Origin of the sequence: Sphingobium sp. YR768 (assembly GCF_900111125.1) — a bacterium.
In the GTDB taxonomy this organism is placed as follows: Bacteria; Pseudomonadota; Alphaproteobacteria; order Sphingomonadales; family Sphingomonadaceae; genus Sphingobium.
This window is the reverse complement of sequence record NZ_FOGE01000018.1, coordinates 1-56973: the sequence shown is the minus strand read 5'-3', so window position 1 is coordinate 56973 and position 56973 is coordinate 1. Positions and strand designations below refer to the sequence as shown.

The 56973-nt window shown below is 63.6% G+C and carries 56 protein-coding genes and 1 tRNA gene (1 of these 57 only partly in view); 39 read left to right on the top strand and 18 right to left on the bottom strand.

Features of this window, described 5'->3' with window-relative positions; genetic code table 11:
- From BMX92_RS18430 to BMX92_RS18420, 3 genes are all read right to left on the bottom strand, one after another.
- On the bottom strand, positions 1–394 hold the start of the coding sequence (locus BMX92_RS18430) for a DUF885 domain-containing protein (RefSeq protein ID WP_093019194.1). The gene continues 1415 nt to the left of window position 1, outside the view; 394 of the gene's 1809 nt are visible here — the first part of the coding sequence; its start codon is at positions 392–394; its stop codon lies beyond the left edge, outside the window.
- 109 nt (positions 395–503) lie between these two features.
- Positions 504–2195, bottom strand: coding sequence for a cation acetate symporter (locus BMX92_RS18425; protein WP_093019192.1), 1692 nt, complete (start codon positions 2193–2195; stop codon positions 504–506).
- Complete coding sequence (locus BMX92_RS18420) at positions 2192–2512, bottom strand: DUF485 domain-containing protein (RefSeq protein ID WP_093019190.1); 321 nt, start codon at positions 2510–2512, stop codon at positions 2192–2194. Before BMX92_RS18420 ends, BMX92_RS18425 begins: the two co-directional genes overlap by 4 nt.
- A gap of 183 nt (positions 2513–2695) precedes the next feature.
- Here BMX92_RS18420 and BMX92_RS18415 point away from each other — a divergent pair, with 183 nt between their 5' ends.
- The 3 genes from BMX92_RS18415 (at position 2696) to BMX92_RS27435 (ending at position 4925) form a co-directional block, all read left to right on the top strand.
- Positions 2696–3907: a toxic anion resistance protein gene (locus tag BMX92_RS18415; RefSeq protein WP_093019188.1), complete on the top strand. Its 1212-nt coding sequence runs from the start codon at positions 2696–2698 to the stop codon at positions 3905–3907.
- Positions 3908–4037: 130 nt separating this feature from the next.
- On the top strand, positions 4038–4754 hold the full coding sequence (locus BMX92_RS18410) for a hypothetical protein (RefSeq protein ID WP_093019186.1): 717 nt from the start codon (positions 4038–4040) through the stop codon (positions 4752–4754).
- Between the two features lie 18 nt (positions 4755–4772).
- Positions 4773–4925 carry a hypothetical protein gene (locus BMX92_RS27435; RefSeq protein ID WP_177185130.1) on the top strand — a complete coding sequence of 51 codons (153 nt, stop codon included), beginning with the start codon at positions 4773–4775 and terminating at the stop codon, positions 4923–4925.
- 22 nt (positions 4926–4947) lie between these two features.
- Here the strand turns inward: BMX92_RS27435 and BMX92_RS18405 are convergent, their stop codons facing one another.
- The 3 genes from BMX92_RS18405 to BMX92_RS18395 all read right to left on the bottom strand — a co-directional run bounded on the left by BMX92_RS18405 (position 4948) and on the right by BMX92_RS18395 (position 7581).
- Complete coding sequence (locus tag BMX92_RS18405; protein ID WP_218145803.1) at positions 4948–5223, bottom strand: hypothetical protein; 276 nt, start codon at positions 5221–5223, stop codon at positions 4948–4950.
- A gap of 355 nt (positions 5224–5578) precedes the next feature.
- Positions 5579–6436, bottom strand: coding sequence for an SMP-30/gluconolactonase/LRE family protein (locus BMX92_RS18400; protein ID WP_093019182.1), 858 nt, complete (start codon positions 6434–6436; stop codon positions 5579–5581).
- Entirely contained in the window at positions 6436–7581 is a 1146-nt protein-coding gene (locus BMX92_RS18395) for an aldose epimerase family protein (protein ID WP_093019180.1), read from the bottom strand. The genes BMX92_RS18400 and BMX92_RS18395 overlap by 1 nt, the downstream gene beginning before the upstream one ends.
- Before the next feature lie 125 nt (positions 7582–7706).
- Here BMX92_RS18395 and BMX92_RS18390 point away from each other — a divergent pair, with 125 nt between their 5' ends.
- The 3 genes from BMX92_RS18390 (at position 7707) to BMX92_RS27000 (ending at position 10229) form a co-directional block, all read left to right on the top strand.
- A complete protein-coding gene (locus BMX92_RS18390) occupies positions 7707–9014 on the top strand; it encodes a sugar MFS transporter (RefSeq protein ID WP_093019178.1) in 1308 nt (435 codons plus the stop codon).
- A gap of 128 nt (positions 9015–9142) precedes the next feature.
- The gene (locus tag BMX92_RS18385; RefSeq protein WP_093019176.1) at positions 9143–9496 is read left to right on the top strand and encodes a gamma-glutamylcyclotransferase family protein; all 354 of its coding nucleotides are present in this window, start codon (positions 9143–9145) and stop codon (positions 9494–9496) included.
- A gap of 298 nt (positions 9497–9794) precedes the next feature.
- Positions 9795–10229, top strand: coding sequence for a DUF6678 family protein (locus BMX92_RS27000; RefSeq protein ID WP_143066823.1), 435 nt, complete (start codon positions 9795–9797; stop codon positions 10227–10229).
- Positions 10230–10451: 222 nt separating this feature from the next.
- Here BMX92_RS27000 and BMX92_RS18380 read toward each other — a convergent pair whose 3' ends face one another.
- Entirely contained in the window at positions 10452–11216 is a 765-nt protein-coding gene (locus BMX92_RS18380) for a FadR/GntR family transcriptional regulator (RefSeq protein ID WP_177185136.1), read from the bottom strand.
- A 205-nt stretch (positions 11217–11421) separates the two neighbouring features.
- Here BMX92_RS18380 and araD1 point away from each other — a divergent pair, with 205 nt between their 5' ends.
- The 14 genes from araD1 (at position 11422) to BMX92_RS26995 (ending at position 28400) form a co-directional block, all read left to right on the top strand.
- Positions 11422–12414, top strand: a complete 993-nt coding sequence (gene araD1 / locus BMX92_RS18375) for an AraD1 family protein (RefSeq protein ID WP_093019174.1) — start codon at positions 11422–11424, stop codon at positions 12412–12414.
- Positions 12415–12419: 5 nt separating this feature from the next.
- Entirely contained in the window at positions 12420–13346 is a 927-nt protein-coding gene (locus tag BMX92_RS18370; protein ID WP_093019172.1) for a Gfo/Idh/MocA family protein, read from the top strand.
- A 47-nt stretch (positions 13347–13393) separates the two neighbouring features.
- Positions 13394–14962 (top strand): alpha-N-arabinofuranosidase, encoded by a 1569-nt coding sequence (locus BMX92_RS18365; protein WP_093019170.1) that lies wholly within the window; start codon positions 13394–13396, stop codon positions 14960–14962.
- Between the two features lie 147 nt (positions 14963–15109).
- Positions 15110–16141: an arabinan endo-1,5-alpha-L-arabinosidase gene (locus BMX92_RS18360; protein ID WP_093019168.1), complete on the top strand. Its 1032-nt coding sequence runs from the start codon at positions 15110–15112 to the stop codon at positions 16139–16141.
- Positions 16142–16188: 47 nt separating this feature from the next.
- On the top strand, positions 16189–17616 hold the full coding sequence (locus BMX92_RS18355; RefSeq protein ID WP_093019282.1) for a glycoside hydrolase family 43 protein: 1428 nt from the start codon (positions 16189–16191) through the stop codon (positions 17614–17616).
- Positions 17617–17866: 250 nt separating this feature from the next.
- Complete coding sequence (locus tag BMX92_RS18350) at positions 17867–20698, top strand: TonB-dependent receptor (RefSeq protein ID WP_093019166.1); 2832 nt, start codon at positions 17867–17869, stop codon at positions 20696–20698.
- Between the two features lie 115 nt (positions 20699–20813).
- Positions 20814–22853, top strand: a complete 2040-nt coding sequence (locus tag BMX92_RS18345) for an MGH1-like glycoside hydrolase domain-containing protein (RefSeq protein ID WP_093019164.1) — start codon at positions 20814–20816, stop codon at positions 22851–22853.
- Positions 22854–22942: 89 nt separating this feature from the next.
- Positions 22943–23614, top strand: coding sequence for a TetR/AcrR family transcriptional regulator (locus BMX92_RS18340; protein ID WP_093019162.1), 672 nt, complete (start codon positions 22943–22945; stop codon positions 23612–23614).
- A 319-nt stretch (positions 23615–23933) separates the two neighbouring features.
- Positions 23934–25109 carry an amine dehydrogenase large subunit gene (locus tag BMX92_RS18335; protein ID WP_093019160.1) on the top strand — a complete coding sequence of 392 codons (1176 nt, stop codon included), beginning with the start codon at positions 23934–23936 and terminating at the stop codon, positions 25107–25109.
- Positions 25110–25111: 2 nt separating this feature from the next.
- A complete protein-coding gene (locus tag BMX92_RS18330) occupies positions 25112–25666 on the top strand; it encodes a MauE/DoxX family redox-associated membrane protein (RefSeq protein WP_093019158.1) in 555 nt (184 codons plus the stop codon).
- Between the two features lies 1 nt (position 25667).
- A complete protein-coding gene (locus BMX92_RS18325; RefSeq protein WP_093019156.1) occupies positions 25668–26270 on the top strand; it encodes a methylamine utilization protein MauD in 603 nt (200 codons plus the stop codon).
- Positions 26271–26293: 23 nt separating this feature from the next.
- Positions 26294–26839, top strand: a complete 546-nt coding sequence (locus BMX92_RS18320) for a methylamine dehydrogenase light chain (RefSeq protein ID WP_093019154.1) — start codon at positions 26294–26296, stop codon at positions 26837–26839.
- 201 nt (positions 26840–27040) lie between these two features.
- Complete coding sequence (locus BMX92_RS18315) at positions 27041–27574, top strand: cytochrome C (protein ID WP_177185129.1); 534 nt, start codon at positions 27041–27043, stop codon at positions 27572–27574.
- Positions 27575–27734: 160 nt separating this feature from the next.
- Positions 27735–28400, top strand: coding sequence for a hypothetical protein (locus BMX92_RS26995; RefSeq protein WP_143066822.1), 666 nt, complete (start codon positions 27735–27737; stop codon positions 28398–28400).
- Positions 28401–28799: 399 nt separating this feature from the next.
- On the opposite strand, the gene BMX92_RS18310 is transcribed toward BMX92_RS26995, so the two are convergent.
- Entirely contained in the window at positions 28800–31460 is a 2661-nt protein-coding gene (locus tag BMX92_RS18310) for a TonB-dependent receptor (RefSeq protein ID WP_256213496.1), read from the bottom strand.
- Between the two features lie 365 nt (positions 31461–31825).
- Here BMX92_RS18310 and BMX92_RS18305 point away from each other — a divergent pair, with 365 nt between their 5' ends.
- From BMX92_RS18305 to BMX92_RS18265, 9 genes are all read left to right on the top strand, one after another.
- On the top strand, positions 31826–33850 hold the full coding sequence (locus tag BMX92_RS18305; protein WP_093019278.1) for a tetratricopeptide repeat-containing sulfotransferase family protein: 2025 nt from the start codon (positions 31826–31828) through the stop codon (positions 33848–33850).
- A gap of 190 nt (positions 33851–34040) precedes the next feature.
- On the top strand, positions 34041–34514 hold the full coding sequence (locus BMX92_RS18300) for an Lrp/AsnC family transcriptional regulator (protein WP_093019150.1): 474 nt from the start codon (positions 34041–34043) through the stop codon (positions 34512–34514).
- 148 nt (positions 34515–34662) lie between these two features.
- Positions 34663–35448, top strand: a complete 786-nt coding sequence (gene lptB, locus BMX92_RS18295) for an LPS export ABC transporter ATP-binding protein (protein WP_093019148.1) — start codon at positions 34663–34665, stop codon at positions 35446–35448.
- A gap of 228 nt (positions 35449–35676) precedes the next feature.
- A complete protein-coding gene (gene rpoN / locus BMX92_RS18290; protein WP_093019146.1) occupies positions 35677–37194 on the top strand; it encodes an RNA polymerase factor sigma-54 in 1518 nt (505 codons plus the stop codon).
- A 71-nt stretch (positions 37195–37265) separates the two neighbouring features.
- On the top strand, positions 37266–37619 hold the full coding sequence (locus BMX92_RS18285; RefSeq protein WP_093019144.1) for a type II toxin-antitoxin system RelE/ParE family toxin: 354 nt from the start codon (positions 37266–37268) through the stop codon (positions 37617–37619).
- A 28-nt stretch (positions 37620–37647) separates the two neighbouring features.
- The gene (locus BMX92_RS18280) at positions 37648–37956 is read left to right on the top strand and encodes an XRE family transcriptional regulator (protein ID WP_371262391.1); all 309 of its coding nucleotides are present in this window, start codon (positions 37648–37650) and stop codon (positions 37954–37956) included.
- A 269-nt stretch (positions 37957–38225) separates the two neighbouring features.
- Positions 38226–39077 carry a D-amino-acid transaminase gene (locus tag BMX92_RS18275; RefSeq protein ID WP_093019140.1) on the top strand — a complete coding sequence of 284 codons (852 nt, stop codon included), beginning with the start codon at positions 38226–38228 and terminating at the stop codon, positions 39075–39077.
- A 233-nt stretch (positions 39078–39310) separates the two neighbouring features.
- Positions 39311–40327 (top strand): MarR family transcriptional regulator, encoded by a 1017-nt coding sequence (locus tag BMX92_RS18270; protein WP_093019138.1) that lies wholly within the window; start codon positions 39311–39313, stop codon positions 40325–40327.
- Between the two features lie 55 nt (positions 40328–40382).
- Positions 40383–40458, top strand: a tRNA-Val gene (locus BMX92_RS18265).
- Between the two features lie 215 nt (positions 40459–40673).
- Here BMX92_RS18265 and BMX92_RS18260 read toward each other — a convergent pair.
- Both BMX92_RS18260 and BMX92_RS18255 read right to left on the bottom strand, forming a co-directional pair.
- Positions 40674–40961 carry a hypothetical protein gene (locus tag BMX92_RS18260; RefSeq protein WP_256213495.1) on the bottom strand — a complete coding sequence of 96 codons (288 nt, stop codon included), beginning with the start codon at positions 40959–40961 and terminating at the stop codon, positions 40674–40676.
- The gene (locus BMX92_RS18255) at positions 40958–41524 is read right to left on the bottom strand and encodes an HNH endonuclease (RefSeq protein ID WP_093019136.1); all 567 of its coding nucleotides are present in this window, start codon (positions 41522–41524) and stop codon (positions 40958–40960) included. Before BMX92_RS18255 ends, BMX92_RS18260 begins: the two co-directional genes overlap by 4 nt.
- A gap of 95 nt (positions 41525–41619) precedes the next feature.
- On the opposite strand from BMX92_RS18255, the gene gluQRS reads away from it, so the two are divergent.
- The 7 genes from gluQRS to BMX92_RS26990 all read left to right on the top strand — a co-directional run bounded on the left by gluQRS (position 41620) and on the right by BMX92_RS26990 (position 47529).
- Entirely contained in the window at positions 41620–42606 is a 987-nt protein-coding gene (gene gluQRS / locus BMX92_RS18250) for a tRNA glutamyl-Q(34) synthetase GluQRS (protein WP_093019134.1), read from the top strand.
- Positions 42607–42616: 10 nt separating this feature from the next.
- Positions 42617–42853, top strand: a complete 237-nt coding sequence (locus BMX92_RS18245) for a twin transmembrane helix small protein (RefSeq protein ID WP_093019132.1) — start codon at positions 42617–42619, stop codon at positions 42851–42853.
- 194 nt (positions 42854–43047) lie between these two features.
- Positions 43048–43617 carry a cob(I)yrinic acid a,c-diamide adenosyltransferase gene (locus BMX92_RS18240; protein WP_093019130.1) on the top strand — a complete coding sequence of 190 codons (570 nt, stop codon included), beginning with the start codon at positions 43048–43050 and terminating at the stop codon, positions 43615–43617.
- 145 nt (positions 43618–43762) lie between these two features.
- Positions 43763–44617 (top strand): GGDEF domain-containing protein, encoded by an 855-nt coding sequence (locus tag BMX92_RS18235; protein WP_093019128.1) that lies wholly within the window; start codon positions 43763–43765, stop codon positions 44615–44617.
- Positions 44618–44701: 84 nt separating this feature from the next.
- Positions 44702–45970: an ergothioneine biosynthesis protein EgtB gene (gene egtB, locus BMX92_RS18230; RefSeq protein WP_093019126.1), complete on the top strand. Its 1269-nt coding sequence runs from the start codon at positions 44702–44704 to the stop codon at positions 45968–45970.
- 5 nt (positions 45971–45975) lie between these two features.
- Positions 45976–46935, top strand: coding sequence for an L-histidine N(alpha)-methyltransferase (gene egtD, locus BMX92_RS18225; protein ID WP_093019124.1), 960 nt, complete (start codon positions 45976–45978; stop codon positions 46933–46935).
- Positions 46936–47043: 108 nt separating this feature from the next.
- The gene (locus BMX92_RS26990; RefSeq protein WP_143066821.1) at positions 47044–47529 is read left to right on the top strand and encodes a hypothetical protein; all 486 of its coding nucleotides are present in this window, start codon (positions 47044–47046) and stop codon (positions 47527–47529) included.
- A gap of 69 nt (positions 47530–47598) precedes the next feature.
- Here BMX92_RS26990 and BMX92_RS18215 read toward each other — a convergent pair whose 3' ends face one another.
- The 3 genes from BMX92_RS18215 to BMX92_RS18205 form a co-directional block, all read right to left on the bottom strand.
- Positions 47599–48306: an HAD family hydrolase gene (locus BMX92_RS18215; protein ID WP_093019120.1), complete on the bottom strand. Its 708-nt coding sequence runs from the start codon at positions 48304–48306 to the stop codon at positions 47599–47601.
- Positions 48307–48668: 362 nt separating this feature from the next.
- A complete protein-coding gene (locus tag BMX92_RS18210) occupies positions 48669–49724 on the bottom strand; it encodes a DUF1176 domain-containing protein (RefSeq protein ID WP_093019118.1) in 1056 nt (351 codons plus the stop codon).
- A gap of 72 nt (positions 49725–49796) precedes the next feature.
- Complete coding sequence (locus BMX92_RS18205) at positions 49797–51110, bottom strand: NupC/NupG family nucleoside CNT transporter (RefSeq protein WP_093019116.1); 1314 nt, start codon at positions 51108–51110, stop codon at positions 49797–49799.
- Between the two features lie 181 nt (positions 51111–51291).
- Between BMX92_RS18205 and BMX92_RS18200 the strand changes: the two genes are divergently transcribed.
- Genes BMX92_RS18200 through BMX92_RS18190 form a run of 3 tightly spaced genes read left to right on the top strand, consistent with a single transcriptional unit; the run spans position 51292 to position 54295 of the window.
- Entirely contained in the window at positions 51292–52194 is a 903-nt protein-coding gene (locus tag BMX92_RS18200; protein WP_093019114.1) for an intradiol ring-cleavage dioxygenase, read from the top strand.
- 14 nt (positions 52195–52208) lie between these two features.
- Positions 52209–52976 (top strand): response regulator, encoded by a 768-nt coding sequence (locus tag BMX92_RS18195; protein ID WP_256213494.1) that lies wholly within the window; start codon positions 52209–52211, stop codon positions 52974–52976.
- Complete coding sequence (locus BMX92_RS18190) at positions 52973–54295, top strand: sensor histidine kinase (RefSeq protein ID WP_256213493.1); 1323 nt, start codon at positions 52973–52975, stop codon at positions 54293–54295. Before BMX92_RS18195 ends, BMX92_RS18190 begins: the two co-directional genes overlap by 4 nt.
- A 4-nt stretch (positions 54296–54299) precedes the next feature.
- On the opposite strand, the gene BMX92_RS18185 is transcribed toward BMX92_RS18190, so the two are convergent.
- The 5 genes from BMX92_RS18185 to BMX92_RS18165 all read right to left on the bottom strand — a co-directional run bounded on the left by BMX92_RS18185 (position 54300) and on the right by BMX92_RS18165 (position 56832).
- Positions 54300–54773 carry a MarR family transcriptional regulator gene (locus BMX92_RS18185; protein WP_093019112.1) on the bottom strand — a complete coding sequence of 158 codons (474 nt, stop codon included), beginning with the start codon at positions 54771–54773 and terminating at the stop codon, positions 54300–54302.
- On the bottom strand, positions 54751–55170 hold the full coding sequence (locus BMX92_RS18180; protein WP_093019110.1) for a hypothetical protein: 420 nt from the start codon (positions 55168–55170) through the stop codon (positions 54751–54753). The genes BMX92_RS18185 and BMX92_RS18180 overlap by 23 nt, the downstream gene beginning before the upstream one ends.
- A 64-nt stretch (positions 55171–55234) precedes the next feature.
- Positions 55235–55582 carry a hypothetical protein gene (locus BMX92_RS18175; RefSeq protein WP_093019108.1) on the bottom strand — a complete coding sequence of 116 codons (348 nt, stop codon included), beginning with the start codon at positions 55580–55582 and terminating at the stop codon, positions 55235–55237.
- A 67-nt stretch (positions 55583–55649) separates the two neighbouring features.
- Complete coding sequence (locus tag BMX92_RS18170) at positions 55650–56138, bottom strand: helix-turn-helix domain-containing protein (protein WP_256213492.1); 489 nt, start codon at positions 56136–56138, stop codon at positions 55650–55652.
- Positions 56139–56424: 286 nt separating this feature from the next.
- Positions 56425–56832, bottom strand: a complete 408-nt coding sequence (locus tag BMX92_RS18165; protein WP_177185128.1) for a DUF805 domain-containing protein — start codon at positions 56830–56832, stop codon at positions 56425–56427.
- Positions 56833–56973: the final 141 nt, after the last annotated feature.

Below are 56973 nucleotides of genomic sequence, written 5' to 3'. Positions count from 1 at the left end.
AACGGCCCGCCGTTTCGCCATAGCCGAACCGCTCTCCGCCCACGGCGCGGTCCATCTGATAGGCGACGACGTCATAGTCGAGCTGGCTGGCAGGGCTGAGTTTGGCGCGGTCGACGCCGGCCAGTTGCTTCACCTGCACCTTGGTCCGGGCCAGATCCTTGGCCGCACCAGCGGCGCTGGTGTCGGCAAGCTGGCCGCGCAGGGCAGCACGCTTGCCGGTGTCGAGGCCAAGCCGGGTTGCCTGTTCAGGCGATTCATCCAGCCGCTCGTAGAAGAAACCATCCAGCATGGCCCGCAGGCGCGCGTCCTGCGATCCCGGCTGCGCGAAGGCGCGCGGGGCGGATGCGGCCAGCGCCGTCGCGCCGCTGGTGGTGAGAAATTGGCGTCGGTTCACGAAATGCTCCCTATTCTGGCCCCACGCGGACGGCGTGCCGCCCGCGTGGGGGCGGCCTTAGTGCCGCGCATGCAGGGGCTTGGCTAGAGGCGAGCGCGCGGAAGGGACATCAATGATCGCTGGCCGCAAAAGCCCCGATGCCGGTTTCCGCCCGCACGCGCTGCGCCGGATAGCCCGCTCTGTCCACCGCCGCGCGGGGGGAACGATCCAGCCGCGAGATCAGCCAGATAGCGATGAAACCGGCGGGGACCGAGAAGATCGCCGCCGAACTATAGGGGAAAGGCGCGGTCCCAAGCCCGAAAGTGGTGGTCCACACCGCTGGCGACAGCAAAGTCAGGACGAAGGCCGTCAGCAGGCCGATCGTCCCGCCCCAGGCCGCGCCGCGCGTGGTGCAGCCGCTCCACAGCAGCGACAGGATCAGCACCGGGAAATTGCCCGACGCCGCCAGCGCGAAGGCCAGGCTGACCATGAAGGCGACATTCTGCTTTTCGAACACCAGCCCCAGCAGCACCGCCAGCGCGCCCAGCGCCAGTGTCGTCAGCCGCGACACGCGCAGTTCGTCCACCGAACTGGCCTGCCCCTGCTTGAACACCGTGGCATAAAGATCATGGCTGACCGCAGACGCGGCCGACAGCGTCAGCCCCGCCACGACCGCCAGGATCGTCGCGAAGGCCACGGCCGAAATGAACCCCAGAAAGGCATTGCCGCCAATCGCATGGGCGAGGTGAATCGCCGCCATATTGCCGCCGCCGCGCAAGGCGCCCTGCCCGTCCAGATAGCCGGCATCCGTCCCCACCAATATGATCGCGCCAAAGCCGATGATGAAGGTCAGGATATAGAAGTATCCGATCCAGCCGGTCGCCCAGAGGACGGACTTGCGCGCCTCCTTCGCGTCCGGGACGGTGAAGAAGCGCATCAATATATGCGGCAGGCCCGCCGTGCCGAGCATCAGCGCAAGGCCGAAGGAAATGGCCGACACCGGGTCTTTTATGAAGTTGCCCGGCGCCATGATGGAGCGGCCGCGTTCGGCCGCCTCGATCGCGCCCGCGCCATCGGCCAGCGCCGCCTGCGTCTTCACCTCCACCGCGCGGGCGAATAATGTCTCCAGCGAGAAGCCGAACTGCGCCAGCACCATCAGCGCCATGAAACTGGCCCCGCCCAGCAGCAGCACCGCCTTGATAATCTGCACCCAGGTCGTCGCGCGCATGCCGCCGAACAGGACGTAAAGCATCATCAGCCCGCCGACGATCACCACCGCAAAGGCATAGGGCAGGCCGAACAATAATTTGATGAGCTGCCCCGCTCCGACCATCTGCGCGATCAGGTAGAAGCTGACGACCAGCAGCGTGGACACCGCCGCAAAGCTGCGCACCGGCGGCTGGGCAAAGCGATAGGAGGCGACATCGGCAAAAGTGTAGCGGCCAAGGTTACGCAGCCGCTCCGCCATCAGGAACAGCAGGATCGGCCAACCCACCAGAAAGCCGGTGGAGTAGATCAGGCCATCATAGCCATCGTTAAAAATCTGCGCCGATATGCCGAGGAAGGAGGCGGCGGACATATAGTCACCTGCCATGGCGAGGCCGTTCTGGAACCCGCTGATGCCGCCGCCCGCGGTGTAGAAATCCGACGCGGTGCGGGTGCGCGCAGCCGCCGCCTTGGTGATCCACAGCGTCAGGCCCACGAACGCCACGAACATCGCGATCGCCACCCAGTTGATCGGCTGGCGCTGCGCCTCTCCCTCCAGCGCGGCGGCGAAGGCAGGCGCGGGCAACAAGGCGATCAGCCCGACCAGCGCCCTCATGCCGCATGATCCTTCAGAATCTGCGCCATCTGCGCGTCATGATGGCGATTGGCATGGACGACATAGAGGCCGGTCAGCGCAATCGCGAGCAGGATGAGGCCCAGGCCGATCGGAATGCCGATCGACGTCACTCCATCCCCAATCGGCGCGCCCAGCAACGCCTTGTCGAAGGCGATCAGCAGCAGATAGGCGACGAAGGCGAAGAAGATGATGGCGGACAGCCACCAGCCGAGCCGCGCCCGCCGCGCCACCAGCGCCTGATAGCGCGGATCGGCCGCCACCGCCGCGACATACTGATCTTCCGCGCTTCCGGCCATGCATCTCTCCTGTTGTCGCCCCATGCTAGCGCCGGACGGCAACAAGACAAGCGCACCCTTCCCGTTGCCTGAACAATTGCAATGCCATGGCGTCGCCCCTTATAACGGCAAGACAGACTTGCAGCCCGACTGTTCTATACGCATATGACAGTGGAGGGCCGACACTGGCTTCTGGGAGATGACATGGCTTCGACCGCGCCGACCGCTACCGCTGACACGCTGAACCTTACGCCGCCCGATCCGGTGCCCGTGGTCGCACCCGAAAAGGCGTCCGGCCTCGTGCCGATCGACACGGAAAAGCGCTCCAAGCTGGATGAGAAGGTCGACGCCTTCGTCGCCGATCTGGTCGCGCAGGACGCCAATTCGCCCGAATTCGGCGCGCGGGTCGACCAGTTGACCAATATGGGGCGCAAGGAAATCTCGGAGGCCGCCGGCCATTCCAACCGCTTCCTCGATCGCCCCGTCCGCGCGATGGACAGCGATACCAAGGTCGGCGCGGACCTCGCCGAACTGCGCCGCACGGTCGAAGACCTCGATCCGGGCAAGCGCGGCAATCTGCTGGCGCCCAAGAAGCTGTTCGGCATCATCCCCTTCGGCAACAAGATGCGCGACTATTTCGACGGCTATAAAAGCGCGCAGGGCCATATCAACTCGATCCTGGGGTCGCTGGCCAGCGGCAAGGACGTGCTGATCAAGGATAATGCCGCGATCGACGTGGAACGCCAGAATATGTGGCAAACCATGGGTCGTCTGGAACAGATGATCCATATCAGCAAGACGATGGACGCCCGGCTGGAGGACAAGGCGCTGGAACTGGATTCGTCCGATCCGGCCAAGGCGAAGGCGATCCGTGAAAGCGCGCTCTTCTACATCCGCCAGCGCACGCAGGATTTGCTGACGCAGATGGCGGTGACGGTGCAGGGCTATCTGGCGCTGGATCTGGTCAAGAAAAACAATGTCGAACTGGTCAAGGGCGTGGACCGCGCCAGCACGACGACCGTCGCCGCGCTGCGGACGGCGGTAACCGTGGCGCAGGCGCTGGCCGGACAAAGGCTGGTGCTGGAACAGATCAGCGCGCTCAACACCACGACGGCGAACATGATCGACCGCACCGGCGAATTGCTGAAAAGCCAGACCGCGCAGATTCACGAACAGGCCGCGTCCAGCACCATCCCGGTCGAAACGCTCCAGCGCGCCTTCCAGAATATCTATGATACGATGGACAGCATCGACACGTTCAAGCTGAAGGCGCTGGAGAATATGAAGACGACGGTGAACACGCTGTCGAACGAGGTGGAGAAGTCCAAGGGCTATATCGCCCGCGCCGAAGGACAGGCCCAGGCCGCCAAGGAAGTGCGCGCGGACAATCCCCTGCTGAGTGCGATCGAGGGGTGATCAGAATGTCACCATCCGTTCGCCCTGAGCGAAGTCGAAGGGTGTCGCCGAGCGTAGCGAGGTGCCTTCGTCTCCGCTCAGGCAGAGGCTTCGACTTCGCTCAGCCCGAACGGATTTGGGGATTGGAATCATGACCAGCGATGTTGATCGCTACATTCGCGACCGGATAGAGCCCACCCTCCGCCGCCACAGCGATCGCGGGCGCAGCCTGTCGACGCGCGCCCGGCAGCGCCGCAATGCGGGCCTCATCCGGAAGGTCAAATATGCCTTTTGGGCGGTGCTGGCGATCCTGCTGGGCAGCGCGGTGGCGGGCTTCATCCTGCCGCTGGGCACGACCGGCGTCATGATAGCGCTGGGCGTGATGATCGCCGCCCTGCTGCTGATCGCGCTGATCCCTACCGAAAGCGGGGTGAAGACCGAGGCGCTGGCCCAGACCGATATCGCCGCCCTGCCGCTGAAGACGGAAATCTGGCTGGAGAATCAACGCAAGGCGCTGCCCGCCCCCGCCATCACCCTGATCGACAGCATCGGCGTGCGGCTGGAAACGCTGGCCCCGCAACTGGAGCGGCTCACCGAACAGGAACCGGCCGCGCAGGAAATCCGCAAGCTGCTGTCGGATCATCTGCCCGAACTCGTCACCGGCTATCAGTCGATCCCCGAACCGCTCCGGCGCGAGGAGCGCAATGGCCGCGTGCCGGAAAAGCAACTGGTCGAAGGGCTGAACGTCATCGACGCCGAAATCGCCCGGATGACCGAGACTCTGGCCAGCGGCGACCTCGACAAGCTGGCGACGCAGAACCGTTTTCTGGAACTGAAATATCAGGAAGCCAAGGAACTGGGGCAGTAGCTCCGTCTTGTTCCTGCTATGATCCACCTCACCCTCATCATCGTCGATTTTCTGACGGGTCTGCTGGCGGCCGGCGCCTGGGCGCTGGCGTCGGCCGGGGGCGCCATCGCGGCGGTCGTGGGGGGCGGATTTCTGGGCTTTTCGCTGGTTCGGCGCTGGCGCCGAAAATAGGCGCCGGAAATAGCCCGGCCTTTTATCGCGCGGCCTTGCCACCCAGACGGCGACGATTGCTGCGCACCACCTTGCGATAATGGGCCACGGATGCGCCCAAAACGGTCGGCGCCGTGGTCCCCAGCGTGCCGGTCATCAGCTTCCATTGCAGGCTGGCCGCTGCCTCCACCTTTTCGCTGACCATGCGCTGCGCCTCCAGCATGGCGGCGGGATCGCCAGTCATCAATCGGGGCAAACGCATGCCGATCACGGAACAGGATTCGATGCCGAGGCTCCAGCAATCGAGGGCGAGGCTCATGGGATCGGTCTTGCGCATGTGCGGGCAAGTCTGACGCATCCCGGCCGTTCCCGCAACCATCTTGTGGGTCAGGCAGCGATGCCGATCATCGACAGGCGCGACAGAGCGTCGGCGAAGCCTATCGCGGTATTTTTCGGAGGGGTGCGGGAAAAAATGTCCCGGACGACCATGACGCGTGCAGTTCGCCAGTGGGCCGTCCGGGATCGCAACGTCGTCTTACTTGGAGAGGCATGACAACGTTGTCCCGGCGATCTAGAAGATTCGCGCGTCCAGTGCAACAGCATTTATGCGCCGGACAAAAGAAAGGGCGCGGTCACCCTGCGGAACCGCGCCCTTCGCATGATTCAGCGGCGAATCAGCCCGCGTAAAGATGCGTCGGCAGGCCGCGCACGCCGCTTTCCACCTCGAAAAAGCCGCCATCATAAGGCGTCGGATCGTCCAGCCCGATCGTCGCGCTGCTCACGAACATGCGGTCCAGATTTGGACCCGCAAAGCTGATGTTCGTCACCTGCCGCGCGGGCAGGGCAATGGCACGGTCCAGTCTGCCTTCGGGCGTGAAGCGGCTGATGCGGCTGCCCCCCCAATGGGCGACCCAGATATGGCCTTCCGCATCCACGGTCATGCCGTCGGGATAGCCATCCTCCTCGCCAAACTGGATGAACGGCTCGCGCTCGGTCGCGCCCGTTTCGGTACGGCGGAAGCGGTACATCTGCTTCTTGGCGGTATCGCTATGATAGAGCCACTGGCCGTCCGGCGAGAAACAGGGACCATTGGGCACGCGATAGTCGCTGTCCACCACGGTCCAGCTCCGATCCGGCGCGAGGCGATAGAGCGCACCGCGATCATGCTCTTCGCTCATGTCCATCGTGCCGCACCAGATATGGCCCTGCGCATCCGCCTTGCCGTCATTCATCCGGTTGCCGGGAAAATGCGGTTCCGGATTGCCGAACGGGGTGATGGTCAGTGGATCGAGGCTGATGTCGGCAAAGCCGCTCTGGAAGCCGCCGATGAAACCGCCGGCCGTGCGTTCCGCCACCCAACCGAGCGGCTCCGGCATGGCGAAACGCTCGATCGCGCCGCTTTCCAGAGACAGCCGGTTGAGCGCCGGGGCCAGGATATCGACCCAATAGACGGCGTTGCCGCGCGCCGACCAGAGCGTCCCCTCCCCCAGCGTGTCCGCGACATCGCGCTCGATCAGCCGCCACTCAGGCATCAGCGGGCCACCGACAGGCGATAGATCATCTCATGATGATATGCTTTGCCGGGATCGACGCGGGCCGACAGGAAGCTCGGCTGATTGGGCGAATCCGGGAATTTCTGCGGCTCCAGCGCGATGCCGTCGCCCATGCGGTACACATGGCTCTGCTTGCCGATAAAGGTGCCGTCCAGGAAATTGCCGGTATAGAATTGCACGCCCGGTTCGGTCGTCAGCACTTCCAGCACGCGGCCCGACACCGGATCTTCCAGCCGGGCGGCCAGTTCCGGCGTCTTGGTCTGCCCCTTGTCGAGCGCGAAATTATGGTCATAGCCGCGCCCGGCGATGATCTGCGGATCGCGCCCATCGCGCAGCCCGTCGGCGACACGGCGCGCGCTACGGAAATCGAACACGCCGCCCTCGACCGGCTTGAGTTCGCCGGTAGGGATCAGATTGGCGTCGACCGGCGTATAGGCCTTGGCCGGGATCGTCAGCAGATGGCCCATCGCGCCATCGGGCGATCCTTCACCGCCCAGATCGAAGATCGCATGGTTGGTCATGTTGACGATGGTCGGCTTGTCGGTCTTCGCGTCGAAGGCGATGCCCAGGTTACCGCTTTCATCCAGCGTATAGGTGACGGTGACGTCCAGCTTGCCCGGATAGCCCGACTCGCCGTCCGGGCTGGTCAGGCCCAGCACGACGCTGGCCTTGGGGCCGCTCTTCAGGGACACGACCTTCCACACCTGCTTGTCGAAGCCCTTGCCGCCGCCATGCAGCGAATTGACCTTGTCGTTCAGGGGAAGCTGGTAGCTCTTCCCGTCGAGGCTGAACTTGCCGCCCGCGATGCGGTTAGCATAGCGGCCCACGGTCACGCCAAAGAAATTGGGATGCTCGACATAGTCCTTGAGGTCGTCATAGCCCAGCAGCACGTCGGCGCTCTTGCCGTCCTTGCCGGGGCCGACCAGCGACTGGAGCGTCGCGCCATAGGTCAGAATCTTGGCCGACACGCCTGCGCCGTTGCTGAGCGTGATGGTTTCGATCGCCGCGCCATTGGCGGTGCCGGCGGGCGCACGGCTGGCGTCGGCCGCCAAGGCGGCGCCGCTTGCCATGGACAGGAGCATGGCGCATGACAGCGCTGTTTTAAAATCGACGACCTTTCGCATGGACTTCCTCCCGTAAAACGCGCGCCCATTGACGGGCGGTTACGGGGGATATACTCCGACAAATTCTGCGGGCGCAACCCTTGTTCGGGACGTCCGCCGCTGGAACTGCACTTGGAGAAGGATGAATGGCAGGACCGATCTCGTCTGGCGCTGCGCCTGTCGCACCGCATAACCCCGGCACACGCTACGGCCCTGCCCTCGCGCTACTTGCCAGCCTCTTCTTCATGTGGGGCTTCATCACCGTCATCAACAATACGCTGCTGCCCCACCTGCGCAGCGTGTTCGAGTTGAGCTATACCCAGACGACCCTGATCGAATCGGTCTGGTTCATCGCCTATTTCTTCGCATCGATACCGTCGGCCAAGCTGATCGAACGAGTCGGTTATCAGAAGTCGATGGTGATCGGCCTGCTGATCATGGCCGCCGGCGCGCTGGGCATGACGGTCGCGGCATCGATTCCCTCCTATGGCGTGACCCTTGTCATGCTGTTCGTGATCGCCAGCGGCATCACCCTGCTCCAGGTTGCGGCAAACCCCTATGTCGCGATCGTCGGCAAGCCCGAAACCGCGTCTTCGCGCCTTAATCTCGTTCAGGCGATGAACTCGGCCGGCACCATGCTGGCGCCGCTGTTCGGTGCCTATCTGATTCTGGGCCGGTCGAAGGGCGGCACTGCACAGGGCGAAGTCGTCCTGACGCAGGCCGAACGTCTGGCGGATGCCCAGTCGGTGGTGCTGCCCTATGTGATCGTCGCCGTCATTCTGGCGGTGCTGGCAATCATCATTGCCCGCTTCCCTCTACCTGCCATGGGCAACGCGACCCAGCGCCACAACAAGGAAGAGCGCAAGAAATATTCGCTCTGGAATCACCGCAATCTGGTGTTCGGCATCCCGGCGATCTTCATCTATCTGATCGCGGAAATCGGCGTCGCCAACCTGTTCGTCAACTTCACCAGCCAGCCCGACATTGCCAACCTGACGCATGAGCAGGCCGGCAACTATCTCTCGCTGCTGTGGGGCGGCATGATGGTCGGTCGCTTTGCCGGTTCAGCGATCATGCAGAAGTTCGATGCGGGCCATGTCCTCGCCGCCTTCTCGATCGGCGCCTTCATCGTGATGATGGTCACCGTCTTCACCACCGGCCCGGTCGCCATGTGGTCGCTGATCCTGGTCGGCCTGTTCCACTCGATCATGTTCCCGACCATCTTCACCCTCGGCATCAAGGGCCTCGGCCCGCTGACCGAGGAAGGTTCGGGCCTGCTGATCATGGCGATCGCCGGTGGCGCGCTGGTGGTGGTGCAGGGCTATCTGGCGGACCATTATGGTCTTCAGACCAGCTTCCTGCTGACCGCCGCCTGCGAACTTTACGTCCTCTTCTATGCCCTATGGGGATCGAAGACCACCCACGCCCTGCCGGATCAGAAGATCGCGGCATAAGGGGCGGGCGAAAGCCCCTCACAACAAAAAAGGGCCGGAGCGGACATGCCGCTCCGGCCCTTTTTGCTTTGCGGCCCCCCCGGCATCGGCCTATCGCGCCGACACCCCACGCGCATAAGGACGCCGCCATGGCCGACATCCTGCTCTTTTCCTATGGCACGCTGCGCCAGCGCGAAGTGCAGATCGCCCTGTTCGGCCGCCCGGTGGAGGGCATAGCGGATGCGATCCCCGGCTTTCGCCAGCGCATGATCGAAATCACCGATCCCGATGTCATCGCCAGGAGCGGCACGCGCTGGCACCCGATGGTGGAGCCGAGCGACGATCCCGCCGACGCGGTCGAAGGCTTGCTCTTCCGCCTGACGCCACAGGATATCGCCAGCGCGGATGCCTATGAGGTCGACTATGTCCGGCGCGAAGTGACGTTGCGCTCCGGCCTGACCGCCTTTGTCTACGGCGACAGGGATGCGCCATCGCCCGCATAGAGCCCCGATGGCGGATATGGGTGGAAAGAGAATGCGCACGCCCCCCCTTTCCAAACCGTCATCCCCGCGCAGGCGGGGATCCATCTCTCGGCTTTTCCCTTGGTTGACAGCTTAGGAGATGGGGTTCCCGCGTTGGCCTGCGGCCGCCCTTCGGGTCGCGGGAATGACGGACAAGGGTGGATTTCAGTCGGTCAGGTTTTGGAGAGGTGATCGGCGATAGCTGACGTTGCGTAATCAAACATCATTCGGCAACGATCGACCGGTTGCGAACGTTCGCAGGTTAGCGCAAGACCAATATATGAGCATTCACACCCGTCAGGATTTAGACCGGCTAAGCCGGTTTACTCGCGAGCGGTTCAGCCATGCGCTTATGTCGGATACAAAATGGCGCAAGCTATTCGCAGCGGTTAACGATTCAGGCTGGCAAGCGAGTTTGGTAGAGGTCAAGTTCGTCGACTCTGATGACGCGGAAATAAGATACATGAGATGGCCCGGATTAAATGATTTCTGGGGTCCGCCAGAGTGGGTCGACACGGCAGCGTTTGGACCAATCGAACTTCGATCTATTGAGTGGTTGGTGATACCTACAGCTGTAGTGACGCATGGCCAAGACGGACTTGCACAGCCGGGAACTTTGCAAAATTTCACAGCAATCGAGGCAGCGTTGAACCGAGTGGGAGAGTTTCCGCTAGAGCAGACGCAGAACGGTTTGAAAATCACTGGCTATTGCTGAAGGTCGACTGCCCCCCCTACGGGGCATTCGACCTGCGACTTGCCATCCGAATGAGCGGCCGGTTCAGAGATGCACATCATCGCGACCGAATGACCAAAAATGGTCGTTTAGCGCCGGAGGCACATAACATATTCACGCGGAGACGCGGAGCAGATGCGCGCGACCCTCCGCGCCTCCGCGTGAACAAAATGCGCTACGCCAGCCAGGAACCGTTTCGCCCCGTCAGTTCCCCATCGCGCTGGCCGTATCCTCCAGCGCCAGATCGACCAGCACGCCCATCGCTTCGGCCGCCGCGACCGGATCGCCCGCCGCGATCGCGTCATAGACGCGGACATGGTCGGGGATCGGATTGCGCGGCAGGGCACGGGCGCGCTGCTTATATTGCGTCGTCCAGTTGACCGCCGCGCCGATGCTGGCGGTCAGCACCAGCAGCGCGTCGTTGCGGGTCGCGTTCAGGATCGCATTGTGGAAATCGCGGTCCGCCGCCCGCCCCGCCTCGGTCGCCAGCGTATGGCGGCGCATCGCGGCCAGCGCGTCCTTCATGATCTTGAGGTCGTCCTTGTCGCGCCGCTGCGCCGCCAGCCGCGCGGCCGCCGGCTCCACGATGGCGCGCAACTCGAACAGGTCGCGCACGAACTGCACGTCCGGCTCCCCGGCAAAGGCCCAGGCCAGCACTTCGGGGTCGAGCAGATTCCAGCGATTGCGCGGCAACACGCGCGTCCCCGCCTTGGGCCGGCTTTCCACCAGCCCCTTGGCCGTCAACACCTGGATCGCCTCGCGATAGGCGCTGCGGGAGACTTCCAGCTCCTCGGCAAAGGCCACCTCGCCCGACAGCGTGTCGCCCGGCTGATATTGCCCCGACAAGATCGCCATGCCCAGCTTGTGCGCGATCGCGCCGTGCAGCCGCCGGCCCGGACCCCGAACTGCCTTGGCGCTGCCCTCCTTGTCCGTCTCACCATCCTGCAAAGACGGATTTTCCTTTCCCATCATCGCTCCTCTCGCCTCACCCCAATAAGGCATATGTGTCGCTACAATAGAAGCATTGCCATTACCACCATCCTGTAATATGTCGGAGTAATTAGAAGATTCACCGTCGCCGCGCCGCTCCATCCGGAACGGCTCTCTAGGCGCGCGGGGAAGCGGCTTTTGATGTGTACGACGCCCGGCCGGGCGTGCGGGAGGAGAGATTTTCATGACATTGCGCCTGTTGCAGCATCGTTCGGACTCTGGCGAACGGGCCGTCATCGCCGCGCAGGGCGATGCCGCCCATTTCGTGCCGGGCTTCACCACCATCCGCGCTCTGGCGCTGCACGCGATCGCGCAGAAGATCAGCCTGTCCGCGGCCGTAGACGCCGCCGGCAAGGGCGATGCCGTCGATATCGCCGCCGAATTCGAGGCGAACCGCCTGCTCGCGCCGATCGATCATGAAGATGGCGCCCATGTCCAGCTCACCGGCACCGGCCTGACGCATCTCGGCTCGGCCGAAGGTCGCGACAAGATGCACCGCGAAGCCGCCGCCGCTGAAAAGCTGACGGATTCGATGCGCATGTTCCTGGAAGGTCTGGAAGGCGGCAAGCCTGCCGCTGGCGAAACCGGCCAGCAGCCCGAATGGTTCTACAAGGGCGACGGCTCGCAGCTGGTCGGCCCGACCGATCCGCTCGTCATGCCCGCCTTCGCCAAGGATGGCGGCGAGGAGCCGGAGCTGGCCGGCATCTATCTGATCGGCGAAGACGGCACCCCCTATCGCCTCGGCCTCGCGCTCGCCAACGAGTTCAGCGACCATGTGACCGAGCGCCACAATTATCTGTGGCTCGCCCACAGCAAGCTGCGTCAGGCCGCGCTCGGCCCGGAACTGCTGGTCGGCACCCCGCCCGAGCATATCGAAGGCGCCAGCCGTATCCTGCGCGACGGCGAAGTGATCTGGGAAAAGCCCTTCCTGTCGGGCGAAGGCAATATGTCGCACAGCTTCGCCAATCTGGAACATCATCATTTCAAATATGATCTGTTCCGCCGCGCGGGCGACGTGCATGTCCACTTCTTCGGCACCGCCACCCTGTCGTTCAGCGACGGCATCGCCTGCCAGGAAGGCGATGTGTTCGAAATCATCGCCGCGCCCTTCACCCTGCCGGTCCGCAATGCATTGAAGCGCGCCGCTCCCGTTCAGGTCACCGTTCAGGCGCTCTGATTTCCATGGACCCGATCCGTATCGCGATCGTCGGCATAGGCAAGATCGCGCGCGATCAGCATGTGCCGGCGATCCGGGGCAACAGCGCCTTCAGCCTGGCGGCGACCGTCAGCCCGCATGATGCGGGTCTGGACGGCGTGCCGCACCATGCCAGTCTGGACGCGCTGCTCGCCGAAGGGCCGGCGGTGGATGCGATCGCGCTCTGCACCCCGCCGCAGGTCCGCTATGATCTGGCGGCGCAGGCGTTGAAGAAGGGCGTTCACCTCTTCCTCGAAAAGCCGCCCGGCGCGACTTTGGCGGAGGTGGAAGCGCTCAAGGCGCAGGCCGATAAGGTCGGCGTCAGCCTGTTCGCCGCCTGGCACAGCCGCTTCGCCGCCGGGGTCGCCCCGGCACGCGCCTGGCTGGCCGAGCGGCGGATCGACAAAGTGTCGATCATCTGGCGGGAAGACGTGCGCGTCTGGCATCCGGGTCAGGCATGGATCTGGCAGCCGGGCGGCCTTGGCGTGTTCGATCCGGGCATCAACGCCCTGTCGATCGTCACCCATATATTGCCGCGTCCCTTCTTCCTGAAGGACGCGACTTTGGTGCTGCCGGAAAACCGCGCCGCGCCGATCGCCGCCGACATCGCCTTTCGCGATACGGCGGGCGCACCGATCCACATGGACCTCGACTGGCGCCAGACCGGCCCGCAAAGCTGGGACATCGTCGTCGAAACCGACGCGGGGACGCTCAAACTCAGCCATGGCGGCGCGGTGCTGACCCTGCCCAGCGGCACGGAACATGGCGAGGATGTCGAATATGCCGGCCTTTATGCCCGTTTCGCCACGCTGATCCGGGGCGGCCGATCGGATGTCGACACCAGCCCGCTGCGGCTGGTCGCCGACGCCTTCCTGCGCGGCACGCGAGAGACGACGGACGCCTTTCACGACTGACTTATCCAATATTCATTCACAATTTTATCCACAGGGAGAGGACGGACATGACAAAAACCTTGCGCCGCACCGCCACTGCGTTGCTGCTCTGCGCCAGCGCTCTGGCCTGGCAGCCGGCTCAGGCCGACACCGCCGGCAAGCCGACCAGCGCCACCATCCACGCCGACAAGCCCGGCGCGGTCTATGACAAGCGCGTCTTCACCCAATTTGCCGAGCATCTGGGCAATGGCATTTATGGCGGCCTCTATGTCGGCAACGACAAGTCGATCCCCAACACCAACGGCTTCCGCAACGATGTGATCGCGGCGCTGAAGAATCTGTCCGTGCCGGTCATCCGCTGGCCCGGCGGCTGCTTCGCGGACGAATATCATTGGCGCGAAGGCATCGGCCCGCAAAAGAACCGCCCGGTCAAGATCAACACCCATTGGGGCGGCGTGACCGAACCCAACAGCGTTGGCACCCACGAATTTTTCGAACTGCTGCGGCAGGTCGGAGCGGAAGCCTACATCGCCGGCAATGTCGGCAACGGCACGCCGCAGGAAATGGCGGAATGGGTCGAATATATGACCTCGCCCGCCGGCACGCTGGCGGACTTGCGCGCCAAGAACGGCCATAAGGAACCCTGGGCCGTCCCCTATTTCGGCGTCGGCAACGAGCTGTGGGGCTGCGGCGGCAATATGCGCCCCGAATTCGCGGCGGACGAAACCCGTCGCTACGCCACCTTCGTCAAAGCGCCGCGCGGCACCAAGATCATGAAGATCGCGGCCGGCGCGAATGTCGACGATTATAACTGGACCGAAACCATGATGCGGGTCGCGGGTCCGCAACTCGACGGCGTTTCGCTCCATTATTATACGCTGCTCAACAGCCAGTTCCCGCCGATCGGCGATCCGTCCAATTTCGACGAGTCCGGCTGGGCCAACATCCTGTCCGGCGCTGTCCATATGGACGAACTGATCACCAAGCATAGCGCGATCATGGACAAATATGATCCGGCCAAGCGGGTGTTCCTGGCGGTCGACGAATGGGGCACCTGGTATGCGCAGGATCCGGGCACGCATCCGGGCTTCCTTCGCCAGCAGAACACGTTGCGCGACGCGCTGGTCGCCTCCATCCATCTCGACATCTTCGCCAAACATGCCGACCGCGTCCGCATGACCGCGATCGCGCAGATGGTGAACGTGCTTCAGGCGATGATCCTGACCGACGGCAAGAAGATGGTGCTGACGCCCACCTATCATGTCTTCGAAATGTACAAGCCCTGGCAGGATGCGACGGTGCTGCCGATCGACATCCAGTCGCCCTGGTATGCCAAGGATCAGTTCACCATGCCGGCCGTCAGCGGATCGGCGGTGAAGGGCAAGGATGGCAAGGTCCATGTCGGCCTGTCCAACCTGGACCCGAACCAGTCCAACACCGTCACGGTAAAGCTGGACGGCCTGAACGCCGCGACCGTCACCGGCCGCATCCTGACTGCACCGGCGATCAATTCCCTCAACAGCTTCGACGCGCCCGAAACCGTCAAGCCTGTCGCCTTCACCGGCGCGCAGGTCAGCGGCGGCACGCTGACCGTCACGCTGCCGGCCAAGTCGGTGGTCGTACTCGAACTGCAATAACCTGTTTGGAGCGGGCGGTGGGTGGAATTACCGCCCGCTCCATCCCTCGTCAGCAAGTGCTCCTGCGAAAGCAGGAACCCAGTTGAGACGTCGATACTGGGCTCCTGCTTTCGCAGGAGCACGGCATTTATATATGGAGAGGTCACAATGGCCCGACAGATCATCTCTGCGTTGACCGGCATTGCCCTGTTCACAGCCGCCCTTCCCGCCATCGCGCAGCCATCGTCTGCCCCGGCCACGCTCAACAGCCAGTTGACCGGCGATCTCGTCCCGACCCATGATCCGGTCATCGCCCGCGAAGGCGATATCTATCACGTCTTCAGCACCGGCCATGGCAAGCGGCTGATCGAAACGCGCAGTTCGCCCGACCTCATTCGCTGGACGGCGGGCGATCCGATCTTCACCGCGCTGCCCGACTGGGCGAAGCAGGCGATCCCCGGCAGCGACGGCATGTGGGCGCCCGACATCAGCTATGTGAACGGCCGCTATCGGCTTTACTATTCCGTCTCGACCTTCGGCTCCAACCGCTCCGCCATCGGCCTCGCCACCAGCCCGACGCTGGACCCCAAGGCGAAAAATTATGGCTGGCGCGACGAAGGCCTCGTCGTCCTGTCCACGAAGGACGACGACTATAACGCCATCGACCCCAATTTCATCATCGACCGGGATGGCCGCCACTGGCTGACGCTGGGCAGTTTCTGGACCGGCATCAAGCTGTTCGAACTGGACCCGAAGACCGGCAAGCCCAAGGACCCGCAGGCCAAGCCCTTCTCTATCGCCCGCCGCCCGGCCCCGGCTGGCGGCCCGGCCCCGGTCGAGGCGCCGTTCATCGTCGACCATGGCGGCTATTACTGGCTGATGGTCAGCTATGATTATTGCTGTAAGGGCGTGAACAGTAGCTATTACACCGTCATGGGCCGGTCGAAGGCGATCACCGGCCCCTATCTGGGCAAGGATGGCAGCCCGCTGATGGAAGGCGGCGGCACCATCTTCCTGCGCGCCGACCTTCAGGAACAGCAGCGCTTCCGTGGCCCCGGCCATGCCGGCTGGCTCCACGATAAGGACGGCAAAGACTATGTCGTCTACCACGCCTATGACAAACAGGCGAACGGCGCCCCCACCCTGCGCATCGCGCCGGTACGCTGGGGGGCTGACGGCTGGCCTCAAGCCGATTATTGACTCAATTGTCTGATTATATTCCCATGCCGCATTTCGGAGAGACTCTGATGCCCTTCACCCTGTCCCGCCGTGGCTTCATCGGCAGCGCCGCCGCGCTTTCGGCCGCGCCGGCGATCGCCCGCACCGCTTCGGCCGAGGCGGCCGCGCCGGCGCCCGTCAACCCGCTGGTCAAGCAGCGCGCCGATGCCCAGGTCTTCCGTCATGATGACGGCTATTATTATATGACCGGCTCCGTCCCCGAATATGATCGCCTCGTCCTGCGCCGGTCGAAGACGATCGCGGGCCTCGCCACCGCCAAGGAAGCCGTGCTGTGGCGCCATGAGGAAAGCGGCCCGCGCTCCGGCTTCATCTGGGCGCCCGAACTCCACCAGATCGACGGCAAATGGTATATGTATTTCGCCGCCGGTCCCAGCGGCGGCGGGGACGATGTGTTCCGCATCCGCACCTATGCCGTGGTCTGCGACGGCGCCGATCCGATGACCGGAAAATGGAGCGTGCTGGGCGAATTTCAGGCGCCCTGGGACAGTTTCAACCTCGATTCGACCAGCTTCGTGCACAAGGGCGTCCGCTATTTCGCCTGGGCCCAGAAGGAGCCGGGCATCGACACCAACAGCAACCTCTATATCGCTAAGCTGGAATCGCCGCTGAAGCTGGCGAGCGAGGCGACCCGCCTGACCATCCCCACGCTCGACTGGGAAGTGCGCGGCTACAAGGTGGCCGAAGCCCCCGCCGTCCTGCACCGCAACGGCCGCCTGTTCATGACCTATTCGGCCAGCGCCACCGATGCGCGCTATTGCCTGGGCCTGCTGACGGCGGACGAGAATGCCGATCTGCTGGACGCCAAGAGCTGGACCAAGTCGCCCCAGCCGGTCTTCGTCACCAACACCGCCACCAGCGTTTATGGCCCCGGCCACAACAGCTTCACCGTGGACGAACAGGGCCGCGACATCCTCGTCTATCATGGCCGCGACTATGAGGCGATCCAGGGCGACCCGCTGTTCAACCCGGACCGTCACACCCGCGTCCAGCGCCTCTATTACACGGCCGACGGCACCCCCGATTTCGGCGTGCCGGTCGGCAATGGCCCGCTGCCGGAACGCTTCATTTCGTCCACCAACCCGGCGCAGTTGATGGCCCATGACGGCACCAGCCTGATGCTGGGCAATCCGTCGCTGGCACAGACACAGTTCCGCCAGACGCCCGGCCGCGCCGGTGCGCGCAGCGTGATGCTCTCCCCCATCCTGATGCCCGATCATTATCTGGTCGCCGGCAAGGACGGATCGCTGAGTCTGCAACCCGACAGCAAGAGCGCGGATTTCGCCCTCCGCAGCCAGTTCGTGCGCTTCGACGAAAAGACGCTGCACGCCGCGCGCTTCGTGTCGATCGCCGTGCCGGGCAAGGCGATCGGCAATGCCGCAGGCCAGCTGACGCTGGTGGCGAGCCGTGACCCCAGCGCATGGTGGCATCTCGACTGACGACATAAGTCTGACTATTCAACGTCAAACGAGCGCCCCGCCACCAGCGAGGCGCTCGTTTTTCTTTGGCATTGTAGCGGAGACAGGCCGCAAAATGCCGCATTTTCCGGCTGCGGCATTAATATCACATTTCAACATATTTCATATGCCCCGCGCACAAATTCCCTCTTGCGCTTCATTTGTCGGAGCAATAATTAGTCCGAGTAATTCATGCATGGCGTATGGCGCCAGCCCAGGGGAGGATAGTATAATGGCCATCAAGCCAATCGCGCTCGGTTCCGCTTCCATTTTCGCATTGATGCTCGCAGGCGCCGCCCACGCGCAGGAAACGCCTGCCGTCGCCGCGCCGCAGGCCGTCGCCGATGACGAAGCCGCAGACATCGTTGTCACGGGCGTCCGCGCCTCCATCGTCGGCGCGCTCAACGTCCGCAAGCAGTCAACCCAGATCGTCGATTCGATCGTGTCGGAAGATGTCGGCAAGCTGCCCGACAATAATGTCGTCGAAGCGCTCCAGCGCGTGACCGGCATTCAGGTCACGGACCGCGCCGGTGGCGAAGCCGCCACCATCTCGATCCGCGGCCTGACCGACCCGCTGACCACGCTCAACGGCCGCAATATCTTCACGGCCGCCGGCACATCCTTCGCGTTGCAGGACATCTCCGCGAATCTCGTCAAGCAGATCGACGTGTACAAGACCCGCTCGGCCGACCAGCTGGAAAACGGGCTCGCCGGCCAGATCGACGTGCAAACCCGCCGTCCGCTCGATTTCGACGGTTTCACCATCTCCGGTCTGGCGCGCGGCGTCTATTCGGAACTGGCCGACAAGTTCAATCCGAACGTCGCCCTGCTCGTCAGCGACCGTTGGGAAACCGGCATCGGCGACATCGGCTTCCTGATCAACGGCAGCTACACCAAGGCCCAGTTTCGCAACCAGAATCTTCAGGCCGGCGCGATGATCCCGTTCGCCACCGAAAATCCGCCGGAAGGATCGGGCCTGACCCCGTTGCAGCGCATTTTCCCCGGCGCCATCAACGAAAACTGGACGCCGGGCCTAGACGCCGGTCTGCCGACCGCGCCGGGCTCCACGCTGAACATCAATGGCGTGGAAACCCCCTATTATCTGTCCCGCGACGCCGTCATCGCCTCCGACCTCTATGGCAAGCGCGAACGCCCCTCGATCAACGCCGCGCTCCAGTGGGCGCCCAATGACAGCTCGGTCTACACCGCCGAAGTCTTCTACACCGGCTTCCGGGGCGAAACCTTCAACAGCCTGCACTTCAGCTTCGCCGACTGGTGGGGCGATCTGCCTGCCGACGTGGCCAACAGCTTCGAACTGTATGATGGCACGAACATCATCAAGTCGCGCCGGATGGGGTCGGTTGCCGGCTTCAACAGCGGCGACATGGCGACCAACAAGACCGACAGCTATGTCTATGCGTTGAACGCCAAGTGGGATGTGGGCGAGCGCGGCAAGATCACGGCCGACGTTGCTTATCAGGACAGCAAGAACGAAACCTCCTTCTTCGCCATCCGTACGGATCGCGGTCCGCTCGACCTCGACATCGATTTCAATGCCGGCGGCGGCCTGCCCTCCTACAGCTTCGGCAATCAGGAAGTCCTGACCGACGCCAGCAAGTGGACCGTGGGCAATCTTTTCGACAGCGGCACGAAGAATACCGGCAACGCGCTGACCCTGATGCTGGACGGCGAATATAAGTGGGACGAAGGCTTCCTGCGCCGCATCAAGGCGGGGTTCCGCTATGACAACCGCAATGCCGACAGCTATATCCGCGATCAGGGCGCTGGCGGTCTGGGCATTACGCTCGACGCACTGGGCGAAGGCACGCCCTTCACCAACAGCGGCTTCTTCGACGGTCGCGCCGATATTCCGACCAGCTGGGTGCTGGCCGATCCGCGCAGCATGAACAAGGATGCCATCCGCCAGCTCTACCGTGCCGTTGCGCCCGGCTTGCTGTTGTCGGACGAAATGACCTTCGGCCATGTCTTCGGCATCAACGAAACCAATCTGGCCGCCTATATCGTCGCCGATGGGGAAGCCGAAATCTTCGGCCGTCCGCTCCAGGTGCAAGGTGGCGTTCGCTTCGTCGCGATCGACACCCTTTATGACTATTTCGATCGCGGCAATGATTTCGCCCGGACCACCGTCTCCACCGGGTCGCAGAAATTCCTGCCATCCTTCACGGCGCGCTACAATATCACCGACAATCTGCGCATCCGCTTCAACTATGGCGAAACGCTGCGCCGTCCGGCCTTTGGCGATCTCAACCCCAATCTGGCGCTGGGCGGTGACCTGTCGCGCGTCGGCTTTGGCACCGGTTCGTCGGGCAACCCCAATTTGCGGGCGACCCACTCGAAGAATATCGACCTTGCGCTCGAATGGTATTTCGAACGCAACAGCGCCATCTATGCGACGCTCTTCCAGCGCAAGATCGACGGTCTGGTCGTCCCGCTGACCGTGCGCGAATTCATCCCGGACAATTATCTGCCGCGCAACGAAACCTATACCGAATATTTCAACATCACCCGGCCGGAAAACGCCTCCAACGGCACGCTGAAGGGTGTGGAACTGGGCCTTACCTACTTCCCGTCTTATCTGCCCACCTTCCTGGACGGCCTGGGCTTCACCGGCAGTGCGACGATCCTCGACTCCGAACAGACGATCCCGGTCGTCAACAACGCTGGCGAAATCACCGGCACGGCCAAGTCCGCCTTCTTCGGCGTGTCGAAGCTGTCCTACAACGCCACGCTGGCCTATGATAAGGGTCCGGTCGGCGCGCGCCTGTCCTATATCTGGCGCAAGGGCTTCCTGAACAACAATGAAGCCCGCGCCTTCGCCAACCCGATCGGCATGTGGCGCGCCCCGGAAAAGAGCCTGGACTTCCAGCTGACCCTGAATGTGAACGAAGATATCGGCATCACCTTCGACGCGGTGAACATCACCAAGGCGAAGCAGCAAAATTATTACAAGTTCGGCGATGTCGGCAATCCGACCGAGTTCAACTCCAGCACGCTGCTGATCGACCGGACCTTTGCTGTCGGCGTCCGCTTCAAGTTTGACTGAGTGCCCATGGGGCGCGGCGTCTCCTCGCCGTGCCCCATAACATGGCGGCCGTATCGGGATGCTCTCCAGTCCCGTTACGGCCGCCATTTTGTTTCTGCCAAAGGAGGGATGACGGATGCGCGCGATGAAGATGGTCCTGCTGGCGGGAGCCGCCCTGATGGGGATCGGCGCAACCGCCCCGGCCCCCTCGATGGACACCGCCGCCATCGCCGCCCAGCGCTTCGACAATGACGCGCCCTGGTATCGCGACCGCATCCCCTTCTTCGAATCCGCTGATCCGGCCATCGATGCCGTCTATTATTATCGCTGGCAGGTCTATCGCGGGCATCAGCGCGATCTGGGCGCGGAAGGCTATATCACCACCGAATTTTTCGACGATGTCGACTGGCAACGCCATCCCTATGCCAGCCTGAACGACGCCAGCGGCTTCCATATCGGCGAAGGACGCTGGCTCAATGATCGCCGCTTCGCCGACGACTACATCAACTTCATGTATGGCAGCGGCGGCAATGACCGCCACTTCACCGATCATATGGCCGACAGCGTATGGGGCCGCTATCTGGTCGATGGCGATCGCGCCGACGCGGTGAAGCATCTGCCGGTGATGAACCATATCTATCGCCTGTGGGACGATAAATATGACTTCGACAAAGGCCTCTATTTCGTGGAGCCTCTGCTCGACGCGACCGAATATACCGTCTCCTCGATCGACGCCTCAGGCGGCAAGGACGGGTTCCGGGGCGGCGACGCCTTCCGCCCCTCGGTCAACAGCTATATGTTCGCCAATGCCCGCGCCCTTTCCAAAATGGCCGAGATGGCCGGCAACAAGGCCATGGCCGCCAATTATGCCGCCCGCGCCGAGGCCCTGCAAAAGCGCGTCCTGACCGATCTGTGGAGCGACAGGCTCAGCCATTTCATCGACCGCCACCAGTCGAAGACCGACTTCGTCAACTATTGGGACCCGATCCGCAATCGCGAACTGGTCGGCTATCTGCCGTGGATGTTCGATCTCGTCCCCGACGACGCGAAATATGCCGCCGCCTGGGCGCATCTGCTCGATCCCGCCTCGCTTGGCGGCAAGGCGGGCATGCGCACGGTCGAGGCGAATTACGAATATTATATGCGGCAATATCGCTATCTGGGTGATGCGCCCGAATGCCAGTGGAACGGCCCGGTCTGGCCCTATCAGACGACGCAGGTGCTGCACGCCATGGCCAATCTGCTCGATCATTACCGCGCGGACGGCCCCGTCACCCGCAGCGCCTATATGCGCCTGCTGCGCCAATATGCCACGCTCCATTATCAGGGCAGCGGCAAGGACCGGCGGCTGGATATCGAGGAGGATTATCACCCCGAAACCGGCAAGCCGATCGTCGGCCTCGATCGCAGCCATCATTATTTCCATTCCGGCTTCAACGATCTGGTCCTGACCGGTCTGGTCGGCATCCGCCCCCGCGCCGACGATGTGCTGGAGGTCAATCCCCTCCTGCCCGACGCTCGCGATTCCCAGGCCCTCGCCTGGTTCCGGGTGCAGGACGTCCCCTATCATGGCCACAAGGTCGCCGTGACATGGGATGCAGACGGCAGCCATTATAAACGCGGCAAGGGCCTGGCGATCGAGGTGGACGGCCGCGAAGTCGCCCGCCGCGACACGCTGGGCCGGGTCGAGGTGCCGGTCGCGCGGGTCGCCACGCCGCCGATCGCCCGCCCGATCAACCGCGCCGTCCAGCTGGTGCGCGGCCAGTTCCCGATGGGCTCCGCGTCCAGCAACACGGACGCCGAAAATGTCCATGACGCGATCGACGGGCGCGTCTGGTTCTTCTCCGAACTGCCCAATGGCTGGTCGTCCGCCCCTACCCCGGCCGCATCGCAACAATATTATGCGATCGATCTTGGCAAGCCGGTCGATCTTGGCCGCGCCGAACTCGCCTTCTTCGCCGATGGCAAGGGGTTCGCCGTGCCGCAGGACTATCGCCTGCAAGCCTGGGTCGATAGCGACTGGCGCGATATCGCCACGCCCAAGGGCAGCCCGGTCGCCAATGGCGTGACCGACATCCACTGGACGAAACGCCCGGTCAGCAAGCTCCGCCTGCTCTTCACCCAACCTGCCGGCAAGGCCATACGCCTGACCGAATTCAAATTATTTGAAGGGTAGACAACGAAGGACCGGAAAGAAGCCTCCATCCCCGGTCCATCTTTGCTGGCCAGCACGGGCAAGCAATGTTACACCGCCTCCCAAGGCAAATGACGCAGCACCTCGCCCCTTCCCGCCCCGGCATCTATGCCCGCGGCACCGAAACGGTCGACGCCATATTGAAGGCGGCACTGGACGTGCTGATTGACGAGGGGGCTGCCGCCTTCACGATCCGCCGCATCGCCGCCCGCTGCGACATGAAGGTGGGCAATGTCAGCTATCATTTCCCGCGCAAGGAAATGCTGATCCAGGTGCTGCTGGACGAACTGGTCGACAGCTATGGCAAGATGCTGGACGATCTGGTGCGCAAGCCGGGCCTGACCGCCGAAGAACGGCTGAAGCTGGTCATCATCCTGTGCCTCGACGATATCAGTTCGAAGCGCACCACCCATCTCTTCACCGAGTTGTGGGCGCTGGCCAACCATGATGAATTCGTCGCCGACCGGGTGCAGGCCTTTTACGAGCGCGTGCATGGCGTAATCGGCGAATATGTCGCCGCCATCAATCCCGATTTATCCGACGATGATGTCCGCACCGTCGCCCTGTTCATCAGCGCGACCATGGAGGGCGCCACGCCATTCCTGGGCCATGGCAAGCCCTGGGCCGACCGGATGCCAGCCTTCACTGCCCTCGCTGTGCAGTCTCTCATCCTGCTGGCCCGCACCGCGACCTCCAGCGAAATCGCCGCCCTCGCCCCCGTACGAGAACTCGAACCGGCTTAGCCGGCGCGGCGCCGTCAAACGGCAGATTGGGGTGGATTGGGGAAAGTCCGCTCTGGCTCAATGGTGTTCCTGCGAAAGCAGGAACCTAGGGCAATGAAGCGTCAGGTCGCCCCCAGGCTCCTGCTTTCGCAGGAGCACATCATCGCCTCGCATTTCCGCTTCTACCTGCTTTCCCTCGTCCCAAACTTGCCCACCCCGCCTAACCATCTATCGCGCCGCGACATTTATTTGTTGCCGGACCGTTTCACCCCCTTGACCGAATCTGGACAAGTGTCAAACTTGACGTCGACGCAGCAGGCATCAAGGGGGATCAGCCAGCATGTCGACCACCAGTCGCAGGATTTTCGCCACCGCCCTTTCTGCCCTCCTGCTGGGCAGCGCCGCCATCGCGCATGCCGACCTTGCCGATACCAAGGCGTCGGTGGAGCCGGAAGAATCCGATGTCATGACCATCGACCCGCCCAGGCCGAGATGGTTCTATGTCGATGGCGGGTGGGATATGCCGGGCACCAGCATTTTCGACGGCGAAAGCGGCAAGATGAAGGGCATGGTCGAAACCCGCCGCCTCGCCGACATGGCGATCGATCCGGCCGGCCAATATTATTATGTCGCCGAAACCATCTGGTCGAAGGGGGATCGCGGCACCCGGCAGGATATGGTGACCGTCTATGACAGCAAGACGCTAAACCTCGTCACCGAAATCGCCCTGCCCGGCCGTATCCTGATCGGATCACGCAAGAATAATTTCATCGTTAGCGACGATGGCAAGACCGCCTATGTCTATGATTTCAGCCCGACATCGGGCGTGAACATCGTCGACCTCGCCAAGAAGAAATTCACCGCCGCGATCGAACTGCCCGGCTGCGCCAGCCTGATGCCCAATCCCGGCGTCGGCTTCTCCGCCCTCTGTTCGGACGGATCGCTCGCCACCGTCGCGATCAAGGGGACGAAGGGGGACATCACCCATACCGCCCCCTTCTTCGACGCGACCAACGACCCGATCTTCGACAATTTTGCCTATGATCGCAAGAAGAAGACCAGCACTTTCCTGACCTATACCGGCCAGATCTACACCGCCCGGATCAGCGCCACGCCCACCGTGTCCGCGCCCTTCTCGATCCAGACGGCCGCCGGTGTCCGCGTCGGCGATTCCAAGCCGCTGGACGTCAACTGGTATCCCGGCGGGCGGCAGCCCATGGCGCTGCACCGCGCCACCGGCACGCTGTTCGTGCTGATGCACAAGGGCGAATATTGGTCGCACAAGGAATCCGGAACCGAAGTGTGGCAGGTCGATGTCGCCGCGCAGAAGGTCGTGAAGCGCTTCACGCTGAAAGACCCGATGAACAATATCGAAGTGTCGCAGACCGAAAAGCCGCTGCTTTACATGAACGGCGAAAAGGGCGAGGCGCTGGTACTGGACGTCGCCACCGGCGAGGAGAAGCACAAGATCGAGAAGGCCGGCGGCAGCACCATCACCGTGCCGGAGGTCTATTGAGCATGGCCATTTCGGGGGCCGCTTCGGGGCTGACGCAGATGCTGGCCCTGTTCGGTCTGACCGGCTGCATGGCCGTGGGCCTGTTGTTCCTGACGGCCGGCATCGCCCAGTGGCGGCACCGTGCCCTGCTGCCCGGCGTGATCGCCAATTATCGCCTGCTGCCCGCATCGCTGGTCGGCCCGGCCGCCATGGCGCTGCCGCTGGTGGAGGTCGCGACCGGCGCCGCTCTGCTGATCGGGCTGCACCCGCTGGCGGTCGTCATCGCCATGGCGCTGCTGTTGCTCTTTGCCGGGGCGATGGCGGTCAATATCCGGCGCGGACGCGGACATATCGATTGCGGTTGCGGCCATGGCGCGCTGCGCCACCCGATCGGCTGGTCGCTGGTCGCCCGCAATGCCGCGCTCGCCGCTTTGCTCGGCCTGCGCCTCGCCTTCACGCCATCCTTCACCGCGATGGATATGGCTACAGCGCTGGCCGGCGGCATCGCCATCGCGCTGCTCTGCCTGCTGTTCCAGTCGCTGTCCGCACTGACCGCTTCTCCCCTCCATCGGAGATAATATGCTGACCTCGCTCATCCTTTCGCAGATCGTCTCCTGGATCGTCATCATCGGCCTGATCGTCGCGCTGCTGGCGCTGGCCCGGCAGGTCGGCGTGCTGCACATCCGCGTCGCTCCGGCCGGCGCGCTCGCCACCGCCGGCGGCCCGACCGTGGGCAGCGCCACCGGCCCGATCGCCACGCTGGACCTCAACGGCAAGCCCGTGACCATCGGCGGCCATGCCCATGGCGCGAAGCTGCGCCTGCTGCTGTTCGTCTCCGCCCAATGCCCGCTGTGCAAGGCGGTGATCCCGATGGCGACCAGCTTCGCCCATGCCGAGCGCGTCGCCCTGACCTTCGTGGGCGATGATGATGTCGCCGCCCAGCGCGCGATGATCGCGCAGCACGGGCTGGACGGCTATGCCTTCGTCAATGGCCCCGAAGTCGGCCAGGCCTATGGCGTCGCCAAGCTGCCCTTCGCGGTGCTGCTGGACGGTGAAGGCGCGATCCTGTCCAAGGGGCTGGTCAACAGCCGCGAGCATCTGGAAAGCCTGATCATCGCGCATGAAATGGGCATCAACACGGTGCAGGATTATATCGGCAGCCTGAAGGCGCAGGCGGCGTAAAATAGCAAGTGGGGGCAAGACCGATGAAAAAGTTCAATGCCGATGCGCTGGGGGAAAAGCTGCTGCGCAAATTCGCCGGCGGTTCCTCGCGCCGATCGATGCTGACGCGGCTGGGGGCCGCACTGGTGGCCGCCCCCGCCTTCCCGTTGCTGCCGGTCAGCCGGGCCGAGGCGGCCAAGCCCGACCGATCGCCCGAGGCGAAGACCAATTTCGCCCGCACCGCCCAGACCAAGGACGAAACCAAGTGCGACTATTGGCGCTATTGCGCGATCGACGGGGCGCTGTGCACCTGCTGCGGCGGCGGCATCCATAGCTGCCCGCCGGGCGCGGAGCCGTCCCCGGTCAGCTGGGTCGGCACCTGCATCAACCCGGACGATGGCAAGGCCTATCTGATCGCCTATCGCGACTGCTGCGGCAAACCCGCTTGCGGCCAGTGCGGCTGCGACAATACCGACCGCGAAACCCAACTCTACATGCCCCAGCTCAACAATGACGTGATCTGGTGCTTCGGCACGACCAGCATGGAATATCATTGCTCGACCGCCGTGCTGGTGGGCGCCGCAAGCTGAGGCCGTCATCATGTCTTCGTTCGCTTCGAGCGAAGTCGAGGAAGTCGGAGCATTGTGCTTTGAATAACACCCGTTCGGCCCTTCGACTTCGCTCAGGAGAGCCTGTCGAAGCCCTGTCCTGTTCTAAAAAGAAGTACAGCCCCCTGCGGCGTCGCTCAGGACAGGCTCAGGGCGAACGGATGGTGTGAGTAGATAAGAAGAATGTCGGCCCCGGTTTCCCGCCTGTTCCGCCCACTCGTCGGCGCCGCCCTGCTCCTGCTCGGCGCGACCGTGGGCCTGCGCGCCGCGCTGCCGCCGATGGGCCTGCTGCCCTCCGCGATCACCGACCCAGACATGGCCCGCGCCGACTATGTCGAACAATGCGCTGGCTGCCATGGCGTGAACGGCAGCACCGCGCCCGCGCAACTCCCCGAATTGCGCGGCCGGGTCGGCTGGTTCCTCTGCACGCCACAGGCCCGCGCCTATCTCATCCGCCTGCCCAATGTCGCCAACAGCCGGATCAAGGATAATCAGCAACTGGCCGACATGATGAACTATGTCGTCTTCGGCCTGGGCGGCGCCAGCGCGCCGCAGGGCGCCGCCCCCTTCACCGCCGACGAAGTCGCGCGCGAACGGCAGCATGCCCTCTCCACCACCACGCTGAGCGCCGAACGCGCCAGCCAGGTCGAATCCGCCATCCGCACCTGCAAAGCCCCCGCTTCCCTCCGCCTGCTCTATCCGGGACAGAAGGGATAAGGCGGTCAGGGACGGCAAAGCTGAATTGGGGAGGGAAGGCGACGGGCCGCTTTCGGCGCAGAAAATGCGATAGCTACCGTTGCCAACCTGATATTGTCGGCAGCCGACCCCATTGCGGTCACCCCCCTGTTGGTTCAAACATTGTGAGCGGGGAGGCTGCATGAAACATCTACGTGCATGGACGATGGCAGTAGGAATAGCGGCTTTCACTCAGCTTGCATCTCCGGTGCTAGCCACAGAAGATGATGAGATGATCGCCGAGCGCATCCATTCCACCTTGCCGCTTTACACCTTCGATTGGGAGCAGACTTGGCCACGAAGTTTCTCATCGGGTGATGACTTTGGATGCACATCCCGTGTCGCATTTGGTGATTGGCACTTCACTCCGAACCCAGATAGCGATTCTGCGGAGGAACGCTGGGAAAGCTTTGCCAACTATGGCGTTTTCCACTGTGCCGCAATTATGCGAACTTCCAGTGAGCAGGCTGATTTAGATGAAGCCAAATGGGAATATGGCTTCTTTGTCCGGCTAGGAACAACCCGAAAAGGCTCAACTAAATGGGAGCTATGGGCTCTCCAAAAGGGAACTGTCCCCGGAAGTGAATACACACTGCTAGCACGCCAGCCAGAGGAGGCCATGATTGAGCGGTTCACTGTGCTACAGCAGCGTTGTCCTACCGGAACGCAACTTCAGGCCAAGGGTCTCGATATCTGGTTAACTCGTTATTGTGCGATCAACTCACGCGGCGAATTGCTTTCGTTGGCTCGCAAAATGTTGTCACTGCCACCGCTGGGCGTGATTGAGAGGGTGGTTAAGGCTGATTGATGCAGATGTGTGGGGTAATCGCTGACCATCAGAGTCGTCAAACTGAGCTAAACACATGACCGCATTCAAACACCTTGACTTGGCCGTCCAACGTCAGAAGAGCTGTCGCTCTGCGCCAAATGAATAGAAAACGCAGAGCGAGAATGGCATCCCTCTCTGCGCCTCTGCGCGAATTTTCCTTCCTTTCGATTCACGCGGAGGCGCGAAGACGCGGAGGGTTTGCGCAACCCCTCCGCGTCTTCGCGCCTCCGCGTGAACAATATGCACTCCCTACAGCGCCACTCCAGCGATCAGCCGCTTCCGCTTAAACCGATCACTCCCATGCCCCATTGCCCCAAATGCAAACCGCCGCCGGACCTCCCGGTCCAGCGGCGGCACGCATACCCCATCCCGGCAAGCTCAGAATTTCTGGCCGAAACGCAGGCCGAAAAATTGCGGCTTGATCGTGAAGGTACGTGAGGAATTGGCGCAGAAGTCGATCGAGCAGAAGGTATTCTTGGTCAACTGCCCGCGCTTGTCGAAGGCGTTTTGCAGGAAGAAGCTGAGCGTCCAGTTGTCCTTCTTGATCCCGCCGGAGAAATCGAAGCTGATGAAGCCCTTCGTGCTGCCCAGCAATTCGTTGGCGTTGACGTTCAGATCCTGCGTCGCCCCGGTCTGGTAGAGCGCCGCCCCCTGAAGGAAGCCGCTATAGTCGCCCAGCATCGTATCGTAGCGGATCGATGTCGTGCCCTTGAACCGGGGCTGTCGTGGCAAGCGCGTGCCATCATCCGCCGCAACCGTCGGAATCGGCGGATTGCCTTCAGTGAAGGTGCCCTGCGAACAGGTCGACAACTGCGAAATGGACTCTGTTTCGGCATTGACCGCGAAATTGCAGAAATCGCCCTTCAGCTTTGCGTCATTAAAGGCGCCCGACGAACTGATGGTGATCTTGCCCAGCTTCAGGCTGGCATCATATTCGATGCCCCTCACTTCCGCCTTGCCCGCATTGCCGGTCATGCCCGCGCCCTGCGCACCGGCAACGACCACGCCATACTGGATATTGTTCCACTTTTCGAAGTAGATGGCGGCGTTCAGGCGGAAGATATTGTTCCAGGTCGTTTTCACGCCCAGCTCATAATTGGTCAGCGTTTCCGATTCGAACGAGGGAACTTCAGCCAGGAAGGATGGCTTCGTCGCCGTGGCGCGAATACGCAGCGGCCGGTTGAAACCACCAGGGCGGAAGCCGGTCGAATAATTGGCATAGATCATCTTGTCGGGCGTGATTTGCCAGTCGACCGCGACCTTGTGGGTTTCGCCATTTTCCTTGTAGCGACCCGTCCGGTCATCCGCGAGCGGATTGGTGTTGAGGCAGGTCAAGCGCTGATCGGCCGGCAAGGGGGTTTCGCATCCTACACCTGCTGCCGACGCCGCCACACCGGCAAAGCCGACGACCGAATAATCCGTCCAGAAATAGCGGACGCCGCCCGTCACCTTCACGGTCGGCGTGATGTTGTAATGGCCTTCGGCGAAGATCGCCTTGTCATGATAAAGCTGGTTCTGTTCGACGATATAATAGCCATCGCCCTTCGCCGCCGGGTTGCCGACGACCATCGTGCCGCCAGCGGACTCCGGAATGCCAAAGCCGTCCAACGTGGTTTCATTGCCGTCGCAGACATCCTCGACCACCGAATAGGCGCAGGCCGCGGTATAGCCCACGACATTTTCCAGCCCGCGGATCGCATAATAGGTGTTCAGCTTGTTCGACTGCCGCTGATAGAAACCGCCGATCGTCACGTCGAACGGCCAGCTCTTCGGCGTGGAAATGCGCAATTCCTGCGTGAATTTGTTCCGTTTGGTATTGGCATGATAATATTGCGTCGGATCGAGCAGGGTGGTGCATTTCAGGCTGTCGCCCGACCCGGTACAACCGGCCGCATCGAAAAATTGCAGATAGCTTTCATAGCCGCCGCCAAAGCCGTCATAGGTGACGGTGTAATAGGTATAGTCGTTCAGCGTGCGGGTGCGCCGCTTGAAGTAACCGGTGGCCGAAACCACCTCGAAATCGCCGATATGGCCGTGGATCGACAGCGCCGCCTGATACCAGCGGTCGTCATTCTTCGTCTGGTCATAGTCATGGACTTCCAGATCGCCGACGCGCGGATCATAGCCGAAATAGCCGTTCGCGACCTGCTTCTGCGCGGTGATGGACGGGTTGAACGACCATCCGTCGACCGGCTCCCACAGCAATTGCAGGCGCCCGCCAAATTCCTTGATCGTGTTATAGTCGTCCTTGGCGATGTCGCTATTGTCGAGATTATAGAAGGTCAGCGGGTTGGTATCGCCCAGATTATAGACGGCCGGATCGCCATTGTTCAGCGTGCCGTTGTTAGGCTTATTGTCGATATAGCCGCCATCGCGCCGGTAATAGCCCATGGCGCGGATCGCCAGCGTATCGCTGACCGGCACGTTGACATAGGATTCGATCTGCCCGCCGAAATCGCCCTTGCCATATTTATTGGCTTCGACGTCATAACCGAATTCGAACTTGTCCAGATTGGGCTTGTTGGTGATCAGGCGGATCGTGCCCGACAATGACCCGGCACCATAGAGCGTGCCCTGCGGCCCGGACAGCGCCTCCACGCGCTCCATGTCATAGGCATGGATATCGGGCACTTGCGTCCCGGTGATGGGGATATCGTGCAGATAATAGCCGACCGAGGCATAGGCGCCGCCCGCCGGCACGATGCCGCGGAAGAAGGCGGTGTTGCGGCCCGGCCCGATGCCCTCGAACGACACGGACGGCAGCAGCGCGGCAAAATCGCTCAGTCCCTTGACCTGCCGCTGCGACAGCACTTCGGCGCCCAGCGCCTGCATGGAAATCGGGACTTTCTGGATGCTCTGCGCGCTGCGCGTCGCCGTCACCACGATTTCGCCCAGGCCCTGCTCTTCGGCGGCCTGCGGCGCGGTCGTTCCGGCGGGTTCCTGCGCTGATGCCATACCGGGGGAACCAAGCCCCGCCAGGATGGTGGTCACGCCCAGTATCTTCATCAAATGCGACCGGCGATGAGACTGGCTTCTCATATTATCTGGACTCCCCCTGTAGAAACGAAGCCTCCCTTGTCGCTCTCCCATCCCACGGTTTGCCCGTGTGCTTATGACGCAATGCACCCTGCCCTTGCGGACATGTTCGATCCCGGCCGCCGCAAGAGCACATGCTCCCGCAGCCGGAAGCAAATCCCTGCTTCCGAGCCTGCCGCACCACGACGCGGCTTTATCAATGTCTCTTTAAACCCCTTGAACTTCCGTCATTCCATGACGCTCGTCCAACTTTGATAATGCTGTTACGCAGGCAGGAGTCAACAGCTTAATTTGGGGCCTTCCAACAGCATCATTGCGCGGCTGCAAAATCCTGTTCATGGTGCGATGCGGAAGGAAATTAGGACATGATGGCAAGCGTCGGCACGCTCTCCGGTTCCGCCACGATGCAGCAGGCGCTGGGGCAGGCGGCGCGCCATCTGGACACGGAACCTGCGCGCGCGCTGGCACAGGCCGAAGCGATCCTGCGGCAGGCGCGCGGCCTGCCCCCCGCCGAACTGATCGCCTGTCAGGCGCTGCGCCGTCTGGGCCAGACACAGGCCGCGCTGGCCCGCCTCACCGCCCTTGCCCGTACGGAGGCGCGCATCCCCGCCGTGCTATGGGAACTGGCGCAGGCGGCGGACGAGGCAGGCGACACCGGCCGCGCAATCGCCGCCCTCGACAGCCTGACCCGGCAGCAACCCGGCGTCGCATCCGGCTGGTTCCTGCTCGCCACCCAGTTGCGCAAAGCGGGGCGGGATCAGGACGCCTGGCGCGCCGACCTGTCAGGCATCCACGCCTCGACCCGCGACCGCGCCCTGCTGGAAGCGGCGGTCGCCATGCGCGAAGAGCGGCTGGATGAAGCCGAAGCGATGCTCGCCAGCCGCGACGATCCGCCCGCCATCCGCCTGCGCGGCGAAATCCTCTGGCGGCGCGGCGACATGACGGCGGCGCTGGAACAGGTGCGCCACGCGGTAGAGAGCGCCCCCGGCTTCGATCTCGCCCGCGACTTCCTCGTCCGCCTGCTGCTCCAGACCAACAGCCTGTCGCAAGCGCTCGACCATGCCGAAATCCTGCAATCCTCCCCGATCCCCAATCCGGGTTACGCCCTGCTCAAGGCATCGGTGCTGGTGCGACTGGGCGACCAGACCGGCGCGAAGCTGATCTATGAAAGGCTGCTGGCGGCCAAGGCGGACCAGCCGCAGGTCTGGCAAAATCTCGGCCATGCGCTGAAAACGCTGGGCGAGCAGAGCGACGCCGTCCACGCCTATCGTCAGGCGGTCGGGCATCAGCCGACCATGGGCGAAGCCTGGTGGAGCCTTGCCAACCTCAAAACGGTGACGCTCGACCACGCCGATATCGCGACGATGGAACAGGCGCTCGCCACGCTGGAACCGGAGGCGGAAAGCCGCGCGGAGGATATTTTCCACCTCCATTTCTCACTCGGCAAGGCGCTGGAGGATGCGGGCGACTATCCCGCCGCCTTCGCCCATTATGACCGGGGCAACCGCCTGCGCCGGACGATGGTTCTGCACGATGCCGACAGCTTCGCCGCTGAGGTGCAGGCGACCGCCGCCGCCTTCACCGCGCCCGTCCTGGCCGCCAGCGGCCCCGGCGGCTGCCCCGCGCCCGACCCGATCTTCATCGTCGGCCTGCCCCGTTCCGGATCGACTTTGGTCGAACAGATCCTCTCCAGCCACAGCCAGGTCGAAGGCACGATGGAATTGCCCGATCTGATGGCGATCGCCGGCCGCCTGCAATCGCGCGTAGACGACGGCGAATTTGCCGATTTCGCCACGATGATCGCGTCCCTCACCCCCGCTGACCGAACCCGGCTGGGCGAGGAATATCTCGACCGCACCCGCATCCACCGCCAGAGCGACAAGCCCCATTTCATCGATAAGCTGCCCAACAACTGGCAGCATGTCGGCCTGATCCAGTTGATCCTGCCCAATGCAAGGATCATCGACGCGCGCCGTCACCCGATGGGCTGCTGTTTCTCGGGCTGGAAACAGCATTTCGCGCGCGGCCAGTCCTTCACCTACGACCTGACCGATATTGGCCTTTATTATCGCGCCTATGTCGGCCTGATGGCGGATTTCGACGCGGCCCTACCCGGCCGGGTCCATCGCCTGTTCTACGAACGCATGGTCGCCGACACGCCGGGCGAAGTCGCACGCCTGCTCGATCATCTGGGCCTGCCGTTCGAGGAGGCCTGCCTGTCCTTCTGGCGCAACAAGCGCGCCGTGCGCACCGCCAGTTCCGAACAGGTGCGCCAGCCCATCTACACCGACGGCGTCGACCACTGGCGCCATTTCGCGCCATGGCTGACCCCGCTGCAAGAAGCGCTGGGACCAGTCCTGCCCGCCTACCCCGATGCGCCGCAGGTGGTCTAAACAGACCGGAACGGTTCCGTTCCGACGCCATTGACTTGGGCAGCCTTGCCTCGATCCACCCCGTCATTGCGAGCGGAGCGAAGCAATCCAATGGTGCGCCGTGGATTGCTTCACTGCGCTCGCAATGACGACCCTGTATGAGCGACACACGCCGCATGACCGAACATATCTCTCATGATAGCATTATTTCATGACCAATCTTTCCACCCTCGATGCCCTCGACCGCCGTATTCTCACGGAGTTGCAGCGGGACGCCACGCTCAGCAATGCAGAACTGGCCGATCGGGTGGGCAGCACCGGCCCGTCCTGCTGGCGCCGGGTCCGCGCGTTGCAGGATCAGGGCCTGCTTCGCCGCGCGGTGTGGCTCGCCGATCCCCATGCTCTGGGTCAGGGCGTCATCGTGCTGTGCCATGTCCGCATGAAGGAATTTTCGGGCGAGGCGATCGCCGCCTTCGAGGATTTCGTGCGCGGCCATGAACAGGTGATGGAATGCTATTCCATGTCGGGCGAGTGGGATTATCTGATGCGGGTCGTGGCGTCGGACGTCGCCGACTATGAGCATTTCCTGATGCGCACCCTGCTCAAACATCCCTCGGTCGCGGGCGCCTCTTCCCAATTCGCTTTGTCGACCACCAAATATGAAACGGCGCTTCCCGTCCGATAGGGCGAACGCCCCCCATCCGGTCCCGTTCCGGGTGCGCCGCACCAATTTTCTCCTTGCCCCGGCGGCATTCCCATGCACAAAGCTTGCCAAATAGCCGCGCGCGACCCAATTCCCCCGCACAGGGTCGACTGGCTGCAAGGATGAACGAATGGACGACGTGACGACCCAGGACAGGACGGAGGCCACCCGGCCGCAAATCCCGCAGGAAGTGGGCGAAGGCCTGTCGGTCATTTCAATCGCGAAAAGCTATGACAAGCGCGCGGTGCTGACCGATGTGTCGCTGACCGTGGGCAAGGGCGAAGTGGTCGGCCTGCTCGGCCCCAATGGCGCGGGCAAGACGACCTGCTTCTATTCGGTGATGGGGCTGGTGCGCCCGGACCATGGCCGGATCGTGCTCGACGGACAGGATATCACCAACCTGCCCATGTATCGCCGCGCGATCCTGGGCCTGGGCTATCTGCCGCAGGAAACCTCCATCTTCCGCAGCATGACGGTGGCGCAGAATATCGGCGCGGTGCTGGAACTGGCCGAACCGGACAAGGCAGCGCGGGAAGCGCGGCTGGAACAGCTATTGTCCGAGTTCGGACTGGCGCGGCTGCGCGATTCGGCGGCGATGGCGCTGTCGGGCGGTGAACGCCGCCGCTGCGAGATCGCCCGGGCGCTGGCGGCCAACCCGTCCATCGTGCTGCTGGACGAACCCTTTGCCGGCATCGATCCGCTCTCCATCGCCGACATTCGCGATCTGGTGAAGGATCTCAAGACGCGCGGCATCGGCGTGCTGATCACCGACCATAATGTCCGCGAGACGCTGGAAATCGTCGACCGCGCCTGCATCATCTACAGCGGTCAGGTGCTGTTCGCCGGCAGCCCGACCGAACTGGTCGCCAATGCCGACGTCCGCCGCCTTTATCTGGGCGAGAATTTCCAGCTTTGATATGAGCGCGCCGATCCCCTTGATCGCATATTGGGGCGGCCCATCCACTGTCGTCACCCTGAACTTGTTTCAGGGTCCATTTTGCCACAGCCAGAGTCCGTGGGGGGCGAAGCATAAGATGCGGATGGGCGCCCACCCCAAGCATAATGCACCTCCGCCCATGTCTGCTGCTGCCGCACCATGGATGCTGAAACAAGTTCAGCATGACGGTGAAGGAGAGACTGCATAATGGCGCTCGGGCCGCGCCTCGACATCCGCCAGAGCCAGTCTCTGGTGATGACGCCGCAGCTCCAGCAGGCGATCAAGCTGCTGGCGCTCTCCAATCTGGAGATCGAGGCGTTCGTCGCGGGCGAACTGGAAAAGAACCCGCTGCTCGAATCCGGCGGCGGCGATGATGGCTCGCCCATACCTGACGGCATCGACCGGGACGTGGAACAGCCCACCCTTTCTGCCGAAACCGGCGGCGCAGACGATCTGATCGCGCAGGGCCTTGGCGGCGCGGATAATCCACTGGACGTCGATCATGGCGCCGATACCTTCATCGATGACGGCCCGGCCGATCAGGCGGCGATGGGATCGGGCGGGGGCGGCATGGATGCACTGTCGGGCAGCTATAGCGAGGATGCGCCCGACTTCGACAGCTTCGCCGCGCCCGATGTCGGACTTCAGGTGCACCTGATGGATCAGGCCCGCGCCGCGCTGGGCGACATGGACCTGATCATCGCGATCCAGCTGATCGGCCAGATCGACGATGCCGGCTATCTGGAGGCCAATCTGCTCCAGACAGCCCATGCGCTGGGCGTCCCGCTCCATGATGTGGAACGGGTGCTGGGCGTCATCCACGATTTCGATCCCACCGGCGTGGGCGCCCGCAGCCTGTCCGAATGCCTCGCGCTTCAGGCGAAGGAAGCCGACCGCTACGATCCCTGCATGGCCCGGCTGCTGGCCAATCTCGACCTGCTGGCCAAAGGCGCGCTGCCGCAGCTACGCCGCATCTGCGGCGTGGATGAGGAGGATATGGCCGACATGATCGCCGAACTGCGCGGCTATGATCCCAAGCCCGGCCTGCGCTTCGCCAGTGATCGCGCCGCACCGGTCACGCCCGACCTGTTCGTGCGCCCGGTCAAGAGCGGCTGGGCGATCGAGATCAACAGCGCCACTTTGCCCCGCGTGCTGGTGAACCGCAGCTACTATGTCGAACTGTCGCACGGCCCGCAGGACAAGAATAGCAAGGCCTGGCTGGCCGACTGCCTCGCCAGCGCCAACTGGCTGGTCAAAGCGCTGGACCAGCGGCAGAAGACGATCATCAAGGTGGCGAGCGAAATCCTGCAACAGCAGGAAGCCTTCTTCCATCAGGGCGTCGCGCATCTGAAGCCCTTGACGCTCAAGTCCGTCGCCGACGCGATCGGCATGCATGAAAGCACGGTCAGCCGCGTCACCTCCAACAAATATCTATCCTGCCCGCGCGGCCTTTACGAACTCAAATATTTCTTCTCCAGCGGCGTCTCCTCCTCGGGCGGCGATGGCGGCGCGGTATCGGCCGAAGCGGTCAAGAGCCACATCAAGGCGCTGATCGGCGCCGAAGATCCGCAGGCCATCCTGTCCGACGACACGCTGGTCGACATGCTCCGCGCCAAAGGCATGGACATAGCCCGCCGCACGGTGGCGAAATATCGCGAGGCGATGGGCATCGGCTCCTCAGTGCAAAGACGGCGGCAGAAGGCGCTCAAGGGCAAGGCGGCTTGATGAACGCTAGAAATAAATGGGAATGGCAGGAAAGAGTCGACAATATATAGCTTTTAGGCTATATCCATGTCATGGCATGGACGGTCGATTTTCACGACGCCTTCGATCGCGAGTTCGACGCTCTGCCGCAATCCGTACAGGACGCCATGGTATCGGTCGCCTTGCTGTTGCAGGAAACTGGCCCTTGGCTGGGGCGACCGCATGTCGATACGTTGGCGGGATCGCGTTATGCCAATATGAAGGAATTGCGCTTCGATGCCAATGATGGGGCTTGGCGTGTGGCCTTCGCATTCGACCCAAAACGACGAGCCATCCTGCTGGTGGCGGGCGACAAGGCAGGCGTGGCGCAGAAACGCTTTTACAAGAGCCTGATCGCAAAGGCGGACAAACGCTTTGCCGATCATCTCGCAGATATGGAAAGATGATAAGATGGGACGCACGCTGGACGAGGTCATGGCTTCCCTCCCCCAGGAACGGCAGGATCGCATCCGCGCCCGCGCGGCGGAGATGCATGCCGAGATCGAAGGACTGAAGGCGCTGCGCAAGCTGGCGCAACGCAGTCAGGAACAGATCGCCCAGAGCCTAGGCATCAAGCAACCCTCGGTCCTCAAGATCGAGCGCCAGACCGATCTCTATCTCTCCACCCTGCGCCGTTTCGTGGAAGCAGCGGGCGGCAAGCTCGAACTGCGCGTCGAACTGCCCGAAACCGGCGCCTTCATCCTGACCGGCATCGGCGAACTCGACACGAAGGACGCGGCCTGAGGCAGGCCGCCACGCTGTCCTACGTCCTTCGTTTACGGCAGAAAAGAACCAACCGCCCACCCCGTCAGACTTTCCGATAGGATCAGCGCCACATAATAAAATGTCACGATCCATGGGAAATATGCGAAGTTAAGCATCGGAAATCCTATTCCCGCCCGCTCCCTATTCCAAAAGTTACGCCCCCTATCACCCCGCGGCCCGCTTGACCCCGCCCCCGCGAGCGGCAAAGGCATCCGGCAACGCCCATCGATAAGGATCGCCCTTTTCCCATGTCCGTCGCCTATCTGAACGGCAGCTATCTGCCGCTGGACGAAGTCCGCATTTCCCCGCTCGATCGCGGCTTCCTGTTCGCCGACGGTATTTACGAAGTCGCCGCCGTAATCGAAGGGCGGCTGATCGACAGCGCCAGCCATCTCGCCCGGCTGGAACGCTCCACCGCCGCGATCGGCATCAGCCTGCCGATGTCGCTGGACGCGATCGAGGCGGCACAGAAAGAACTGGTCGCCCGCAACAGCCTGTCGCAGGGGCTGGTCTATCTCCAGATCACCCGCGGCGCCGACACCACCCGCGACTTCATCGCCCCCACCGACCTGCAACCGACCCTGTTCATGTTCGTGCAGGACAAGAATTTCGTCGACATGCCCGCCGCGACGACCGGCATCGCCGTCGCCACCATGCCCGACCAGCGCTGGGCGCGGCGGGACATCAAGAGCGTAGGCCTGCTCGCCCAGGCGATCGCCAAGCAGGTCGCCAAGGATGCCGGCGCGCAGGAAGCCTGGATGATCGAGGACGGCTTCGTTACCGAAGGCGCCTCCTCCACCGCCTTCATCGTCACCGACGAAGGCATCGTCACCCGCCCCTACAGCCAGTCGGTGCTGGCAGGCTGCACCGGCGCGGCGCTCACCGCGCTGGCGGAGGAAAGCGGCCTGGCGGTCATCCGCCGCCCCTTCACCATTGCCGAAGCGCTCGCCGCGAAGGAAGCCTTCATGACCAGCGCGTCGACCTTCTGCCTGCCGATCGTCCGGATCGACGGCCAGAACGTCGGCGACGGCACGCCCGGCCCGGTCGCCACCCGCCTGCGCGCCCTCTATATCGACTTCGCCCGCGCCACGGCGGTTTGAGGGAATGACTCCATAATGGAGTGATCTGCGCGCGCCCTACGGAACGACAGGAAATTTCCTCCGCCCTGCCGCCAATATGGTGGCAAGGTGGAGGAAAAGCGGCGCCAGCCACCGCCGCACAGGGTCAAATCCCGCCTTCCGGTCCAGTTTATCTTCATAACGGCCCTTTATCGGGCTGATCCGATCCGTTCTTGCTTTAGTCTCAGGAACGAAGATAGAACGGGACTCGGATCATGATGGAAGATTTTTCCTACGCCCTCCCCGCCGGCGGTCAGGCCGATCCGGTTGCCGCGCCCGATGCGCGCAGCAGCCTGCTCGTACTGGCCGACCGGATCGATCGCGACGCGCTGGAACCGGTGGCGCAGGCGGCCGGTCTGCGGTTGCTGGGCGTCACCCCGCTGGCCGACGCCATGGCCCGGCTGGATGCGCAGAGCCAGTGCGATACGCTGCTGCTCTTCTGCCCCGCCGCCATGCCGATGCTGGAGCAGCTTCTGGTCCAGATCGAAACCCAGGCGATCCACACCGGCATGGCCGTCATATTGGTCACGGGCGGGGAAACGGTCGAACTCGCCTTCGCCTGCCTGCGCAGCCCCCATTCGCAACTGCTCTGCGACCCTGATCGCACCGAACTGGCGGCCGCCTTGGTCACCGCACGCCAACAGCGCCCCGTAATCGACCGCGTGCATGAGGGCGATCGGGACAGCGTCCGGCTGCAACAGTTGAGCGAGGAAGTCGCCCGCCTCGCCCGCACCATCGACGTCCTGACCCAGCGCAGCCACCTCAGCGCCGTACCCAGCTTCGACCTTGGCCCGCGCATGGCCGACCGGCCGAGCGACTATATCGGCATGCCCGCGCTTTCCCCGATCGGCGCCGTCCCGCAAGCAACGCCGGCCGACAAACCCACCCCCGCCGTCACCGGTTCGCAAATTCGCGACATGCTGCGCGCCCGCCGCATCCGCGCCGATTTCCTGCCCGGCGACCTGTTTGCCGATCCGGCCTGGGATATGCTGCTCGACCTGTTCGCCGCCCGACTGGAACAGGAACGGGTGTCCGTCTCCAGCCTGTGCATCGCCGCCGCCGTGCCACCGACCACGGCGCTGCGCTGGATACGCATCCTGACTGACAAGGGGCTGGTCGAACGACAGGCCGACCCGCTCGACGGCCGCCGCGTTTTTATCGCCCTGGCACAGGATGCCGCCGACTCCCTCGCCCGCTGGTTCGGCGCCAGCCGCCGTTTCCTCAGCAATTGATGCTCAGCGCTTGACCGCCGCGCTTTTTCGCCTAGATAGGCGCTTCCCGAACAGGGGGCGATTAGCTCAGTTGGTAGAGCGTCTCGTTTACACCGAGAATGTCGGCGGTTCGAGCCCGTCATCGCCCACCAGTTTCGCCGGAAGCCGTCCGGGGGGCGGCTTCCGGCGAAACTCCCGAGCGATAGCGAGGGCCCGGCCTTCAGAGCCCGTCCGTGGGACGGGCGGGCCGAAAAACTCAGCAGCAGCATCAAGACCGATGGGATTCGGCAAGCGCATCACGGTCCGGTGGGAAGCAAAAGCGGAAACCCTACGATCAATAGTCAGAATCGTCCAATCCCGCATGCCGTCAACGCCCGGATGACGCCGCTTTCGGCTCCGGCGGAAAGCAGGTCGTGCAGCGGCGCCAGCAGGTGACGCCCGGCATCGCCTTTGCCGGGGTCAGGCCGCGTTCGGGGGTGAGGCCGGCCAATATGGCGGGCGAAATGCCTTCGGGGGCGGCGCGATTATGGCACATCAGACAACCGCGCACATATTTGGCGCGGGTGAGGCCGCTATGATCCTCCTGCGCATGAAGTGCGCCGGGCAGAAGGAGCAGGCCCGCAAGCAGCAGCCTGCGCGTCCGCGCGCCGGTCACGCCAGCAACTCGACATCCCAATAGAGCCAGTCGCGCCAGCTTTCGTGCAGATAGCCGGGCGGGAAGGCGCGGCCATGTTCCTGCAATTGCCAGCTGGTCGGCCGGATCGGCTGGACATGCAGCTTCATGCCCGCTTCCTTCGGCGTGCGGCCGCCCTTTTTGAGGTTGCAGGGCGAACAGGCGGTGGCGACATTTTCCCATGTCGTGCGCCCGCCTGCGCGGCGTGGCACGACATGGTCGAAGGTCAGGTCATGAGTGACGCCGCAATATTGGCAGGAAAATTTGTCGCGCAGGAACAGGTTGAACCGGGTGAAGGCGGGATGTTCGGACGGCTTCACATATTGTTTCAGCGCGATCACCGAGGGGATCTTCATTTCCAGACTGGGGCTGTGAACCTGTCGTTCATAGCTGGAGATGATGTCCACCCGATCCAGAAACACCGCCTTGATGGCGGTCTGCCAGGGCCACAGGCTCAACGGATAATAGCTGAGCGGCGTGTAATCCGCATTCAACACCAGCGCCGGACAATTTTCCGGATGTCGTATAAGGTCGGGATGGTACATAGAAACCTTCTTCCCCCTTGGCCGCCGCCGCTGATCCGCCAGCAACGTGACAAGGGCATGACAGCATTAACGAATATCATCCGTCAAGAGCCTGTATGACTCATCTTGCCGCACCACAGCATATGGTGACCCGCTTCGCCCCCAGCCCCACCGGCAGGCTGCATCTGGGCCATGGCTGGTCGGCGCTGCTGGCGCTGGACATGGCCCGCGCGGCGGGCGGCGCCTTCCGGCTGCGGATCGAGGATATAGACGGCACCCGCAGTCGTCCCGAGCATGTCGCGGGGATAGTGGAAGACCTGCGCTGGCTGGGCGTGGACTGGGATAGCGAGATCGTCTTCCAGTCGCAGCGGATCGACCATTATGAGGCGGCGCTGGACCGGCTGCGCGCCATGGACCTGCTCTATCCCTGTTTCTGCACCCGCGCCGATATTCAGGCCAGCCTGACCGCGCCGCACGGGCCGGAGGGGCTAGCCTATCCGGGGACGTGCCGGGGACTGGACGAAGCGGAGCGCGCGCGCCGGATCGCGGCGGGGGAAGCGCATGCGTGGCGGATCGATATGGCAAAGGCGGTGGCGCAGGCGGGGCCGTTGACATGGCGCGCGCTGCCCCTCCCGTCATTCCCGCGAAAGCGGGAACCCTTCGCCCAGCCTGCTGCCATAGAGACAGGACGAGAGATGGATCCCCGCCTTCTCGGGGATGACGATGTAAGGGAGGATGGCCCGCACATCGCTCACCCCCTCGCCCATGGCGATGTCGTGCTGGCGCGCAAGGATGCGCCGGCCAGCTATCATCTGTCCTGTACGCTGGACGATGCGGCGATGGGCGTGACCCATGTGCTGCGCGGGGACGACCTGCGCAATGCGACCGATATCCACCGCCTGCTTCAGGCGCTGCTCGACCTGCCCTCCCCCGCCTATCTCCACCATCCGCTGCTGGTGGGGCCGGATGGCCGGCGGCTGGCCAAGCGGGACGGATCGATCGCGCTGGCCGATCTGCGGGCGCAGGGGGTCGATCCGCACGCGCTGGCGGCCGACCTGCGCGCCAGGCGCTTTCCCATTGGCATCGCGCTCGCAAGCGCCTAGCATCGCGTCCATGACTACGATCCTCGTCATCGCCCTGATCCTGGCCATGATCGCGACTCTGGTCGCGCTGGTCCGCGGCATCATCGCCTTCCTCCAGACGACCAAGGAGGATTTGAACGCGCCGGAAGGCAGCGGCCCCAGCCCTGCGCGGTTGAAACAGAACAAGATGATGATGAACCGCATCCTGTTTCAGGCGGGCGCGGTGATCATCGTCGCGATCCTGCTGATGTCCAAGGGCCACGGCTAGAGGTCCGTCCTCCCCGCTCGCGGGGAGGTGGCAGCCCGAAGGGCTGACGGAGGGGGCGGGCCACAGGATGCGTTGTTGCGCCAGGAGGCGAACCCCCTCCACCACCGCCTACGGCGGCGGTCCCCCTCCCCTTGCAGGGGAGGATTTTAGAAGGATCGCCAGCACTCAACTCGCACACATCAAGGACCAAGCCGATGGTCAAGCTGAACAAGATCTACACCCGCACCGGCGACAGTGGCACCACCGGTCTGGTCGACGGATCGCGCCTGCCCAAACATGCGCCGCGCATGCAGGCGGTGGGCGATGTCGATGAGACGAACAGCGCGATCGGCCTGGCCATCGTCGCCATGGGCGCCCGGCCGGAAAGTCGCTGGCTGACCATGATCCAGAACGACCTGTTCGATCTGGGCGCAGACCTTGCCACCCCGATTCCCGAGGGCGCGGACGAACCCTGGGCGCTGCGCATCATCGCGGGGCAGGTCGACCGGCTGGAGCAGGAAATCGACAGGGTGAATGCCGGTCTCGCCCCGCTGGACAGCTTCATCCTGCCGGGCGGATCGCCTGCCGCCGCCGCCGTCCATCTGGCCCGCGCGATCACCCGCCGGGCCGAACGCAGCGCCACCGCCGCTGCGGCAGAGGTCGCGCTCAACCCGCATGCGCTGGCCTATCTCAATCGCCTGTCCGACCTGCTGTTCGTGCTGGCGAGGCGGCTGAACGATAATGGCGCCGCCGACGTCAAATGGGTGCCTGGCGCCTCCCGCTAAAAGTCGGACGCGGCGCAACAACACGGCTCGACTCGCCCGCCACACGCTTTGTCCGGTAGCGGCGCGTTAACCCTGTTTCTTCAGCATGCGTTTAGACCCGTCCCCGGACATGCCTTCAGCAGTCGCACAATAAACGGGGGATGCCGTGCAATTCTATCTTGCCACGTCTTTTATTTTTCCACGATCTCTGCGCTTGCGCCTCTTCACCCTCTGCTTCGTCGCCACCCATATGCCGTTGCTCGGCTATCTGGTCTGGGGGCTTTCGACCGGCCGCATCGCGCTGGCGGAGTTCATACTGCTGACGCTCGCCACCGTGGTCGGCACCGCCATCGCCCTGTTCGGCATCGGCGCGCTGCTTAATCCGATCCATGCGCTGGCCGATGCGCTGCATGAAGCGAAGGAGGAAGGCGTCGCCCTGCCCGAAGTGGGCGACGTGATCCAGACGCTCTATGCCGGGGTCCAGCGCGTCGCCAGCGCGACCCGCGACCGGATGGAGGATCTGCATCAGGCCGCGCATGAAGACCCGCTGACCGGCATCGCCAATCGCCGGGGTTTCCTGGCAGAACTGGACGCGCTGCCGCCCGAGCGGCGCCGCGGCTGCATCGCGATCATCGACATCGACTATTTCAAGCGGGTCAACGACCTGAAGGGTCATGAGGAAGGCGACCGGGTGCTCGCCGCCTTCGCCACGCGCCTGTCCGCGCTGATGCGCCGGGTCGATCTGGTCGCGCGCTGGGGCGGCGAGGAGTTCGCCATCTTCTTCCAGGATTGTATCGAGGATGAGGCAAGCTGGTCGCTGGCCCGCATCGCCAGCCGGATGCGCAGCCACCCGATCGGCGACGTGCATGGCCGCCCGATCAGCTTTTCCGCCGGCATCTGTCGCTGGCATGGCGGCGATCTGGAGGAGACTTTCGCCCGCGCCGACGAAGCCCTGTACGACGCCAAGCAATCCGGCCGCGACCGCATCTGCCGCGCCGCGCCGCTCTTTCAGGAGGTGTGACCCGACAGCAGGCCGGAACCCCCTGCCCCTTCATGCGCTTGTTCAGGCAAGAGAGCGGCGCAACCGTATCGGGAAAGGGCAGGCATGGCCAGAAGCTGGATGGACGCCCATCAGGATGATCTGGAGGAACGCTATCGCGCCGTTCGGGCGCTCAGCGAGGCGCTGACCGCTCCCCTGTCCGATGCCGATGCGACCGTCCAGTCGATGCCCGACGCATCGCCCGCCAAATGGCATCTGGCCCATACAAGCTGGTTCTTCGAGACATTCGTCCTGCGCGATCATGTGGCGGGCTATCGCCCGTTCGACGCGCGCTACGCCTTCCTGTTCAACAGCTATTATGAGGCGGAAGGGCCGCGCCATGCCCGGCCGCAGCGGGGGATGCTCACCCGCCCGACGCTGACTGAGATACGGGCCTATCGCGCCCATGTCGACGCGGCGCTGATCGGCGCGCTGGGCATGGTGCCGCAGGAGGCGCGGGCGCTGGTGACTCTGGGCCTTCAGCATGAGCAGCAGCATCAGGAATTGCTGCTGACCGACCTGCTGCACCTGTTTTCGTGCAATCCGCTTGAACCCGCCCTGTTCAACGCGCCCAGCGCCGCGCCGGTCGACCTGCCGGGGCCGCTCCACTGGATCGAGGGGCGGCAGGGGCTGGTCGAGATCGGAGGGGATGGCCGCAGCGGCTTCGCCTTCGATTGCGAGGGGCCACGGCACAAGGCGGTGCTGCATCCCCACGCGCTGGCGCATCGCCCTATAACCAATGGCGAATGGATCGCCTTCATCGAGGATGGCGGCTATCGCGAGCCTGCCCACTGGCTGTCGGACGGCTGGGCCTGGGTGCAGGCGGAGGCGATCGACAGTCCGCTCTACTGGAAACAGGGGGAAGCGGGCTGGAGCCGCTTCGGGCTGGATGGCCGCCAGCCGGTGAACCCCGCCGCGCCCGTCACCCATATCAGCCTGTATGAAGCGGACGCCTATGCCAGTTGGGCCGGTGCGCGCCTGCCGACGGAAGCGGAATGGGAAAGCGCGGCGCAGAATGTCGCGCCGGTCCATGGCCGGTTGCTGGATGGCGCGGGCTGCCCCCGGCCCTTACCCGCGGAACCGGGCGCCGCGCTAACGCAGATGTTCGGCGATGTGTGGGAATGGACCGGCAGCGCCTATCGCCCGCATCCCGGCTTTCGCGCGGCGGCGGGCGCGGTCGGCGAATATAATGGCAAGTTCATGTCCGGCCAGTTCGTGCTGAAGGGCGGCAGCGCAGCCACCCCGCGCGGCCATGTGCGGGCCAGCTATCGCAATTTCTTCTACCCCCACCAACGCTGGCAGTTCACCGGGCTGCGGCTGGCAAAGGATCTCTAGGCCCCATGCTGCTGACCGACGACAGCCCATCTGTTTCGCGCGCCATCGATCCGGCCTTCCGCCGCGACATAATCGATGGCTTGTCGCGCAGTCCCAAGGCGACGCCGCCCATCTGGTTCTACGACCAGCGGGGATCGGAATTGTTCGAGGATATTACCGGCCTGCCCGAATATTATCCCACGCGGACCGAGACGCTGCTGCTCCAGCGCCATGGCGGCGACGTAGGCGCGGCGGTCGGCGCCGGGCGCGCAGTGGTGGAGTTCGGGGCAGGCAGCGCGCGCAAGACGCCGCATCTGCTGTGCGCGATCGCCCCTGCGGCCTACGTGCCGATCGACATCAGCCGCGATTTCCTGCACGCCAGCAGCGCGGCGCTGGCGCAGGCCTTTCCCGACCTGCCGGTGCTGCCGCTGGTCGGCGACTTCAACGGGCCGCTGCATCTGCCCGACGCGATCGCGGCCATGCCCCGGCTGGGCTTCTTCCCCGGCTCCACCATCGGGAATATGGAGCCGGACGCCGCGGTCGACCTGCTGCGCGCGATGCGGCGCCTGCTGGGGCCGGGCGCCATGCTGCTGATCGGCATGGACCGGATCAAGGACAGGGACCGGCTGGTCGCCGCTTATGATGATGCGCAGGGGGTGACGGCGGCCTTCAACCTCAACCTCCTCACCCGGATCAACCGCGAACTGGAAGGCGACCTGCCGATCGACGGCTTTGCCCATCGCGCCATCTGGAATGACGAGAAAGCGCGGATCGAAATGCATCTGGAAGCGGTGCGGCCGCTGCATTTCCATGTCGCGGGCCAATGCTTCCACATGGCCGTCGGCGAGACGATCCACACCGAAAGCAGCCACAAATATGGCGCCCGCGACGAACGCCTGCTGCTGCGCGCGGGCGGATGGGAACCGACACAGGAATGGACCGATGCGGAAGGATTGTTCGCGCTGGTGCTGGCGGAGGCGGGGTGAGGGGACGGGATGATGGATTGTTCCCATCAGCTTTTACCAACCGCTTACAAAGGGCTGCTTTTTGGAAGCGGTCGTTGACTATCGTGCCAAAGGTGCCACCATCTTTGAATGAGCGTTGAAGAAACCTCCCTTGTGCGGACAGGCAAAATTGCCCTCGTTACAGGAGCGCTCCTATTTACAGCTCTGGCCATTGCACGATCATTGCTCTTTCCAACTCCGCCACCCGCTAAATCGATCGTATTTGGCTGCTACACAACTACCGTTGGATCGCCCATCAGGCTTGAGGCTGACGGAATGGACATACTCCAGAAAAACTTCCCCCGCATTGGCTTCGATTTGGAACGCCACAAGACCGGGATAATACTTGCAGCACAGGCCCCTATTGTCGCTGACCCCGTCAATGGCCGCTATGTCTATCGCATCGCGCGGCTAGGTGGAGGCTGGTTTCTGGATTTCTTCAAAACCGTCAATGGCCATCGTCGTGGTGTTTTTGATGAGCATGAATTGTCAGGATTCACCATGCTGGCCAGTGACGGAAACTATCTTCCGTACGAAAAGGCTCCGATAGAATCCTGCCAAGATGCACGGTCCTGACGGTTTCTTGTTCGGAACCAGGCGGATCGAATCTCACCCCTGCGCGGGGATGACGGTGTGGAGAGTCGCTTATCCCGTAGCCAGCAGCAGATCCCGCAGATCGGTCAAACTCGGCAGCACTTGCGCGCAGGCGAGGACCAGTTCTTCGGTCGGCGGCAGCAGGTCGGGCACCATCACCGTCGCCATGCCCGCCGCGACGGCCGAGCGGACGCCGGCATGGCTGTCCTCCACCGCGACGACATAAGCCGGGTCGACGCCCAGGCGCTGCGCCGCCAGCAGATAGGGCTGCGGATGCGGCTTGGGATGTTCCACATCGCTGCGGGTGACGACCACGTCGAAATAAGGGAGCAGCCCCATCCGCTCCAGCCGCTGCTGGGCGAAGGGGGCGGCGGTCGAGGTCGCGATCGCCATGGGAATGTCGCTCTGCGCCAGATGCGCCAGGATCAGCTCCGCGCCGGGACGGAGCGGAATGCCCGCCTCCACCGCCGCCTCGAACAGCGCGTCACTGTCAGCATAGAAGCGCGCCAGCGGAAAGTCCGGCCCCAGATGGGCGGCCAGCATCCGCTCATTTTCGTCACGATGGATGCCGACCATCGAAAGCAGCAATGCGTCCGACAGCGGCCAGCCGAGCGCCTGTCCGGTTTGCGCGAAGGCGTCCCGATGCACCGCCTCGGTTTCGAGCAAGGTGCCGTCCATGTCGAAGATCACCGCGCGGATCGGGTCCGGCAGGGTGGAGGTGCGGGGAGCAGGGGTGGATTGGCGGAGAGGGTTGGCCATGGTCGCAATATGAGGGCTAAAGATGCAAATTCCATTGCAAAGCACGGTGGCGCGATTGCGTGGGACAAGCCCGTACCACGAATGATTTGGAGCATTGAGCCTTCAATATGACCCGTTCGGCCCTTCGACTTCGCTCAGGAGAGCCTGTCGAAGCCCTGTTCTCTTCTTCAAAAAGTACAGCCCCCTTCGACTGCCTGCCAAGGCAGGCGCTCAGGACAGGCTTCGACAGGCTCGGGGCGAACGGGTATAGATGTGATCTCGATTTTGCGCACGCTGCGCTAACGCGAGATGATGTTGGCTTGACTGACCCGTCATTGCAAGCGGAGCGAAGCAATGACGGCTTAATATGGAAATCGTCCGCTCTACTCGACCACCCCGGCCGACCATGTGGTGATCCAATGCCATGCGCCGCGACATTCGCCCATGCTGGTCGCGGCGGTCAGGCGAAAGCGGGCGCCGTCCCAGACATAGGTTTCGCTGCCGCCGCAATCGCCGATGCCACGCCCCTTGGCGAAGCTGGACAATTCCGACTTTTCGGGCGTCCAGCCGGCATTGACCAGCATCGGCTTGGCCTCCTCCTCGCTCCAGCCGGGCTTATAGTCGAAGCTGGCGAGGCGGAAGGTGCGGCGGCCGGCAATGCCGGTGGCGATCACCGGCACCGATGTGAAATTATAAGCGCCCGATCCGCAGGGGACAAGAATCAGCGTCTCGGTCTTCGAAAGGCGATGCAGGTCGGGCGTCTGGCTGGTGTCGCGCATCTCCTCCGTGCATCCGGTGAACTTGCCGAGCGCGGTCAGTTCCTCGCGCCACAGATTCGCAGGTGCGGCGCCGGCGGAGATGATCGCCCGGCGGATCGATGGCGCGACCGGCGCGGCACGCACCGCGATCGGCCCCATCACGCCGGTCGCGACCAGCGCGGTGCTGGTCCCGGCCCGCCCCTGCCGCGCGTCCATATAGCGCAGGGCCGCGCCCGATCCGGCCAGCGACGGCTTGCCCAGCACACGGCTGCCCGATCGCACCTCCAGCGCGCCGCCGCGCGCCATGGCGATGGCCAGCGCCGCCGCCTGCGGCCCGCGCAATGTGGCGTCACCGTCGCGGCTCTGGGCGCTGGCGACCTTGCGCCCGTCGATATGGAAGCTGACCTCGCCGCCGCCCTTGGCGTCGCGGCTGACCCATACTTCGGCGGCGGCATCCGGCCCGGCGTCGCGCACGATGCCGACCATCACCGGATTGTCCGGCCATTCGCCGCCATCGGGTAGCAACGACACGGCCTCGCACCGGTTCCGATTGTCGCAGCCGATGGTCCAGTCCTTGTAGGTTTCCAGCGTGCCCGGCTTTGGCGCGGGCGCCTGCGCGACGCCCATGCCCGACCAGTTCAGGGCCGCCAGTGCGACCAGGAAAAATCTATTTGCCCCCATCGGTTAACCATAACCGATTTGCAGGAGGGGCGATAGGGTTTCCGTTACGCCTTCGACCCGATCAGAGGCCGATCACAGGCTGAGCATCAATCCCGCGAGCGCCGCGCTCATCAGATTGGCGAGGCTGCCGGCGACCAGCGCCTTCAGCCCCAGCTTGGCGATCATCGGCCGCTGATTGGGCGCCAGATTGCCCGTCACCGCCATCTGGATCGCGATCGAGCTGAAATTGGCGAAGCCGCACAGGGCAAAGGTGATGATGGCGATGGTCGCGGGCGACAAGCTGCCCTGCACCTGACCCAGATTGATATAGGCGACGAATTCATTCAGCACGACCTTCGTGCCGAACAGGCCGCCCGCCACCTGCGCCTCGTTCCAGGGGATGTTGAGCAGATACATGACCGGCGAGAAGACATAGCCCAGCAGCATCTGGAAGCTGAGGTCGGGATAGCCGAAGATCGCGCCGATACCGCCCAATATGCCGTTCGCCAGCGCCACCAGCGCGACGAAGGCCAGCACCATGGCGCCGACCGCCACGGCCAGCTTCACGCCGGTCTGCGCGCCCTGTGCGGCGGCCATGATGATATTGGCGGGCCGTTCCTCATCATGGGTGGCGACCGGCATGGGCTCGCCCGGCGTGGTTTCCGCGTTCAGCGCCTGTGACACCGCCGCGCTGCGCCGCGTTTCGGGCAGATGGATGTCATCCTCCAGCGGCAGTTCCGGTTCGCACTCCGGCTGGTCCGGCATCATGATCTTGGCCATCAGCAGGCCGCCGGGCGCCGCCATGAAGCTGGCGGCGAGCAGATAGTCGATCTTGATCCCCATGGAGGCATAGGCGGCCAGGATCGTGCCCGCTACGCCCGCCATGCCGCTGGTCATCACGGTGAAAAGCTGCGGCCCGTTGAGGCCGGCCAGATAGGGGCGGATGACGAGCGGGCTTTCGCTCTGCCCCACGAAGATATTGGCTGCGGCGCACAGGCTTTCCACCTTGGACACGCCCGTCACCTTCTCGATCGCGCCGCCGACCCAGCGAACGACGAACTGCATGATGCCCAGATAATAGAGGATCGACACCAGACTGGCGAAGAAGATGATCACCGGCAGCGCGGCGATGGCGAAGCTGCCGCCGCCAATTTCCGGCTTGGCCAATGGACCGAAGATGAAGTCCGTACCGGCCTGCGCATAGCCCAGCAGATTGGCCACGCCATGCGACATGCCGGCGATGATCGCCCGGCCCGCAGGCACATAGAGCACCAGCAGCGCGATGCCCGCCTGCAACAGGAAGGCCGCACCCACGACCCGCGGCTTGATGGCGCGACGGTCGGAAGACAGAGCGAAAGCGATGGCGAGGATGAGCAATATGCCGGCGAGGCCGATGAGAAGATGCATGTAGCGCTTTCGCGGAGAAGGACAAACCCGGTGACTATATGGGCCCGGACGCGCGGAGGCCAGCGCTTTGCTGCAAGGCGATCATGCTACAAAGCTGCTACATTGGGTAATCGGCCGGAGATATGGCCCGACTAATCCCCTTTTCTGAGGGTCTGCAAACAGACAAGACGAGGGAAACGGGATGACGCAGGGTAGCGAACCCCATGATCAGGGGTTGATGCACGATCTGGAACGGATGCGTGCGCTGGCAAAGGAAAATATCGGCCGCCGACGGACATTGCGCCTGCTCTTTTCGGCCAGCGGCGCGGCGCTGGTCGGCGCCTGCGGCGGCGGCGGCTCCGGTTCTTCGAGCGATTCGACCGCAACGCCGACACCGACTCCCACGCCTACCCCGACACCAACGCCTACGCCCACCCCGACATCGACCGACACCTGCGTCGCCGATCCGGAAAAAACCAACGGCCCCTATCCGGCCGATGGCTCCAACAGCCGCAGCGGCAGTGTCGTCAACGTGCTGGACGACAGCGGCATCGAACGCAGCGACATCCGGTCCAGCTTCGGGTCGTCGACCAACACCGCCAGCGGCCTCTACGCCACGCTGACGATCACGCTGGTCAACACCAACAACAGTTGCGCCGTGCTGGAAGGCTATGCCATCTATATCTGGCATTGCACGGTCGATGGCGACTATTCGCTCTATGACCTGCCGGCAGAAAATTATCTGCGCGGCGTGCAGGTAACCGACGCCAACGGGCAGGTGACATTCACCACCATCTTCCCGGGCTGCTATGACGGGCGCTACCCGCATATCCATTTCGAGGTCTATCCCAGCCTGGCGCGGGCGACCACCTATGCCAACCGGGTGCTCTGCTCGCAATTCGCCATGCCTGCGGCGACGTGCAACACCGTCTATGCGACCAGCGCCTATAGCAGCAGCAAGTCGAATTTCTCGGGCGAGAGCATCAGCAGCGACAATGTGTTCGGCGACAATACGTCCGCCCAGCAGGAAGCAATGACCATCACCATGACCGGCGACACCACCAACGGCTTTGCCGGTACGGTAACGGTCGGCGTGGCAATCTGACAGGAAAGGCGCGGATGACTTTGCAGGAAGCGTTTTCAGCCGATATGCTGATGCCCCATATGGACGGTTCACGCATATTGGTGGTCGACGACGACGCGGACATTCGCGCCTTGCTGTCCGACTTTCTGGAACAGCATGGCTTTGCCGTGACGGCGGTGGCGGATGGCGCGGCGATGGACCGCACGCTCGCCACGCAGGATTTCGACATCGCCGTCCTCGACGTGATGATGCCGGGCGAGGATGGCCTGTCGATCCTGCGTCGTCTGGCGGCGCGCGGCGGCCTGCCGGTGATCATGCTGTCGGCCATCGGCAGCGATATCGACCGCATCGTCGGCCTTGAAATGGGGGCGGAGGATTATCTGCCCAAGCCCTGCAACCCGCGCGAACTGCTCGCCCGCGTCCGCACCGTGCTGCGACGGCACCGGCGGCAGACGGAGGAAGCGCCCGAGGCTTCGGGCAGGAAGCTGCGCTTTGCCGGCTGGCAGATCGACATGGGCGCCCGCCTGCTGACCGATCCCGACAATGTCGTCGTGACGCTCACCGATGGCGAATTCCGCCTGCTGCGCGCCTTCATCGAACATCCGCGCCGGGTGCTGAGCCGCGACCAGTTGCTCGACTATTCGGCCGGCAATGAAAGCGAAAGTTACGACCGGGCGATCGACGTGCAGGTCAGCCGCTTGCGACGCAAGCTGGAGCGCGGCGCCAAGGATGGCGGCGACGAACTGGTCCGTACCATCCGCAACGAAGGCTATATGTTCACCGCCGAGGTCCGCCCGGCGTGACATCGCGCCTCGATCGTTTCAACCCGTCGATTTTGACGCGCATCGTTGCGCTGGTGGCAGCCACGCTGCTGCTGGCGCTGGGCGCGATGATGCTGGTGACGTTCCGTGGCCCCCCGCCCCATGCCCGGCCGATGATGCTGGGCGAAGCGGCGGCCCTGTTGCAGGGGGCAAATGCGCCTGCGGGCAGTTGGACCGTGACCCGCTATCAGTCCGATCGGCTGCCGCTGGCCGAAACGAGCCAGGTGAAGGATCAGCGCAGCGCGAAGCAGATCGCCCTGTTGCTCGCCGCCTTGCCCGCTGACATTTACCTGCTGCGCGATCGGCCGCCCATGGGCATGCCGGAACCCGACATGGCATTCGCCCCGCAACCCGGCCCCGGCCGGATGATGCTGCACGGCGCCTTCATACTGGCGCGCCGGACCGCTGATGGCTGGCAGGTGGTGCAGGCCCGGCAGGGCGCCAATAGCAGCTGGTACGCCATCACGCTGACCCTGATGGCGGGCATCTTCATCCTGCTGCTGCTGCCTGCCTATTGGGTGGCGCGGCGCATCACCCAGCCGATCCGCCGTCTGGCCGAGGGCGCCGCCACCGAACGACCCGAACGCGCCGAGCCGCTGCCGCTGAAGGGACCGCCCGAAGTGCGCGCCGTGGGAGTCGCCTATAATCATATGCGCACCCGCATCGCCGATTATCTGAACGAGCGCACCGCCATGCTGGTCGCGATCGCGCATGACCTGCGCACGCCGATGACCCGCCTGTCCTTCCGCCTGGAACAATTGCCCGACGGCGCCCGCGCCAAGGCGCAGGCCGATGTCGAGGAGATGCGGGCGATGGTGACCACCCTGCTCGACTTCATGCGCGAGGGGACGGACAATGCGACGCGGGTGCGGATCGACCTGTCCGCCATCGTCGAAACGCTGGCCGACGATCTGGCCGATATGGGACAGGATGTTGCGGTGACGCAGAGCGCGCGCGCGGTCATCCTGGGCGACGCTGGCGCGCTGCGCCGTTGCATCGGCAATCTGGTGGAAAATGCGGTGCGCTATGGCGGATCGGCAAGGATCGCCATCGCCGTCACCAGCCGACAGGCGACCGTGGCGGTCGAAGATGAGGGACCAGGCGTCCCCGAAGCGGCCATCGAACGCCTGTGCGAACCCTTTTATCGCGGCGAAGCATCGCGCAACCGGGAAACCGGCGGCGTGGGGCTGGGCCTGTCGATCGCCCGCACCATTGCCGAGCGCCATGGCGGCACGCTGGCATTCGCCAATCGCGCCGGGGGCGGGTTGCGCGCGAGCATCACCCTGCCGCTGGAACGCTGACCCGTCAGTCGTCGCCGGAAAAGGCGAGCGAGAACCAGGACGCCATCGCATCCATCGCCAGCGGGGATAGCCGCTGCGCGCTGCGGCGACGACTGCTGGGCGAACTACGATGCTCGATCAGCAGACCGCGACGCTCCATCACGCCGACCTGACCGACGACGGTGCTGAGCGACAGCCGCAACGTCTCGCTTAGTTGCTCCAACGTCAGGGACCGCCCCTCCAGCTCCGCCTGATAGAGCATAAGCAAGATATCCCAGGCCGGATCGGAAAAGAGATTCTGGCCGAACAGCATCGAGCGCACCCGGCGCGCCTCGATATAGCGGGCCAGCGCGTCCTGCTGCTCCCCGCCCTCGCCGTCCAATATGGCCGGCTCTTCCTTATTCGCATGGAAATTGGTCAGGCAGCGTTGCAGGGCGACCACCAGGTCGACCGCCTCCTGGCTCGGCACATTTCGGTCAGGCGGTATATGCGCGGTCATGCGACGCCTTCCGGTCCAGTTCGATGCCGATGATCGCAAACAGCATCAGGGGAATGACCCAGACCGTATTCAGGCCTGCATAGATACGGTCGGAAAAACTGTGCAGCAGCAGCGTGACGACATGGGTCAGCACCGTCATCAACTGGCAGGCGGCCGCCCAGATCGGCCAGTAGCGCGGGCTTTGCAGCATCAGCCACATCAGCGCGCCCAGCGTGCCGACATCGACCATCATCAGCCAGAGCTGCGTGGCATGCCATGATCCGGCAAGCTGCGCCGGAATGGACAGCAACGCCGCCGCCACGATGATCACCACCAGCATCCGCCCTTCGCGTCCGCCGAAGCAGATCGCGAAGGCGCAGGTCATCAACATCAATATCCAGAAAAAAACCGCCAACATCCGGTTCACCGACTTGAGGGGGAGAAATCAAGCGTCCTACCGGATGCTGACGGCCATGTCCCGGTCAGGCGACCAGGGTCAGGTAGCGCGGTGCGCCTTCCTGTTCGGGGGCTTCCAGACCGATCGGGCAGCCGAAGGCGGTCACTTCATGCTGGCTGCGTTCGATGCAGCGGGTCAGCAGAGCGGTGGCGCGCACCATGTCGCTGCGGCCTTCGATGATCTTGGTCGCGCTGTCATGAATCTGCTTCAGGATACGCTGGCTTTCGCTAGCGGTCAGGCCCGCGCCCTGCGATGCGCTGATGAAGGCGCTGGTAAGCTGTGCGGCGTCGACCAGCGCATTGTCCAGCGCGGCGAAGGTCTGGCGGGTCTGGTCGGCGACGGCCTGGGTCTTGGCGGGGTCGAGGTTGAGCACAAGTCATCTCCTTCGCACGACGCCCTTCCCGGACGGTGCGTTTGCAAGCATGGCGATTTCGGTAGGATCAGGCCAGAACCCGGAAAGCCCCGGCTATCAGCAGCAGCAGAGTGACGACACCTACCCCGGTCAGAACCGCGGCCCGGATCATCGCCAATATGCGGCCATCGATACTCAGTTCATTGGTTGATCCCCCTAGCGGCGGCCCGAAGGCGAGGATGCGGCGCAGGAGCGTCTTTGGCTCCCTCTGCACATCCGGCCCGTCCGGCTGATCAAGGGATGACGCAGGTTCATGATCGGAAGCAAGCGGCTCCGGCTGATATATCAAAGGCTGATATGTATCGATTTGGGGCGAACGTTGTTCGACCGAAACGAACAGGCGCGCCGCTTCCTTGCGGTTGGGCACGCCGAATTTGCGCAAACTGGTGCGGACGCGCTGGTCGACCGTATGCTCCGACACATGGAGCTGCCGCGCGATTTCCTTGGAACTGAAGCCCTGCGCCACCAGCCGCAGGCACTGCTTTTCCCCCTCGCTCAACGCTGGAAGGGTTTCCACCACTTCGTCATTCCTCCTGTGTACCCCCGCCGATGAACGCACCATCGACGCCGGGGAGGCCCAGCTGCCCAACGCCCAGTCACTAAGCTCTAAGTGTCAACCCAAGGTTGCGATTCGGTTCGTGCGAACCCTAAAGTGGCACGACAGGGCAGGGAGACGCAATGAAGAGGGCACGCGAAAAAGGCCGACACCTTTACGGCATCGGCCTTTGATCCGGCATTATCCGAGGAGCGAAGCGCTCCGGATGATTTTTGCGTAGCCCTTTCGCTATGGAAACGGGCAATGCCTATCCGAAGATATTGGACAATTTCTGCGCATCCCGCTCGTCGGCAGAAAGCCGGGGATCGGGTCCATAGGCATTTTCATGACGGTGCCCCGGCGTCAGCATCATGATCAGCCAGAATATCCACCCCACCAGCGGAATGATCGACAAGAGCAGCAGAAACCACGGCTTGCCATGATCATGCACCCGGCGCACCGAAACCGCCCACATCATGACGGCCATCGGCAACAGCACGACGATGCAATAAAGCGGGAAGAGCTGTATTCCGACATGCCTTTCCCCCGATGCGCCCACGACATCCGCTTCATCGATAGAGCCGATCAGCATCAACGGAATGAACATCGCCGCATAGAAGATTGCGAGAAACAGGAAATGCTCGCGCCGCGACGCCCTCCCCCTGAAGTCGAACAAGTGCCTGATCCTGAACCAATGTCGCATATGTCCCCCTTTGCCGACGCTAGAGCGGGATGACGTTTGGCTGATTCAAGCGGGATTCCCTTTGGGGTGATTTTCTGATTCAAGATGCTTGCTGGGCATGGAGGCCAGCGAGCA

Coding starts and splice junctions, on each gene's coding strand:
- BMX92_RS18350 (WP_093019166.1), top strand. CDS start 17,867: ATGGCCATCAAGCCAATCGCGCTCGGTTCCGCTTCCATTTTCGCATTG.
- BMX92_RS18240 (WP_093019130.1), top strand. CDS start 43,048: ATGGTCAAGCTGAACAAGATCTACACCCGCACCGGCGACAGTGGCACC.
- BMX92_RS18325 (WP_093019156.1), top strand. CDS start 25,668: ATGCTGACCTCGCTCATCCTTTCGCAGATCGTCTCCTGGATCGTCATC.
- BMX92_RS18305 (WP_093019278.1), top strand. CDS start 31,826: ATGGCAAGCGTCGGCACGCTCTCCGGTTCCGCCACGATGCAGCAGGCG.
- BMX92_RS18395 (WP_093019180.1), bottom strand. CDS start 7,581: ATGCGAAAGGTCGTCGATTTTAAAACAGCGCTGTCATGCGCCATGCTC.
- BMX92_RS27435 (WP_177185130.1), top strand. CDS start 4,773: ATGATCCACCTCACCCTCATCATCGTCGATTTTCTGACGGGTCTGCTG.
- BMX92_RS26990 (WP_143066821.1), top strand. CDS start 47,044: ATGAGCGTTGAAGAAACCTCCCTTGTGCGGACAGGCAAAATTGCCCTC.
- BMX92_RS18180 (WP_093019110.1), bottom strand. CDS start 55,170: ATGTTGGCGGTTTTTTTCTGGATATTGATGTTGATGACCTGCGCCTTC.
- BMX92_RS18340 (WP_093019162.1), top strand. CDS start 22,943: ATGACGCAGCACCTCGCCCCTTCCCGCCCCGGCATCTATGCCCGCGGC.
- BMX92_RS18255 (WP_093019136.1), bottom strand. CDS start 41,524: ATGTACCATCCCGACCTTATACGACATCCGGAAAATTGTCCGGCGCTG.
- BMX92_RS18280 (WP_371262391.1), top strand. CDS start 37,648: ATGGCTTCCCTCCCCCAGGAACGGCAGGATCGCATCCGCGCCCGCGCG.
- BMX92_RS18210 (WP_093019118.1), bottom strand. CDS start 49,724: ATGGGGGCAAATAGATTTTTCCTGGTCGCACTGGCGGCCCTGAACTGG.
- gluQRS (WP_093019134.1), top strand. CDS start 41,620: ATGACTCATCTTGCCGCACCACAGCATATGGTGACCCGCTTCGCCCCC.
- BMX92_RS18410 (WP_093019186.1), top strand. CDS start 4,038: ATGACCAGCGATGTTGATCGCTACATTCGCGACCGGATAGAGCCCACC.
- BMX92_RS18320 (WP_093019154.1), top strand. CDS start 26,294: ATGAAAAAGTTCAATGCCGATGCGCTGGGGGAAAAGCTGCTGCGCAAA.
- BMX92_RS18405 (WP_218145803.1), bottom strand. CDS start 5,223: ATGAGCCTCGCCCTCGATTGCTGGAGCCTCGGCATCGAATCCTGTTCC.
- BMX92_RS18380 (WP_177185136.1), bottom strand. CDS start 11,216: ATGGGAAAGGAAAATCCGTCTTTGCAGGATGGTGAGACGGACAAGGAG.
- BMX92_RS18315 (WP_177185129.1), top strand. CDS start 27,041: ATGTCGGCCCCGGTTTCCCGCCTGTTCCGCCCACTCGTCGGCGCCGCC.
- BMX92_RS18425 (WP_093019192.1), bottom strand. CDS start 2,195: ATGAGGGCGCTGGTCGGGCTGATCGCCTTGTTGCCCGCGCCTGCCTTC.
- BMX92_RS18195 (WP_256213494.1), top strand. CDS start 52,209: ATGACTTTGCAGGAAGCGTTTTCAGCCGATATGCTGATGCCCCATATG.
- BMX92_RS18330 (WP_093019158.1), top strand. CDS start 25,112: ATGGCCATTTCGGGGGCCGCTTCGGGGCTGACGCAGATGCTGGCCCTG.
- BMX92_RS18275 (WP_093019140.1), top strand. CDS start 38,226: ATGTCCGTCGCCTATCTGAACGGCAGCTATCTGCCGCTGGACGAAGTC.
- lptB (WP_093019148.1), top strand. CDS start 34,663: ATGGACGACGTGACGACCCAGGACAGGACGGAGGCCACCCGGCCGCAA.
- BMX92_RS18310 (WP_256213496.1), bottom strand. CDS start 31,460: ATGAGAAGCCAGTCTCATCGCCGGTCGCATTTGATGAAGATACTGGGC.
- BMX92_RS18370 (WP_093019172.1), top strand. CDS start 12,420: ATGGACCCGATCCGTATCGCGATCGTCGGCATAGGCAAGATCGCGCGC.
- BMX92_RS26995 (WP_143066822.1), top strand. CDS start 27,735: ATGAAACATCTACGTGCATGGACGATGGCAGTAGGAATAGCGGCTTTC.
- BMX92_RS18355 (WP_093019282.1), top strand. CDS start 16,189: ATGCCCTTCACCCTGTCCCGCCGTGGCTTCATCGGCAGCGCCGCCGCG.
- BMX92_RS18335 (WP_093019160.1), top strand. CDS start 23,934: ATGTCGACCACCAGTCGCAGGATTTTCGCCACCGCCCTTTCTGCCCTC.
- BMX92_RS18205 (WP_093019116.1), bottom strand. CDS start 51,110: ATGCATCTTCTCATCGGCCTCGCCGGCATATTGCTCATCCTCGCCATC.
- BMX92_RS18400 (WP_093019182.1), bottom strand. CDS start 6,436: ATGCCTGAGTGGCGGCTGATCGAGCGCGATGTCGCGGACACGCTGGGG.
- BMX92_RS18185 (WP_093019112.1), bottom strand. CDS start 54,773: ATGACCGCGCATATACCGCCTGACCGAAATGTGCCGAGCCAGGAGGCG.
- BMX92_RS18285 (WP_093019144.1), top strand. CDS start 37,266: ATGGCATGGACGGTCGATTTTCACGACGCCTTCGATCGCGAGTTCGAC.
- BMX92_RS18300 (WP_093019150.1), top strand. CDS start 34,041: ATGACCAATCTTTCCACCCTCGATGCCCTCGACCGCCGTATTCTCACG.
- BMX92_RS18270 (WP_093019138.1), top strand. CDS start 39,311: ATGATGGAAGATTTTTCCTACGCCCTCCCCGCCGGCGGTCAGGCCGAT.
- BMX92_RS18420 (WP_093019190.1), bottom strand. CDS start 2,512: ATGGCCGGAAGCGCGGAAGATCAGTATGTCGCGGCGGTGGCGGCCGAT.
- araD1 (WP_093019174.1), top strand. CDS start 11,422: ATGACATTGCGCCTGTTGCAGCATCGTTCGGACTCTGGCGAACGGGCC.
- BMX92_RS18390 (WP_093019178.1), top strand. CDS start 7,707: ATGGCAGGACCGATCTCGTCTGGCGCTGCGCCTGTCGCACCGCATAAC.
- BMX92_RS18360 (WP_093019168.1), top strand. CDS start 15,110: ATGGCCCGACAGATCATCTCTGCGTTGACCGGCATTGCCCTGTTCACA.
- BMX92_RS18345 (WP_093019164.1), top strand. CDS start 20,814: ATGCGCGCGATGAAGATGGTCCTGCTGGCGGGAGCCGCCCTGATGGGG.
- BMX92_RS18200 (WP_093019114.1), top strand. CDS start 51,292: ATGACGCAGGGTAGCGAACCCCATGATCAGGGGTTGATGCACGATCTG.
- BMX92_RS18415 (WP_093019188.1), top strand. CDS start 2,696: ATGGCTTCGACCGCGCCGACCGCTACCGCTGACACGCTGAACCTTACG.
- egtD (WP_093019124.1), top strand. CDS start 45,976: ATGCTGCTGACCGACGACAGCCCATCTGTTTCGCGCGCCATCGATCCG.
- BMX92_RS18215 (WP_093019120.1), bottom strand. CDS start 48,306: ATGGCCAACCCTCTCCGCCAATCCACCCCTGCTCCCCGCACCTCCACC.
- BMX92_RS18365 (WP_093019170.1), top strand. CDS start 13,394: ATGACAAAAACCTTGCGCCGCACCGCCACTGCGTTGCTGCTCTGCGCC.
- egtB (WP_093019126.1), top strand. CDS start 44,702: ATGGCCAGAAGCTGGATGGACGCCCATCAGGATGATCTGGAGGAACGC.
- BMX92_RS18385 (WP_093019176.1), top strand. CDS start 9,143: ATGGCCGACATCCTGCTCTTTTCCTATGGCACGCTGCGCCAGCGCGAA.
- BMX92_RS18245 (WP_093019132.1), top strand. CDS start 42,617: ATGACTACGATCCTCGTCATCGCCCTGATCCTGGCCATGATCGCGACT.
- rpoN (WP_093019146.1), top strand. CDS start 35,677: ATGGCGCTCGGGCCGCGCCTCGACATCCGCCAGAGCCAGTCTCTGGTG.
- BMX92_RS27000 (WP_143066823.1), top strand. CDS start 9,795: ATGAGCATTCACACCCGTCAGGATTTAGACCGGCTAAGCCGGTTTACT.